The organism is Sulfitobacter sp. 1A13368, from assembly GCF_043557275.1.
Lineage (GTDB): Bacteria > Pseudomonadota > Alphaproteobacteria > Rhodobacterales > Rhodobacteraceae > Sulfitobacter > Sulfitobacter faviae.
Genome location: NZ_JBIFFR010000007.1, coordinates 1 through 57,671, shown reverse-complemented (window position 1 = coordinate 57,671; position 57,671 = coordinate 1). Strand labels below are relative to the sequence as shown.

Genomic DNA, 57,671 nt, shown 5'->3' with positions numbered 1-57,671 from the left:
TCGGCGTGCCGGATGCCGAAACCTTCTACCGGATCGTTAACCGCGTGTCCGATGGTTTCATTCGAACCGAGGCGGATGAGCTTCAGTACAATCTCCATGTTCTGCTGCGTTTCGATCTTGAACGGGCGCTGATGTCGGGCGACCTGCAGGTCGACGGCTTGGAAGCGGCGTGGAACGATCGCTTCGAGGCTGATTTCGGCTATCCGGTCGACCGCCCGTCAAACGGCGTCCTGCAGGACGTGCATTGGTCCGTCGGGCTTCTGGGCTATTTCCCGACCTATAGCCTCGGCAATGTCTATGCCGGATGCCTTCACGAGGCTTTGCGGGAGGCCGTACCCGATCTCGACGAAGCCTTGGCAAGGGGGGATACAAGCACAGCCACCGGTTGGCTACGTGAGAACGTGCAAAAGCATGGGGGCCTCTACGAGCCGCGTGAGGTAATCACCCGCGCTTGCGGGAAGCCGCCGACCGAGGCACCGTTGCTGACCTACCTAGAAAACAAGTTCACGGAACTGTATGGAATTTAGGCATCCGAGATGGGGAACAATTCGCCATTTTGGATGTTGCTTAAACAACGGGCATCGCTATAATTCATAACTATAGCTTAACATTTCGCCTTTGCGCTGGCTAAGATTATATGCGATGGTGCGGTGAGTTTAATTTTTGACGAGATACAGGAGTACCTAGATATGAAAATTCTTGCAACCGTGGCGGCGACAATCGCTCTTTCGGGTGCTGCTTTCGCTCAGACAACTTCTCAAGCGGCTGTTCTTGGGGCGTCTGACGATGCGGTCTATTCGCTTCAGGTTCAAGGTGCCAATGGTGTGGTCTATAACTGTAAGCCTGATCCGGTCACCGTAGACGGCAACACTGCGCGCGTTTGCGTGCCTGCCGCTGCAGCTGGTGCAGGGCTCTTTGCTGCTGGTGCCGGTCTAGGTGGCGGCGCGGCGGCAGCTGGTGCTGCTCTGGTTCTGGTTGCAGTCGCGGCATCCGGTTCCTCTTCTTCGACCACGACTACCAACTAATTTCCTAACGGAAGTTTAAGATTAGAAAATCCCCCGCGCTGATGGCGCGGGGGATTTTTTGTTGTTCGATGCTGTTTTGGTAAAAAGCCCCCGCCCCAAAGTATATGCATGGGGCAGGGGGCCGCCGATCACTCGGCGGCGCTGTCACCCTCGACTTCATCCTCTTCGTTGCCCTGATCGGCGATCCAAGCCACGCTGACAACTTCCTCGTTCTTGCCGGTGCTGAACACTTTCACACCACCTGCGCTGCGCGAGCGGAAGGAGATGCCTTCGACCGGCACGCGGATCGATTGACCCTTGGAGGTCGCCAGCATCACCTGATCGGACATTTCCACCGGGAAGCAGGCGACGATGGGGCCGTGGGCCATGGCCTTGGTCCAAGCCGTCACGCCCATGCCGCCGCGGCCCCGTACAGGGTAGTCATGGGCCGAGGAAACCTTGCCCGCGCCCTTGGCGGTGATCGTCAGGATCAGATCTTCGGCGGCGGACATTTCGGCATAGCGTTCGGTGCTGAGCTGGCCAGCTTGAACCTGCTCTTCCTCGTCATCGCTGCTGTCGTCGTCCGTCAGCCCCGCCATCAGACGGCGCTGTTTGAGATAGGCGACACGCTCTTCCGAACTCGCTTCGAAATGCCGGATCACGGACATGGAGACGAGGTTGTCTCCCTCGCCCAGACGGATGCCGCGCACGCCAACGGAGTTGCGCGAGTTGAACACCCGCACATCGGTCGCCGGGAAGCGGATCGCGCGGCCCGCGTCGGTGACCAGCATCACGTCATCGTCGTTCGAGGCGATGCGCGCGTTGATCAGCGTGGTGCCCTCATGCTCGCCTTCGAACTTCATGGCGATCTTGCCGTTGGCCTTCACATTGGTGAAATCCGACAGCTTATTGCGCCGAACGGTCCCGGCAGAGGTGGCAAAGATCACCTGCAGGTCGTCCCATTCCTTCTCATCCCGGTCCACCGGCATGATCGCCGCGATGGAGACACCGGTGGGGATGGGCAGGATATTCACGATGGCCTTGCCTTTGGCGGTGCGCGCGCCCTGCGGCAGGCGCCATGTCTTTAGCTTGTAGACCATCCCGTCGGTGGTGAAGAACAAAAGCTGCGTATGGGTGTTGGCGACGAAGAGGTTGGTGACGACATCCTCTTCCTTGGTCTGCATGCCCGAGACACCCTTGCCGCCGCGGCGCTGCGCGCGGAAGTCGGCCAGGGGCGTGCGCTTGATGTAGCCGCCGGAGGTCACGGTCACGACCATTTCCTCGCGGGCGATCAGGTCTTCGTCGTCCATGTCGCCCGACCAGTCGACGATCTCGGTCCGGCGCGGCACGGCGAATTGCTCGCGCACCTCGCGCAACTCGTCGGAAATAATGCCGAGGATACGCTCGCGGCTGCCCAGAATCTCAAGGTATTCTTTGATCTTACCCGCCAGCTCTTCCAGCTCGTCGGTCACTTCCTTGACGCCGATCTGCGTCAGACGCTGCAGGCGCAGTTCCAGAATGGCGCGGGCCTGCGCTTCGGAGAGGTTGTAGGTGCCGTCGTCGTTCGCCGTATGGGTCGGGTCGTCGATGAGCGCGATATAGGGCAGGATGTCCTCGGCGGGCCAGCGGCGGGTCATCAGCTTCTCGCGCGCCTCGGCGGCGTCGGCGGAGGAGCGGATGGTGGCGACGACTTCGTCGATATTGGTGACCGCGACCGCGAGACCACAAAGGATGTGGCTGCGCTCGCGCGCCTTGCGCAGCAAGTAGGCCGTGCGGCGCGCCACGACATCTTCGCGGAAGTCGATGAAGTAGCTGAGGAATTTGCGCAAAGTGAGCTGCTCAGGCCGGCCGCCGTTCAGCGCCAGCATGTTGCAGCCGAAGTATGTCTGCATCGGGGTGAAGCGGTAAAGCTGGTTCATTACCACTTCGGCGGTGGCGTCGCGTTTGAGTTCGATCACCACGCGCACGCCGTTGCGGTCGCTCTCATCCTGAACGTGGGCGATGCCCTCGATCTTCTTTTCGCGGACCTGTTCGGCGATCTTTTCGATCATCGTAGCTTTGTTGACCTGATAGGGGATCTCGTCGATCACGATGGCCCAGCGGTCCTTGCGGACCTCCTCGACCCGGGTCTTGGCGCGGATCACGACACTGCCGCGGCCCTCAAGATAGGCTTTGCGCGCGCCGGAGCGGCCCAGCATGATGCCGCCCGTGGGAAAGTCGGGGCCGGGGACGTATTCGATGAGCTGTTCCGAGGTCAGGTCCGGATCGTCGATCAGCGCGAGGCAGGCATCCACCACCTCGCCAAGGTTATGCGGCGGGATGTTTGTCGCCATGCCGACGGCAATGCCGCCCGCGCCGTTGACCAGCATGTTCGGAAAGCGTGCGGGCAGGACGGTCGGTTCCTGTTGCTTGCCGTCGTAGTTGTCCTGAAAATCGACGGTTTCCTTGTCGATATCCGCCAGCAGGTAGGCGGCGGGCTTGTCCATGCGCACTTCGGTATAGCGCATGGCCGCCGGGTTATCGCCGTCCATCGAGCCGAAGTTGCCCTGACCGTCCAAAAGCGGCAGCGACATAGAGAAATCCTGCGCCATCCGCACCAGCGCGTCGTAGATCGCGCTATCGCCATGGGGGTGGTACTGGCCCATCACGTCGCCCACGGGACGGGCGGATTTGCGGTAGGGTTTGTCATGGGTGTTGCCGGTCTCATGCATGGCGTAGAGGATGCGGCGGTGCACCGGTTTCAGACCGTCGCGCAGATCGGGAATCGCGCGGCTGACGATCACGCTCATCGCGTAGTCCAGATAGGACGTGCGCATCTCGTGTTCGATGGTCACCGACGGCCCGTGAAAGATGGGCTTTTCGTCTGCGTTTTCAGGGGTATCCGGCGTATCGGTCACGTATCTTGCCCACCATTTTTATGGTTCTATATCTTGGGGTTTTCTATAGCAGACGGGGCATATCAGGTGCAATGGCTGTGGCCGAAACGCACTGGCAGCACTTGGGTCGAAGTGCCAACACACTGTTTTCATTGAAAAGTAATTCTGACCGCGCAAACTTGTTCTACAGAGGCAGCAAGGGAGGCGCAACATGCCCCGCAGTGAAACCGAATTGATGCTGAAAGGTTACGGGCTGACCACGGCAGAGTTCTTTTACCACATGCCCGATTATAGCCATGTGCTGAACAGTTATATCTGGCAGGATTACGACATCGCACCGGACCATCCGCGCCTGTTCGAATTCGTCGAATTCTGGCGCGCGGAGTTGGACGGTCCGCTGCATTCGGTCCGGTTCACCCACCGCAAGCTGATCGGCCCCGGCGAATGGCAAAACCAAGTGGGTGAGTTCACGCTACATTGAGCCGGTAAGCCCGAGGGCAGGGGCGTCAGGCCGAACAGCTCGCCCCGCCCAACACGCAGAACTTTGCGCAATGCGGGTGGTTCAGCGCCACGTCGCGCTCCGCCTCGGCCAATGTGGTGCCGAGTTCGAACTCAGGGTCGTAGGGCAAGAGCGTACAGGCCAGCACGGCGGGTTTCTCGGCCCCCTTGCGTTTGACCACCATACGGGAGGAGGCGCACATCAACGCGTCAGGGGACTTGTCCAAGATGCCCCAGCAGGCAGTGGTGATTTCGGGCACTTCGACGGCCTCGTCCATCTCGGGGAAGAGGACGGTCATGGCGGGGTCTTGCGCGTCGATGTCAAACCCGTGTTCGGCGTAGAAGGCGGCATAGCCCGCGCGGCTGTCGGCATCGCTGTCGGCAAAGATCGACCGCCCCGCCACGGCCATGCGAAAGCCGTTATCGCGGAGCCATTCCATGCCGGTCAGGGTCTTGTCGAAAGCGCCTTCGCCGCGTTCCGCGTCGTGCAGATCGCGGCGATAATGGTCGACGGAGATGCGGAAGGTCATCTTGCCGGGATAGGCATCGCGCAGCCGTAAAAGCCCCTTTTGCACCGATTTGCGCATCATCGGACGCATGGCGTTGGTCAGGATCAACACCTCGTATCCGCGCTCTAGCGAGGCTTCGGTGATCTCGATCATCTGAGGGTTCATGAAGGGCTCACCGCCGGTGAAGGCGATCTCGCGCACCGGCCAGCTACGCTCCTCGATCTGGTCGAGATAGTCGCGCACCTCATCCGCGGTGATATAGACCAGCGCGTCGTTCTTGGGGCTGGAGGCGATGTAGCAGTTCACGCATTCGATGTTGCACAGGGTGCCTGTGTTGAACCAAAGCGTTTCCGCCCCGCGCAGGGCCACGGTGGCGCGGGGTTCCCCCTTGGCGGTGACCGCCGGGTTCTGGAACTTGCCCTCGTTTGCTTGCGCAATATCTTTCATGATTGTTCCTTGCGTGATCCCGTGTGTTCCTGTTGTGGTAAGCTATTGCGGCGCACCCTAAAAGTCCAAGCACCGGGGCGCACAGTCTTGTGATGTAGGGAAAAATAAGTATGTTTGCGCTAACTCTGCCACTCTGCCCGGACAAGGATTAGTCAATGGTTTCGCGTGTTATCCCTGTCGACCCCTTCGATCTTGTCATCTTTGGCGGCACCGGCGATCTGGCCCGGCGCAAGATTTTGCCGGGTCTTTACCGGCGATATTGTGCGGGCCAAATGCCCGAAGAGGCGCGGATCATCGGCGCTGCGCGCACCGAGATGGACGCCGCAGGCTACCGCGAGATGGTGGCCGAAGCGATTGAAGAGTTCGGCGGGAAAGACGCCTGTGACAACCTCGATGCCTTTCTGGCCAAGCTTGACTATGTCGCCATCGACGCACGCGGAGAGACCGGCTGGGCCGAACTGCAGGGGCTGATGTCCGGCAAGGACCGGATCGAGGTCTATTATTTCTCTGTCGCGCCGGGGCTTTTCGGCGATCTGGCCGAACGGTTGCAGCAATGGGGCATGGCGGGCGAAGAATGTCGCATTGTCGTGGAAAAACCCTTTGGCCGCGATCTGGAGAGTGCGCGCGCTCTCAACGCGACGCTGGCCACCTATTTCAAAGAACAGCAGATCTACCGGATCGATCACTACCTCGGCAAAGAGACGGTGCAGAACCTCATGGCGGTGCGCTTTGGCAATATGCTGTTCGAGCCATTGTGGAACCGCCAATACGTCGATCACATCCAGATCACCGTGGCCGAGACGGTGGGCGTCGGCGGGCGTGGGGAGTATTACGACAAATCCGGCGCGATGCGGGACATGGTGCAGAACCACTTGATGCAACTCTTGTGCCTGATCGCGATGGAGCCGCCCGCGCGTTTTGATCCCGATGCGGTGCGCGACGAAAAGCTGAAAGTGATCCGCGCGATTGATCCGGTGCTGCCGCATCATCTGGTGCGTGGGCAGTATGAGGCCGAAGAAGGCAATGAGGAAGATGCCCCCAGCTACCGCGATGCCGTCGGCAACCCACGGTCGCGGACCGAGAGTTTCGTGGCGTTGAAGGCCCATATCAGCAACTGGCGCTGGCATGGCACGCCGTTTTATCTGCGCACCGGCAAGCGCATGGTGGCGCGGTCGAGCGAGATCACGGTGGTTTTCAAAGATACGCCGCATTCCATCTTTGCCGAAGACGCTGGCCGTCATCGCAACGTGCTGTCGATCCGCTTGCAGCCGAACGAGGGCATCACCCTTGGCGTGACGATCAAGGAACCGGGGCCGGGGGGCATGCGTCTGGTCGATGTGCCGCTCGACATGACCTTTGCCGAGGCGCTTGGCCCCGATGGGGGCGATCAGGTCGATGCCTATGAGCGGCTTATCATGGACGTGATCCGGGGCAACCAGACATTGTTCATGCGCGACGACGAGGTCGAGGCCGCCTGGGCCTGGACCGATCCGATCATCCAAGGCTGGGAGGCGCGTCACGACGTGCCCAAACCCTATGACAGCGGCTCCGCGGGGCCCACGGATGCGACAGAAATGATGCGGCGCGATGGCCGTGAATGGCGAAAGGTATCCCCATGAACATCATCGAATATGCGGACCGCGAAATGCTGGTGATGAATGTCGCCAACAAACTGGCGGGCAAGTTAAAATCGGCGCTTTCGGGCAATGACCGCGTGTCTTTCGCGGTGCCGGGCGGCTCTACCCCCGGGCCGATCTTTGAGATGCTCAGCGCGACCGATCTGGATTGGAGCCGGGTGGATGTGATGCTGACCGATGAGCGTTGGGTGGATGTGGATGACCCGCTGTCGAACGCGCGTCTGGTGCGCGAGCATCTGTTGAACGACCGCGCTTCGGCGGCGCAGTTCATCCCCTTTTTCCGCCCCGGGCTTTCTCCGGGCGAGGGGGCAGAGGTGTTGGCCCCCAGTCTGACGGATCATGTGCCGATCTCTGTCCTGCTGCTTGGCATGGGCGACGACATGCACACCGCTTCGCTTTTCCCCGGCGACCCGAGCCTGCCTGACGCTTTGGCCGCCGATGCGCCGCTGCTGTGCCCGGTCTATCCCGAGGGCCAGCCGACCGCGCGGGTGACGCTGCCGGCGCATGTGCTCGACGGGGCGTTGAACAAACATCTCGTGATTTTCGGGGAAGAGAAACGCGCCGCCCTTGAGCGTGCGCAGGGGCTTTCCCCCGAAGAAGCGCCGATCGCAGCGGTGCTGGATGAAACCGAAGTTTACTGGGCGGCATGATGAACATTTGGCAAGACCTTCAAGAGCGGCAAAGCGCCGTGGCAGACCGCAAGATTACGGCACTGTTCGATGATCCCAATCGGGCCGAGGACTTCTCGCTGCGCACGCAGCATATGCTGTTCGACTACGCCAAGACGAATATCGACGCCGAGACCCGCGCGGCGCTGCTGCAACTGGTCGACAACGCCAACGTTACGGAGCGGCGCGATGCGATGTTCGCGGGCGCGCCGATCAATGAGACCGAGGGCCGCGCGGTGTTGCACACCGCATTGCGCAATCTCGATGGCGGGCCGGTAGAAGTCGCGGGCGAGGATGTGATGCCGCAGGTGCGAGACACGCTGGCGCGGATGCGCAGCTTTGCCGATCAGGTGCGCAGCGGCGACATTACGGATGTGGTCAACATCGGCATCGGCGGCTCCGACCTTGGCCCCGCCATGGCGACCCGCGCGCTGACGCCCTATCACGATGGACCGCGCTGCCACTTCGTCTCAAACGTCGATGGGGCGCATATCGCGGATACGCTGCGTGGGCTGGATGCCAAGAAAACGCTGGTGATCGTTGCCTCCAAGACTTTCACCACCATCGAGACCATGACCAACGCGCGCACGGCGCGGGCGTGGATGCAGGAGCACGGCGGCGATCCGGCGACGCAATTCGCCGCGCTCAGCACCGCGGATAACAAGACCGCCGAGTTTGGGATCGACCCGGCTCGCGTCTTCGGGTTCGAGGATTGGGTCGGCGGGCGCTATTCCGTCTGGGGGCCGATTGGTCTTTCGCTGATGATCGCCATCGGACCCAAGGCCTTTGACAGTTTCTTGCGTGGCGCGCAGGAGATGGACCGCCACTTCTGCGCCGCTGATCCGGCGGAGAACATGCCGATCCTTCTGGCGCTCTCGGGCATTTGGCACAATCAAATCTGCGGCCATGCCACCCGCGCGGTGCTGCCTTATGACCAGCGGCTCGAAATGCTGCCGGACTACCTGCAACAGCTTGAGATGGAATCGAACGGCAAAGGCGTGCAGATGGACGGCACCGACAGCCCGCGCCACACCGGCCCGGTGGTCTGGGGCGCGGCGGGCACCAATGGGCAGCACGCTTTCTATCAGTTGATCCACCAAGGCACCCGGGTGATCCCTTGCGAGTTTCTGGTGGCGGCGAAGGGGCATGAGCCGGAATTGCAGCACCACCACGATCTGCTGATCGCCAATTGCCTCGCCCAATCCGAAGCGCTGATGCGCGGGCGGTCTTTGGACGAAGCGCGCGCCATCATGCGCAACGCGGGGCTTTCGGGCGACGCGCTTGAGCGCCAAGCGCGCCACCGTGTCTTCCCCGGCAACCGGCCCTCGACCACGCTGGCCTATGAAACGCTTGATCCCTTCACGCTGGGCCAGATCATCGCGCTCTATGAGCATCGCGTTTTCGTCGAAGGGGTGATCCTCGGCATCAATTCTTTCGATCAATGGGGCGTGGAACTGGGCAAGGAACTGGCTAAATCGCTCCAACCGCTGGTCGAAGGGGAGGTCTCTACCGAGGGAAAAGACGGCTCTACCGCCGGGCTGATCGGTTATATCCACCAGCAACGCGGCTAGGGGCTGCCCTTAGAGCGGAACGAGGCACCGCGCGGGCGATAGTCGCCTGCGCGGCGCCACTGTCCTGTCCGTCAGCGCTATTCCGACTTGCCGGAGGGGAAGGCTTGCAACTGCCCTGACCTTTGGACAGTCTCAAAGCAAATGATTGGAGGACCCCCTATGCTTGGCCAGATGATGACGCAGCCGCTGCTGATCTCAAGCCTGATTTCCCATGCCGAACGCTATCACCCCGAGGGCGAGATCATCTCGGTCTCGACCACCGGCGGGGTTGAGGAGACGAACTGGGGGCAGGTGGCCGAGAACGCGCGGCGTTTGGGCGCGGCCTTGACCGATCTGGGGCTGTCGCCGCAGGCGCGTTGCGGGACCATCGCATGGAACAATCGGCGGCATCTGGAAATCTACTTCGGCACCTCCGGCGCGGGCTTTGTCTGCCATACGATCAACCCGCGGCTCTTTGCCGATCAACTTGTCTATATCCTCAACCATGCCGCGGATGAGGTGCTCTTCATCGACAAGACCTTCGTCCCCCTCGTCGCCGCGATCCGCGACAAGCTGGAGCATCTCAAGCACCTCGTCCTGTTGTCCGGCCCCGATGCCGAGGCTGCTGAGGCGCTGCCGGGGTTGATTTTCTACGACGAATTGGTGGCTTCGGGCGATGCCGGGTTCGACTGGCCCGATCTGGATGAGAACACTGCGTCGAGCCTTTGCTACACCTCTGGCACCACGGGCAATCCCAAGGGTGTGCTCTATTCTCACCGCTCAACCGTGCTGCATTCCTTTGGCATCAACATGGCCGACAGCATCGCGATCTCCGCGCGGGACATCGTGATGGCCGTGGTGCCGATGTTCCATGTCAACGCTTGGGGCTGCCCCTATGCCAGCGCCATGACCGGCGCGCGGATGGTGTTGCCGGGGCCGAACCTCGATGGGGCATCGCTCGTGGGGCTGATCGAGACCTACCGCGTCTCCTTGGCGCTTGGCGTGCCGACGATCTGGCAGGGGCTCTTGGCGGCGGCAAAGAAATCCGGCAGCGAACTGCCCAGCCTAGAGCGTACCGTGGTCGGCGGTTCGGCCTGTCCGCCGTCGATGATCAAGACCTTCCGCGAAGACTATGGGGTGGAGACCATCCACGCTTGGGGCATGACCGAGATGTCGCCGGTGGGCAGCGTCAACAAGCCCTTGGCGAAACACGGTGAATTGCCCGAAGACGCCCAGCACAAGCTGCGCGAGAACCAAGGCCGCCCGGTCTTTGGTGTTGAGCTTGAGATCTGGGACGACGCAGGCAAGCCGCTGCCCCATGACGGCGAGACCCAAGGCGCGCTGGTCACCCGCGGGCATTGGATTTTGGATGCCTACTATCAATCCGACCGCGACAGCACCCTGCGCGATGGCTGGTTCGACACCGGCGATATCGCGACGATGGACGCCGACGGCTATATCACCATCCGTGACCGCGCTAAGGATATCATCAAGTCGGGCGGCGAATGGATCAGTTCGGTTGAGTTAGAGAATATCGCCATTGCCCATCCCGATCTGGCCGACGCCGCCGTCATCGGGGCCACCCATCCCAAATGGGATGAGCGCCCGGTTCTGGTCGCGGTGAAGGCCGAAGGGGCCGATCCGTCAGAGGCGGATATCCTCAAGGTTTTCGAGGATCAGATCGCCAAATGGCAGGTGCCCGACAGGGTGGTCTTCGCCGAGGCACTGCCGCGCAACGCGACGGGCAAAGTGCTGAAACGCGATCTGCGGGACCGCTTTGGCGATGTGCTGATGCAGGGCGAGAGCTGAGGCAATCGGCCCCGGTCCGCTTTGGGCCGGGGCGTTTTGCCATCAGGCCGAGCGGCGCATCTCGCTATCGGCCACGGGGCGGGGTAGGGTCAGCCGGAAGGTGCTGCCCACGTCGACTTTGCTTTCCAGCGACAGGCTGCCGCCATGCAGGCTGGCCAATTGCTCGGCAATCGCAAGGCCCAATCCCAAGCCGCCGTTCTCACGCGACATTGAGCCGTCAACCTGCTGAAAGCGCAGGAAAACCCGTTCGAGATTGTCCTCGGAAATACCGCAGCCCGTGTCGGAGACCGAGAAGGTGATCTCTTCGGCATCCTGCTGCATCTGCAGATGAATATTGCCGCTGCGGGTGAATTTGATCGCGTTTGAAATCAGGTTGTAAAGGATCTGCCTCAGGCGCACCGGATCGGCATTGGCGAGGGCCGTGCCATTGTCCTCATAGGTCAGCGTCAGCCCCTTGGCCTCGGCATCCGGGCGCAGGTCATCGGCGACGGAAAGGGCGATCTCGCTGGTCTCGATCTCTTGAAGATCAAGCTCCATCTTGCCGCGCGCGACCTTGGTCCAATCCAACAGGTCTTCGACAAGGCGCAGCATATGTTTGGACGACCCCGCGATGCCGCCCGCTTGGTCAGAGACGAAGTTTTGGAACTCATCGACGCTGTGTCGAATGTCGGGCGTGGCATTGGGGCTGTTGTTCAGCGCGGTCTGCAAACGCCGGGCTTGGGGCAGCTTCTCGGCATGTTGCAAGAAGGTCGCCCGGCCCGAGATCACGGTCAGCGGGGTGCGCAACTCATGGCTGACGTTGTTCAAGAACTCGGTCTTTTCGCGGTCCGCCGCCTTGGCCGCGTCGAGCGCGCGTTTCTCGGCCGTCACATCGGTCCAGATGCCCACAGTATAGCCATGCGGCGTGCGCGATTCCGTCACTTTGAGCCAGAAGTTATCCGAGACCTCAAGAATGAAGGCGCCGGTCGGGTTGCGGAACCGAGCGAGACGTTTGGCGATCCAAGCCTCCCGCTCTTCGACCTGCTCAGGGTGTTGATGGCGGGCGACCCAATGGCGCAACAGCTCTTCGATGGTTTTGCCGGGGATCAGAAGGTCAGCGATTTCAGGGTGATACTCCAGAAACTTGCTGTTGACGGTGACAAGGCGTTCTTTCTCGTCAAAGGCGATGAACCCCTCTTGGATCGATCCAATCCCCTCAGCCAAAAGCGCATGGGCTTCCTGCTTTTTCAGCGTGACCCGGCGGAAGGCCCAGAGGCCCGCCATCAGCGCGATGGTCGCGATCAAGGCGAAGGCTACGAGGTAGGGGCTTTGCGGGGCATAGGGGGGCAGACCGTTGGCGGGGCTGGCCGTCGCCTCCCATGTCTTGCCCAAAAGCTCGAACCGGGTGCGCACGGGGGCTGTGGGGTCGACCCCCGCAGGCTCAATCTCAGGCGGCATGACGCCCGTGGGAAAGGCGCGGAGGCTATAGATGTAGTCGGCGGCCTGATGCGGGTTTTGATGCGGCTCGAACAGCCGGTCGGGCTGGAAGACGATGGACATCACCCCCCAAAAACGCGGCGCACCAAGGCCGATGGGGCGCTCGAACACCGGGTAGTGCATGATATAGCCCTTGCCGCCTTGAACAAGGTTCAGCGGCCCTTCGATGGTCGGGCTTTGGCGGCGGTAGGCATTGGCGACGCCGGAAAGCTGCGTCGGGATGTTCTTGTATTCAAGGCCAATCGTCCCGCCATTCTGGGTCTTGGGATAGCTATGCGTGATCTTGAGGTCGGGGGCGAGGGCGAAGGCCTGAATGCCGGGGTTCCGGTCGCGTAACTCCTTGACCAGCAGTTCGATCTTCTTGTCTCTGAACGCCTCACCGGACAGCAGGATATTCTCGATGTTCTTGGTGACCAGAATGGTTTCCTGGAACTGGTGCTGCACCTGATTGCTGACTTCATGCAGCGTTTGCCGGGCATCCTGACGGATGCTAGCGATATGCTGCTCGTAATCCAGTTTGACGATCGAATAGCTGATGCCGGCGACACAGCACAGTACGATGAAATTGACGATGATATACGCCTTGGATGTCGCGTAGTCCCGAAACGCGTTTGCCACGCTTTTTTCCTTTGCCTGCGGGCGCATCTGACCTCGTTGGGCCATCCGCGCGTAAGTTATTCCCCTGCTGATTGCTACTTTTATAGGCAATCATGGCGAAATTCGGACCAGATTAGGCTTTTCGTAGGGGTGACCTTGGGGAACGTCGCGCGCTTTGTGCTGCGGCATCCGGCGGCGGTCAGAAAGGCGATTGATTGAGCGTGGAGCGGGTAACGAGAATCGAACTCGTAACTAAAGCTTGGGAAGCTGCCGTGATACCTTTTCACCATACCCGCGCGCTGAGGGTGAGATAATCGGCGCGCGGGGGAAGGTCAAGTCAGGGTTTCGTCGCGGTGACGAAATTGATCTCGGCAGGCAGGCGCAGGGGGCCGTCTTCCGCATAGGGGCGCAGGGCGTCGGCGATGGTCTGCCGAAGTTCCGCGACCTGTGCCGGGCCCGCCTCGAAATGATTGATCGCGCCGCTGGCCGGGCCGATGTCGCACATCTGCTGGGCAAGGTCATCGACCGAGCCCGCGGGGGTGAGGTCAAGCCGTGTCACCTTGCAGGCGATATCGACAAATCCCGCCTCGGCGAGGATCGATACCACGCGTTCGGGGTCGCGAAAGGCGAAAGGGCCGGGGCCGTCGGGATCGCTTTTCGGCATGGCGCCAATGGTGGCCCGGGCCGCGCGGGCGGGCAGGGTAAAGAAAGGGTTCTCGGGGATTTGGCCCCAAGCGGCAAAGCTGAGCTTCGCGCCGGGGCTGAGTTGCGCGGCCATGCGCGTGAAGCTGAGCACCGGATCGGCAAAGAACATCACGCCAAAGCGCGAGATCAGCCGGTCATAGGGAGGGGAAAGCGCTAGCGTCGTTGCATCACCGTGGTGAAAGGCGACATGGGGCAGGGCGGCGGCCCGTTGCCGCGCGAGGTCGAGCAGCGGGGCAGAGACATCGACGCCCAGCACCGTGCCCGCATTACCCACCGCTTGGGCGGCGGCGAGACAGCCCGCCCCCGCGCCGCAGCCGATGTCGAGCACCCGCAGCCCCGGCGCCAGTTCGGCGCGCGCCAGCACGCCGTCCAGCACCGGCTGCATCAGAGTGTCCAACTCAGCCTGCCGCGCTGCCCATCTCTGGCCCGCCGAGGCGCTCCAGAATTCGACCTGATCGCTGTTGTCCGAGGCAGTCATCACGTCGCCTTTCTTCTGCGCCGACGGCCGCCGCGTTCGCTTTCGCCGCTGCCGCCGGTGTTGAAGGTCACCTCCGGCAGGGCGACGAGGCTGTTGAGGATGGGGAAAGGCTCTACCGCGTTGGGGATGGCAGAAGCATTGACGAAATGCTCTTGAAAGCGCGGTTCGACGGCGGTTTCGATTTTGTGGATTGCGCCCACGGTCGCCTCGATCTCGGCCCGGGCCTCGGTATTGAGCAGGGCGATCCGGGCGCCGGTGCCTGCGGCATTGCCCGCGCTGGTGACTTTGTCGAGCGGCGCGTCGGGGATCATGCCCAGCACCATCGCGTGTTTGGGGCTGATATGCGCGCCAAAGGCCCCCGCCAGCACCACCCGGTCGACCTTGTCGACGCCGAATTTGTCCATCAGCAGCCGCGCGCCGGAATAGAGCGCGGCCTTGGCCATCTGGATTTCGCGGATGTCGCGGTTGGTCACCGTGATCTTGGGCCCGCCCTTTTCGGTGCCGTCATAGACAAGATAGCTGTTGGTGCGCCCATCGGCAAAGACCGAGGCGGAGCCTGTCTGCGCAGCGCTGCCAATCAGCCCCGGCGCGTCGACGATGCCGTGAATGCGCATCTCGGCGACCATTTCGATAATGCCGGAGCCGCAGATGCCCGTGACGCCCGTGCTCGCCACCGCCTCTTCAAAGCCGTCCTCATCGGACCAGAGATCACAGCCGATCACCTTGAACCGGGCCACCTTGGTCTCCGGGTCAATCTCGACCCGTTCGATCGCCCCCGGTGCCGCCCGTTGGCCCGAGCTGATCTGCGCCCCCTCAAACGCGGGTCCGGTGGGAGAGGAACAGGCCAGCACCTTTTCCTTGTTGCCCAACAGGATCTCCGCATTGGTGCCCACATCGACCACCAGCATCAACTCGTCGGACTTCTCCGGTGCCTCCGACAGGGCGACGGCGGCGGCATCCGCGCCGACATGGCCCGCGATGCAAGGCAGCAGGTAGACGCGGGCGGAGGGGTGGATGTTCAGGTCCAAATCCTCGGCCCGCAGACGCAGCGCGCCGGAGGTTGCAAGCGCGAAGGGCGCTTGGCCGAGCTCGAAGGGGTCGATGCCCAACAGCAGGTGGTGCATCACCGGGTTGCAGACAAAGACCGCATCGACGATCAGATCGGGCGCGACATTCCCCTCTGCGGCGATCTGGGTGAAAAGCGCAGCCATTCCCTCGCGCACCGCGCGGGTCATCTCCTGCGCGCCGTCGGGGTTCATCATGGAATAGCTGACGCGGCTCATCAGGTCTTCGCCGAAACGGATCTGCGGGTTCATCACACCGGAAGAGGCCATGACCTCACCGGTTTGCAGATCACACAGGTGCGCCGCGATGGTGGTGGAGCCGAGATCGACCGCCAGACCATAGACAGTGCCCTCGTAATACCCCGGCCAGATGTTCATGATCCGCGCGGCGTTTTCCTGATCGCCGAGATGCACAGCGACGGTGACTTTCCAATCGCTCTTGCGCAGGACCGGCTGCATCATTTGCAGTATGTGCAGATCGGCGGTGACTTTCTCCAACTCCCACTGCTCGGCCAGCGCGGCCCTGAGACGTTCCAGATCGCCCGAGGGTTCGTGCATGTCGGGCTCCGTCACCTCGACGTAAAAGAGTTTGACCGACGGGTTCAGCACAATCTCCCGCGCCTCGGCGCGTTTGCGCACGACCTGTTTGTGCACTTGGCTCTCTGGCGGCACGTCGATCACCACATCGCCCTGTACCGTGGCCTGACAGCCCAGACGGCGGCCCTCTTTCAGGCCGCGCTTCTCGTCATAGCGTTCTTCCACCGCGTTCCATGGGCTCAGCGCGTCAGGTGCGACGGTCACCCCATGTTTTGAGAACTGCCCATAGCCCGGCGAGACCTGACATTTCGAACAGATGCCGCGCCCGCCGCAGACCGAGTCGAGATCGACACCCAACTGCCGCGCGGCGGTCAGCACCGGGGTACCTTTGGGAAAGCGCCCTCTCTTGCCGGAGGGCGTGAAAATCACGAGGGGGTCACTGCTCATCGGGGCCGTCCTTTGTTTCTTTGCGACAGCATAGCGTGCCGCGCGGCGGGGGAAAGATGCGGGGCGGCAATTCGTACCGCGCCCGCGTCATTCCCCGTCTGTGGCTTACGCGGGGGAATAGGTCTTTCCAATCCCGGCCATCCGTGAAATAGGAAACCGCCAAATGAACCCATCCAGACCCGAGGTGTTAAATGGAGATTCGTGAGGCCCTGACCTTTGATGACGTCCTGCTGGTTCCCGCAGCGTCTTCTGTGTTGCCGTCCACCGCAGATACGCGAACCCGCGTCACGCAGAGCATCGCGCTCAATATCCCGCTGCTCAGCTCGGCCATGGATACGGTGACCGAAAGCCGCATGGCCATCGCATTGGCGCAGGCCGGGGGCATGGGGGTGGTGCACCGCAACCTCACGATCGAAGAACAGGCCCGCGAAGTGCGTCGGGTAAAACGCTTTGAATCCGGAATCGTTTACAACCCGATCACCCTGCGCCCCGACCAGACGCTGGCGGATGCCAAGGACCTGCAAGAACGCTACCGCGTGACCGGCTTCCCGGTTGTAGACGAAAATGGCCGCGTGCTGGGCATTGTGACGAACCGCGACATGCGTTTCGCCTCTGACGACCGCACACCGGTCTCGGTCATGATGACCTCTGAACGGCTGGCGATCCTGCAAGAGCCTGCGGACCGGGACGAGGCGATTAGCCTGATGAAATCGCGCCGGATCGAGAAACTGTTGGTCACGGATGCCAGCGGCAAGCTCACCGGGCTGCTGACCCTGCGTGACACCGAACAGGCCGTGCTGAACCCCACCGCCTGCAAAGACGATCTAGGCCGCCTGCGTGTCGCTGCGGCGACGACAGTGGGCGACGCGGGCTTCGAGCGCTCCGAGGCGCTTGTCGATGCGGGCGTCGATATGATCGTGATCGACACCGCCCATGGCCATTCCGAAGGCGTGGCCCATGCGGTGACCCGTGCCAAGAAACAGTTCGGCGATGTGCAGGTCGTCGCGGGCAATGTGGCCACCGGCGATGCCACCCGCGCGCTGATCGACGCGGGCGCCGATGCGGTCAAGGTCGGCATCGGCCCGGGCTCCATCTGCACCACGCGGATGGTGGCGGGCGTGGGCGTGCCGCAACTGACCGCAATTATGGACTGCGTGGCCGCTGCAGGAGACGTGCCGATCATCGCCGATGGCGGGATCAAGTTCTCCGGCGATTTCGCCAAGGCGATTGCCGCAGGTGCCTCCTGCGCCATGGTCGGCAGCATGATCGCCGGGACGGACGAAAGCCCCGGCGAAGTCGTTCTTTATCAAGGCCGTAGCTTCAAAAGCTACCGCGGCATGGGCAGCATGGGCGCCATGGCGCGCGGCTCGGCGGATCGGTATTTCCAGAAAGACGCCGCCTCTGACAAACTGGTGCCCGAGGGGATCGAAGGTCAGGTGCCTTACAAGGGCAGCGCGGGCAATGTGTTGCACCAATTGGTCGGCGGTCTACGCGCGGCCATGGGCTATACCGGTTGCGCCACGGTCGATGAGATGCGCCGCAACTGTAACTTCGTGAAGATCACCGGCGCGGGGCTGAAAGAAAGCCATGTGCATGACGTGCAGATCACGCGGGAGTCTCCTAATTATCGAATAGGGTAAGTGCAATATACCATTAAGTTTTAGTGGGATTTGATGTGTTAATTTGCGTTGAGAACCATGCGTGAACAGGACCGAACATACCCAGAACTGGACAATGCATCAGTGAATAAACTGATGCAAGTTAAGATAGGGTTAGGCGATAGCTGATGCATGGTTGTCGGATCGGGAGAGCACTAAGTGGAGGTGGCGGCATCATCGATCCTGCCACCAACAATGAGTTTGAGTAGATAAATCTTCTTGGCACGATTGAGACGGAGAGCCCAACCGATAAGCTGCTACCTGAAATTGACAGCACGGTTAGTGCCGCCCGGCTAAAGATGGATCAGGCGACCATCTCTCAACGAGATCTGTGTCGGCTGGGTCGGAAATCCCAATTTGCGTCGTGCATCCCTATCGCTCTCAACAGCCGTCCCGCGATCCACCGCGCGCCCCGTCACATTGCCGCTTACGCCGTGGTGTTTTGTGTAACCTGATTTCGAATGCGGCCAAGTTTACCTCTGAAGGTGATGTGGTTGAAATGAGCGTGAGACGGATAGATCAGAAAGTTCGGATCGAAGTCGCAGACCACGGGATAGGCACCGCAGCTGACGAACAAAAAGACGATCACCTTTTCCTTAGGAAAGCGGACACTCAGATGGTTGTTTCTGGTCTGACCCGACTGTTCAATTCGAAGAGCCTTTCCGAACAACGCTCGGGGAAACTACGCCTCTGTTTTTCAGTCATAAACCGTCTTGGAATGGATCTGGATAAGTTCTGTTGTTTAGTTCTTCGTCCGACGCCAACTCAACGCGCAGCTCAAGTCTTTCGAGGGTTTCGTGCTCCCCTGCCGGCTGGAGATAAGGTGTGATGTTTGCAAAACTCCTGTGCACTTCACGTCTGGACCATCTTACAGATGACATAAGTGTCCCAAATGCTGCCATCTCCGCGCTTGAGAAGCCACGCCTGACACACCGATTGGCAAGCCCCAATGCAGTAGTTGGACTAATCTGTTCATCAGCGTGCACATTAAGATGACCCTGCAAGATATGAAGAGGGGCTCCCATCAGATGTGCAAGATCCGGAACAAGCCGGATCACGAATTTTCGCGCACTTGTGCTGCGCTTCCGGTCACGAGTTTTGTCAGATAAGGCTTTTTGGATGGCCCTAAGTGGCTCACCGTTCATCCACAGGCTCAATGCTTCCCGCAGCTTTGGGAGGGCGTGGGACGCACGAGCAGCGTCGCCCTTAAGCTTCTTGAAGTCTGTTCCAAATAGATACTCCAAGCTGTCTGGCTTGATTACACGGTCCAAATATTCAGGCTTGGCTGTCAGCCACTCGAACATCCAATTGCACAATGCTTCGACTGAATGAAAGCTGTGAAACCCCTCTTCGGCAAGGGCATTTGACAAGTCCTTCAGGACATCTTCGGGCAGCCCCAACATAGAGGCAGTATTGCGCAAAGACAGGGACTCAACGGGCAGGGCTTCGTCATCATCATTCAATAGCGAAAGGGCCGCTGCTGTCCTGCTTTCAATCCAGTCCTCTTCAGCATCCTGACGTTTGCGATAAGCTGCGAAGCTTCTCGATAGGCCAAGCCGCACATCGAGAACACCGTCTTCACTTTGATCGGTCTCCGCGAGCCGCGCGACAACATATCGTTCCAGATCTCCAATGTCTGAAGCTTTGTCATGAATGCGATCCATCAATGCCGTAAACGGATCGTCCAAAATAAGGCATTGATCGGACTGACCAAATATCGCCCGGAGGCGTGTCCATCTTCCACCAATCTTGTTCTCGGTATCATCCAACGGAACAACTTGCCCTGGGACAACCAAGACAATGCCTGTCGCGCTCTCACCAGCTCGACCCGCGCGACCAGCGGCATTGAGAAGATCTTCAGCTTCCAAAAGGTCTTTGCGTCCCGATGCAGCATCGTATTGGCTATCTTCTGCGATGATGACTAAATCTGCTGGCAGGTTCATACCTTGGCCAAGTGTTGGAGTTGCAGCGAGGACAGATAGAGCACCATCGCGCTTATACAGTGCTTCTGCGAGCTGCCGCTCCTCTGGAAGCAACTGGCCGTGATGCGTGGCCGCCTGCGACACAAGCTTTCCGTTCTCGAGCGTCAAATAGAGTTGGTCAGCGCCACCCATTTCATCGGCAGAAACTTCATAGAACCGCTGCTCATTCTCGGTCAGTTCGACAGCACAATCGTCAAGTGCCATGCGTGCTTTCTCTGAGATCGAAAACGCGTTTGGAATAGATTGCGAGAAGACAAGAGTTCTCAAGCCAGCCCGCGCAGCAGCGACAGCTATGGACGACGCGACAATCCCGGAATTAGGTGTAAGCTTCCAAAACTTGTTGGTTGAGAACTCAAGCGCGGTATCAAGGAGCGGGACCAGCGTGTAGTCACTGCGAATTTGAGACGCCCAAGTCTGCTTAACACTAAAGAAACCTCTTGGGGTAGCCGTGAGCTTGCGCTTGACCGCGACCGGCACTCCCCCTGTTGGCTTTTTGCGACGTTCCGCTTTCAGAAAGTTTTGAAGATTTGCGTATCTGTTGGCGTCATAGACAACACAGCCCCTGAGTTGGCGAGTTGGTTTCCATGCATTGTCGAGAGGCAATGATTTTCTACCCGTAAGTTCTTCAAGCCAGCCGCTGAGCTCATCCGTGTTTTTCATCATTGCTGACAAGAGAACGATATCAGCATCAGGTGCGACGCGGGTGAAGCCCAAGATGCAGAGCATGGCATCAATGGCCCGACGATCCCCATCTGTGCTGGGATGCATAAGATGGCATTCGTCGAAAATCAGCAAGCCGACATCGTCAAATCGCTCTGGCTCCATGTGGCTTGAAAGCAGACAGGCTTCCGGCGTCATGACCATGACGTCGGGTAGGTCTTCTCCCTGGCTCGAAAACCCAAACTCGTCCGTGCGTTCGCCGCGGACAGTTGCCCGAGGGAAGGCATCGCGTAGGTCTCGCGTTGTTTGATCCACGAGTGCATGAGTAGGGGCAAGGAACACCGCTTTGCGACCGGACAATAGCGTTGCATGGATCTTTAGTTGGGCTGTGGTTGACTTACCCGCCCCGGTTGGGAACCCTATCGCTGAGGACGTTCCTATTTCCAGATAACCTTGCTCGACGGCATCTCTGTGATTGCGCCAAAGATACGGACGCGTCTCAGAAACCGTTTTCATCGCCTTAGCCCATCGGTCCCCATCCACCCCCTCGGGAGGCGGCAATTTAACAACAGCGCCGCCAAGAAGTGCTGAACCCGCTGCAATCAGAAGACTTGCCAAGTGAAATGGCCCTGGGAATACAGCGACCACGCCATCAGGATATTCATCGGCGAATTCTTCTGCACCAGGTGCTGCCAAATCCTTGACTTCAGTGAAAACTTCAATTGGATCCACCAGCCCCCTCATGCGTCGTCCCTGAAGCACGAACGCAAGCGCCCGAATACCGCGCAAAATCCGGTAATAGAGTGCGGCATTTGCGCGTTCGCCACCCGAACCAGTGACAAGGTCGTCCTGTGGAGGCCGTTTTCGGTTTCGAATTCGACCAACTTGACCCTTTGCCAGCATGATCAAATGAAGAATCAGTTCTGACTGAAGCCTGTTACCGCTTGGAACCCGCATGGCTGCTGCGACCTCTGCAGCATCGGCTGATGCTTCAGCAACCAGAAAGAGCAGCATCGCTGAAATCTCAGGGCTAATACCGTCAGGTGTGATGAACGATGCGGGCGGCTCCGGTTCTTTCAGCGCCTGTGCCTGATACAGCAACTGGTAAGCGCTCGCGGCAACAAAGCCTGCAGCAGCCCGGTTCTCCCGATCAGGATTGATTGCGACCAATGCTTCATTTGTTTGCGCCAGCCGGCGCGCGAAGCTGGTGGTTTCACTGAGCGAGGCGAGATCCTCGTCGCCCTCACGCAGCATCACCCGCGCCGATACAATTTCTGCGAAAGCGCGTGCGAGCTGATCGGGCAATGCCTCAGTATCCAGATCATCAAGTTCTGGTGTGGATCGAATAAGCGCTGCTGTCGTGGGATCATACAAGGCTGTCGGCCTCCGCGTCCTCAATTGCGGCAAGCGCCATCTCAGCTATTTTGTCCAGCCATTCACGCACATCTTCTAAGACCAAGGTTTCCGCACGGCGCCGCTCAACGTCGCCCAACACCCTTTTTTCGTATCCTGCAAATAGGCGTTTGCGCCCTTTTTCTGATGCATGCTTATCACCAACTGTCACGGCCACACGATAGGCACGTTTTTCGTTCCACAGGATATCGGCAACGGTTCGGTCCGGATCTGCATCGTCCGATTTCTCCAACAAAGACGTGACGGACGCAACAAGCTCATTGTCGCGAGCACCCGTCTCGAACTGTTCAAACTCTGGCCAGACCTGAGATTTGATCTTCTGTCTCGGATGTTCGGTCGCTTTCTCTTCACAGATGACAACCTGTGCAATGCCGTTGTCATCGAACTCGATCATGAGCCCGTCCAAGCCTTTGTCAGCTTTAATCATTTGAGGTGACCGGATAAGGGCGTCTTCATCGAAACGATGGGCGGCGATCCAAGCGATGACCTGAAATACCCAACCATCTCGGTGATATGTTTTATCTCCGTTTCCAACAGTCAGTAGCGTCCTGGCGCCTTGAAAGCCGCCCTTTGGATATCCTGCTGGCAAATCACCAGTGGCTTTTAGAATGCGTTCCACAGTTCTGGACTGCCCAATGGCAACACGTGCAATCAATTCCGCAAGTTCACCCTCGTGGTCGATCGTCCAAGTGGACCCGGACCAACAACCCTTCTCTGCGACTGGTGTGATTGCAATCGGCATGACCTACCTATTACGCTTTACAACCCATAAACGAAAACCCTTTCCAATACATCCGTCCACCTTTTGCTAAACTGACCCGCAGCCAAGATCCATAATTCGTGGACAATCGGCAGCGTCCGGTTTTGGGAATTGCTTTGCCGCATGGCTCGGGCCGTCGTTACCTGTTATTTGGCACTAACGGTTTGACCAGGAACTTTTTTAATCCTCATAAAAGCACTCCAAATCACGCCGCCCTTTCAATTGAACCGGCCGATAAGGTTTGACATCCCCGCACTGGGCTACGGTCTTTGCTCGCATGCGCGCTTCGACTGAGGGATGGATAGGAAAATCGTCACCAATTGCGCGAATTCCCTTCTTCCAGAGGATGCGAAAAGGTCCAAATGCCACGATAGCGTCTTCGCGGTGCTGCAAACCCAGAGGATCAGGTGCGCGATTCAGGACATTTTCGTTGATCTGAATCGAAGGCACACATTCGTTCAACTCTTCGACCATCCAATCCAGGGCGATATCACTCAGGCGCGACTCGGCCTCGGGATAGCTTCCGCCAATGTCGCTGTGACACCCCGGAAACCAGACCTGCTTGAGCCACTTCGGCTCTCGATCTTTGGTTTCGATGGCAGCTGCCCTGGAAGCCCATCCAACCCTTGGAAAATCGGCACGATCTTCGTCGATCGCCATAGCGTGGCGGGCGTGTTGAACGTCTGGATCCAGCCACTTGTCGTAGTTGCGCTTGTTCCAAGCCGCGAAATGCCCCGTCTTGAGAATTTGCGGCCAATCCATTGGGCGCCAGAGCTTCAGTTTGCGATCGTGATCGTCCGAGAAATATTTAAAGTTATCGAGCAGCAGTGAGCTAAGCTGCCAAAGAAGCGCACTGAATAAAACGCCGACAGGGATGAGCAGAAGCAAGGACCACTCCAATGCAATGCCAGCAACTAAAGTAACCCCGGCCGCAAAGGTGACGCCCCAGACCAGTGTGCGAACGACTGCGGTTCGGAGTGATGCAACCGTGTCGAAGACCCCGATGAAAGTAGGCTGAACGTTGCCTTGATTGTCTTTGCCTTCGAGAGGAAAGCTTGAATATTTCGTGCGAAACCGTCTGCCGAGCTCTTCACGGTTCTGGAAGTAAGGGTCTTTTCCGCGGGGTTTTCCCGCGCCGTGGTTATACACGAATTTCACAGCATCCTTGGCGATCTTGCGCAGACCGGGGCCGTGGCGCGGAACCGGCGAACCATCGGGCATCTGCGTTGGGACACCGCAGAGGTTCATAACGTTTGCCACCGCTCTGACCGTGTAGGCTCCCCTTGAGAACCCAATAAGAAGGATACGGTCGCCTGGTTCGTAGTGTGCGATTATCTGCTCGTAGCAATCGACAATGTTGTGATCTAAGCCAGTTCCGACCGCGCTTTCCAGGATCGGCTTGATACGAATGAAGATCCCGCCGCTTTCTCCTGTTCCTAAGCCTGGATCATAGAAAGCTACTTGATCTTTAGGGCTAATGGGTGAATCCGGGCCCGGGCGCATTGCGCGATACATCTTGTAGACATTTGAGAGCCGCTGGTCTGGCCTGGCACCACCCATCTGGCCAGTTCCATCCGAAAAGATGCAGATATTCTTACCCATGTGTCAACCTATAGATGAATTCCAATTGAAAGCTGTGATCTCTAAAAAAATGTCGATGGAGGTGAGTGCCCCTGCTGAGTTTCACCTTAACCGAGAAAAAAGTAGAACATAGTAGAAACACATATGTCCACCTTGAATTGGGTAAACGAGTGAGGTGCGCTCAATATGTTCAATTCTGATCAGAAAATGGACACGCTCCCGACGGTAGCTAATCTCAATCGCATTGATCCGTCCGCCGACATACGGCGCCTCTATCAAGTTGTGGCTTTGTAGGAACTCGGACAGTCGGAAATTGGCGCCGGGTTTCGAATGGCAGGTCTGGTGAATACGGCATTGCAGCGTGACGTCCCTCTTGAACGGCAGGAATGGGCCCGTGAACTCCCCCTGCAGAGAGGGCGGATTGCGGATGTTCGCTGCGCTTTGCGCCAAGGTCTGCTGTGCGGATCTTCCTACCGTTCGCTGCGGGCGCTCGGTTTTCGCTGCGCTTGCGAAGACCTTTGGGATGAAGGGCGGAGAGCTGATGGGGTGGATGGCTCCTGCTTCAACCGGCGTCGCAATGCGCCATAGTGCAGGTGTCAAAATCTGCTTATGAGAGGAGCCACCCCATGCAAGCTACCACAATCGGCGTTGATCTGGCCAAGAACGTTTTCCAAGTCCATGGGATCACCGCGAGCGAAGAAGTCGTGTTCAACAAGCCGCTGCGACGAGCGCAATGTCTGCCGTTCTTTGCAAAACTGGATCCGTGCCTGATTGGCATGGAGTCGTGCAGCAGTGCGCATCATTGGGCCCGTGAACTGACAGCTCTTGGTCACGAGGTTCGACTGATTCCGCCGATGTATGTGAAGCCATATGTCAAACGCGGTAAGTCTGATGCCATTGACGCCGAAGCAATTTGCGAGGCAGTGACCCGACCCACCATGCGGTTTGTTGCGACCAAAACAGTCGAGCAGCAATCCCTGTTGTCGCTACATCGGGCGCGTGACCTTTTGGTGCGCCAAAGAACGCAACTCATCAACAATCTGCGTGGTCTGGTCGCGGAGTTCGGCATATTCATTCCTAAAGGGCTGGCCCGTGTGATTGGATTTGCTGAGGACATCACTCTTGGTGAAGTGCTCGACTTGCCAGACATCGCCAACGAGGTGATCCGCAACCTTTCAGAACAGCTCATGGCTCTGCATAAGCGGGTCCGATGGTATGAAGAGCGCCTCAAGCAAGTGGCCAAAGAAGATGCGCGTGTCCGTTTGCTGCGCACTATACCCGGCGTCGGCGCGGTAACGGCTTCTGCGATCATCGCCAGCATTGGAGATGGTCACCAATTCAAAAACGGCCGGGAGTTCGCAGCATGGCTGGGTTTAACGCCTGCCAACAAATCCAGCGGCGGTAAAGAGAAGTTGGGGAGGATCACCAAGATGGGTGACCAGTATCTGCGATCATTGCTTGTCGTTGGTATGACATCACTCGTTCGACAAACACGATCCCATCCCGAGCGAGCCAGCAAATGGCTTACATCCTTGCTTGAACGCAAACCTGCGCGTGTCGCAACCGTCGCCATGGCCAACAAGACCGCCCGGATCGTCTGGGCAGTGCTTACCCGCAACGAACCCTACAGCCTACGCACCGTAGCCTGAGACGAAAGGAACAACGAGTTAGCAAGACCCGCGAGATGATGGTGCATAAGTCTGCCGCCAAAGCCAAGACACTCCGCCGAATGGCGCGGGCATAATAGCCCGCAAAGCTGATAGGAACTTGGCTTGCGGAACCCATCAGGGCCAGCGGTCAAAACCGCGCAAACAGGCCTGACACATGACTGCTTCTGACAAATGCACAAATCAGATCAAAAATGTCTTGCTATGTAGGAGCCATCCACACATGCCGTTCGCCCCGCAATGCTCGAACGGCAGCAGTGGCTCCGCGCGCGTCTTTGGCCTCAATAGCTGCCTATTAGGCTGCTGATTGTTCGGGACTGTAGGGCGTGGGGCGTCTGCTGACGATGGCCGATGTTCGCGCCATGCCATAGCAAGCCCGTATCCTCGGTCTTTCGTTTCCAGATCCGACTTCGGAACCTCGACCGCCGATGTGCTTCCAGTTACCTGCCCCGTTTCTGGACACCGTTATTCGGTGCCCCGCACGCACTCCTTTCTCGGCTACGCCGGCATATGAGGATCATGGGCGTCGCGCGTCACAGGCGCTGCACGAGGCGCTTGCATTGTAGAGCTATGAGCTCTCGATTGAGCAACCTGTGCCCCTGTCAACTGAGGCTCGAGGTTGGCAGCCGCCAACAGACTTCCTGGATCGATGCAAGCTCGAACAGAAGAAACTTTACACATTACCTTGTGATCTCCGCCCCCCATACCCACATCGTGTGGTATTGTAGGATAAATTTCACGAGGTCCATATGAGCGCGGCGATCACTTTCTTCCCTCTCGGCAACGCCGATTCGACCCGACTGAATTTGGCTGACGGTCAGCGCATCCTTTTCGACTTCGCTGACATGGGAAAATCTGAGAAGTCGGAGGTCACGATCGACCTTGCCGACGAGATCCGACGCGACCTTCGGCAGGGTGGGAAGAACGAGCTTTCGGTCCTGTGCTTCACCCACCTTGACAAGGACCACTGCTTCGGAGCGGACGAGGCCTTCTGGCTCTCTCACCATTCAAGCTATCAGTCGAAGGACCGGATCAAGTTCGACGAGCTCTGGGTGCCCGCGGCGGCCGTCCTCGAACCGAACCTGGAGGAACCGGCGGCGATTGCGTTGCAGAAGGAGGCGAAGCACCGGCTCAAGGAGGGGGAGGGCATTAAGATATTCTCCACCCCTAAGGCGCTTGAGGGCTGGTTGCGAAAGAACGGGATCTCCTTGGTCGAACGCTCTCACTGCATCGTCAACGCCGGAGAGAGTGTGCCGGGCTTCGAGCTGACCGGAAGCGCCCAGGCCGATTTCTTCGTCCACTGTCCTCTCAGCTGGGTTCAGGACGAGAATGGAGAGGTGATTCGCAACGAGGATTCGATCGTGCTCCAAGCGATCCTCCGCGAGGGCGGCCGCGACACGCGCATGCTCCTCGGCTCCGACATCAACTCGGACACTTTGAGCCGGATCGTTCAGAGCACACAGCGGCACAAGAACGACGAGCGCCTCGAATGGGACGTCCTCAAGCTCTTCCACCACTGCTCTTACAAAGCCCTTAATTGCAACGATCGCGGGACCGACAAGACCATGCCTGTCGAGAAGGTCGCCTGGTTATTGGAAGAGCAAGGTCAGGAACGTTCCTTCATAGTTTCGCCGAGCGCCCCGATCCCCACGAAGGGGTCGGCGAAGGACAATGACCAGCCGCCGCACCGTCAGGCTGCGGCCTACTACAAGCCCCTCCAGAACAGCCGGAAGGGACAGTTCGAAGTGACGATGGACGATCCGAAGAAGCCCCTTACGATCAACATCACCGCAACCGGCGCGGCGCTTGGTCTCTCGAGTCCCGCGTCCGCCGGTTCGAGCTCCACTTCAAAACCCATGCGTGCAGGGTGAGACATGGACGGCGCGGTTCCCCCAGAATACGCTGACGGCCAAGCCCTGGGCGGAGAGGCGGTCGACCCTAAGACGCTCCATCATCGGCTTGCCCAGTCTCTCGTGCGCTTTGTCGCGAAGCTTGGTGGGCGGGAAGTTCGCATCGATGAAACGCGTCGGCTGGAAAGCGGGATGGAAGTCGTCAGTCTGGCCGTCAAGACCGGCTCCCCTCAAGAGCCCGCCTTCGAGGTCCTTCCTTCCGAGCAGCTGGTGGTTCTGTTTCAAGATGACACCTCCCCCCTCGTCGTTCCCCTCCGAGCAGATTTCCCGGCCACGCCTCACACATTCGGCCTTCCCGTAGAGGCGCCGACCTCCGGCAGCATCGCGCTTTGCATAGATGACCGACCGTGGGCTGATGCCTGCGCCGACTACAACGGTGCCGAAATCGTCCGGCGCATCTATTCATGGTTCCGGCGCGCGGGAACGGGGCAGATGGACGACGAAATGCAGTTCCGCGACCCCGCGTTTCTGCCCCCGGCTGATACGGTCTTCATGTCCTCGCATCTCGTGCAAGAGATGGATGCCGTAGATGGGCCTCCGCTGTTCCTCGCTCTCACCGAAACCGAAGATGATGCCAGAGTCTGGGCAGCTCGAGAATACGATAGGGCGAAGCCGCCGCCTGGCGAAGGCCGGGCCTGGAGACCCTTCCTCGGGCTGACGCTGGGCATCCGGGTCGAGAACCTCGGGGCAATGTGGCATCCGCCACGGCATCTCGGGCATCTGAACCTGGCGTTCTCAAACGTGGAGTTTGACCTCCTCGAGCATCTAAAGGGTCACGTCCGTCGGCTTCTGACCGACGCAAACTCGGAGCGAATTCACCAGTCCCACCTCCTGATCCGCGTTCTCGCTCACAACGTCATCACCGACCGCATTGAGAGCTTCTGCCTGCTGGCACATCAATCGATCGGCGAAATCGGTGAAGCTCTGGGCTTGCTCTGGCCTCCGATGGATGCCGCCGGCGGCGGCTACACACTTCGAATTCCGGAGGGAGAGGCAAGGCCGGACCAACTTGAGGCGGTGTCCCTCACGCCAGCGAACCTGTCCCTGTCTTTCGATCGAGCCACAGCCCAAACCTGGGCCGGGCGCGAAGCAGTTGGCGGTCGGGTGATTGCGTTCGGCGCCGGAGCGATCGGCTGCCAGGTTCTCGACAGCCTCGTTCGAGAGGGTGCCTTCTCCGAACTCGTTATTGCCGATGACGACCGCCTGCGGCCCCACAACCTCGCCAGGCACATCCTTCGCGAAGACCAAGTCGGAGCCCTGAAGGCGAAGGTGCTCGCCTCTGAGCTTCATCATATTCGCCCAGACATCCACCCTGCCTACTACGCCGAGCAGCTTAGCGAGGGCGGCATGAGCGAGGATCTTGTCGGTGCCATCACGACCTCGGACCTCGCACTCGATCTGACCGCATCAGTGGGCGCGAGCCGTATCCTGTCAGATACTGAGGAACGCGGTCGCGGGATCAGTGCCTTCTACAATCCGAGTGGCGACGCCGTCGTGGTAATGGTCGAGGATCAGAAGCGGCATGAGGATCTCGCCGCGCTGGAGGTCAGATACTACAGAGAGGTCATCCTCAACCCCGCGCTGAGGCATCATCTCAGGGCTCCGAGCGAGGCTGTAGTCTCAAGCGGGCAGTGCAGATCGGTGACGAGTCGGATCTCCTCCTCCGACGCCGCGCTGCTGTCTGCCGCGGCGGCCGGCGCAATAGGCCGCGCACTTCGCGTTCCGGCATCCCATCTGATGATCGGTTCGCTCCACCCCGACGGTTCCTTGAGCATCGTAACAGCGTCCGTGAATCCCGGCATGCATGAGGTCGCCCATCAAGGATGGCGCATCCGCTGTTCGGGGGCGGTCCATCAACAGCTCAGAGAGCTCCGTGCAACAGCACTTCCGAACGAGACAGGCGGAGTCCTTCTCGGGGTGGTCGACCATCGTCGGAAGCGGATCGAGGTCTCTCTCGGCCTTCCAGCGCCTGACGACAGCTACGGGACGCCGCGGGCCTTCGAGCGAGGAGTTCGCGGCCTCTCCGAAGCCGTAGATGAAGCAAGGGGAAAAGTCATGCATCAGATCACCTACCTCGGCGAATGGCACACCCATCCGGATGGAGCTGCGGCCGACCCCAGCCCGGTAGATCGCAAGCAGATGGACGCCTTGGCATCTGACCTCGCCACGGAAGAACGACCGGCCGTGATGATCATCGTCGGCGCTGACGAACTCCGGGTTTCTGCTCGGGAGGCTGTCCGATGAGCTTCGACGCCTACGAGTTCGTCGCTGTCATCATCCCGGGTGCCCTCCCCACTCTGGCAGCGTCTCTCCTCGTCCCGGAGCTGGCTGCGGTGCTCAGCACAGAAGGAGTAGAGCTCGGCGAGTTCGGCATTTTCCTGATCGTCTCCTTCGTGGTGGGGCATGTCGTCCATATGTTCGGGAACGGCATCGAGGCACTGGAAGACCGCCTTGGGGTGGGGCGGAGCTCCCTGCTCTTCAGTCCGACCCGAAGGCCGGTTAGCCCGGATCAGTGGGCTCGCTTCGAACAAGTTCTCCGAGCCAGGACGAATGCATCCGGCGCTGACCTCAGCCATGATACCTGGTTTTCAACAGCACGAGAGATCTACTCGCAATTGAACGCGGAGGGCCGAACCCGGAGGCTGGACGCCTTTACACGCACCTATGGCCTCTGTCGCGGCATGGTCGCAGGATCACTGCTGACCTCTCTCTTGATCCTTCTACTCGGCGGATTGATGAAATGGCATCTGGCGCTACTGGTGTTTGGTCTTGTTGCCGTTCCACTCTATATCCGCATGCGCCGCTTCAGCGCGCTCTACGCAGGCGAATTGATATCGCAGTTTCTGTCTCTCAAGCAGTAGCCCGTGGACCTCGACCAATCACGCTGGTTTTTCGCGGAGACCGCGGCACATGATCACCCTGTAACGCAACTGGTCGCGCAGGCAATGGAGGCCGGCACACTGCGCAAAAGCGACCCGGTCCTCGTGTCCAGTCAGCTGCTCGCCCTGGTGAAGAACTTCTACTTCTGGCCAAAGTTCTTCCTCGATAAGCAGACCGAGGCGCCTGGTCTGATGGAAGGCTGCGTGGCCATGTTCATGGCCCATTACAGGTCCGATAAATGAGCGCCGAAGCGGGAAAGCTGGGCACACCCGGAGCGATATCGGTCCGCGAGCCCCACCCATTGTATGCCGACGCTCATAGCGCACTGCTGACCTTGGCTGCTACTGCTACGAAGTTCCGGAAAGGGCCGTTCGCAACAACGTTTCGGCCCAATCCGAGTGCTAACTTGACGTTTGCCTGTAGATAACGCTTATGACCTTTGTGAGATCAACCAATTTCGCAATGCGCAGTTAGGAAAGGCTGGACTGGATTGCGGCCAGCCGCCCTCCACACCAATTGACGGAAGTGAACAGAGAGGTTCGGCTCGCCGGAAGTGTAGGTTACCCGCTGCAGGCCGGACTCTCGTATTGCGTCGTCCACTTCGCCCTTGCCGCGACATCCACCAGTTGGCGCTGCCGATTGTCGATGCGGCGCCAGGCCGAACGGAAGTCACGATGGGACATTGGCAGAAGGTCATCACGCCCGAAGGCAAGCGCGATCGTAATTGCCTCGCTCGTCGACATTCCCCGCATTACTTCCTGCGCTTCCTGTTTGCCGAGTAGAACTTGACGGCAGGCTTCGGCATCCCTGTAGTTGGAGTTCAGCGCCGCGGATGCTTTCGGGTCGCCAACAATCCTCTTAAGTTCCGTGGGTTCGATGCATTCAAGTTCGATGTAAGTGGTCATGGTTTCGTTCCTTTTGTGGCTTGCCCGTTTGGGTAGACGGGAAATTGGAACTTTTTGGGAAACGCGAAACGGTTTTTTCGGGGTGCCTCTTGCCAAGCGCTGGAAAAGACGAGCGCCCATACCCTCGGGCTGATAGTTGGCAGTCCGAACTCTTGTTGAGGTCAGAGCGAGCCGTGTTCAGGATGCTGTGGAAATTTCGGCGAGGGCGGGAAAATGTTGAAAACGCCCAGCGTCCATCCCGTGCGGATGATGGTTGGGCGTTTTCAACACCCTTCGGAAATAAGGGAATTTCCGGCGAAAGACAGCGGTATGTGCCATCGCTGTCGCCTTGTCGTCACAGATCAAGCTCGACTTCAAAGCTACGTTGTCGCTCGATCATGTCAACGAATTCCTGAGCGGACGCCAGCCCTGTGGAGTGATCGTAGTGCCGCTGGGCCGTTTGCTCGTCGCGTTGGCCGAGCAAGGCCGTGGCGGCACGCCCGCCTGATGCGAGGTGCTCGCTGGCTTCAGTGGCGACATTGTCACGGAGCCGATGGACTGAGACACGCACACCGAAAGCGCGCTCTGTCAAATCGCCTGTAAGCCGACCGATCTGAGCCTCGCTGATTGCTGCGCCACGCGCGTGCATGGACGGAAATAGAGAGGCTCCATCGTCAAACAGTGGGCGATAGGAATGCCTGTATTCCTCCAGTGCAGACGCGAGCTTTTGACTGGATAGGGTTCGATCAAACGGGGCTCCCGCTTTCTGACCCTCAGGCAACTTCAGCATGCGGGCCGGGAGGTGAATGTGCACCATTCCCTCACATGGAATATCGATGGTCCGGTCGAACGCAAGCGCGGACAGTGCCCGGGCACGTTGTGGCAATGCAACCGCGACACTCAGAAGGATGCCGTTCCGAAAATCCTTCGCGGCATGCAGGCCGCGAAGATGACGGGACCGGGCTTGCTGCATAAGGTCGAAGCCAAGATCATAGATCCGCGAAGCACCAACGAGTTGGGCGCCTGTTTTCGTCGTGGAGCCGGCTTCTGCCGCGCGTTCACGCCAATCGCAGGCCACAAACTCGCAGGCTTGCGAGGAGAATTCCGGCATGACGAGCTTGATCCCTGTAAGTATGCGGCTGATGTAATCTGACGCCGTTCTTACCGAAGCCTTTTGAGTCACTACCCTTGCGTAGCCCTCGAGCGTTCCACCGGTTGGCGACATCGGAAGATCCTGCGCTCTGCAATACGTAACCCATCCGCTCAACGCGCGGATGACGTTCTGTGTATGCGCGGCACTCCAGAGAACCTGTCCCTTCTTGCGGACGCCAGCTTCTGAAGTCTCGATACGTTCAGCGAGGGTTGGTTGCCATTGATCGGGAAGGTCGGAAAGGCGCATTCTTGCCGTTTGCCATGAGGTCCGACGAGGCGACTTTGGGGTCACCCGCGCTTCGCGCAGAACATTGGCAAAATGGGCGCAGCGTTCAGCGCCCCAGGCCTCAGCCGCCACCTTTTGGACGTAAGCAAACTCCATCAATGCAGGCGCTCCGATCTGTTGCAGCCTGCCGCTGAGATGGCGCTTGAGGTCGTCCTGCCCCGGGGGGGAGGAACCGGGGCCGGCGCAGCGAATACGGGCCAATAGAGCGAGGTGTTCATTCATGTCTTGAAGCTTTCCTTTGGTTGCCTCGCGCCCTCAGGCGGCGGGGCGTCTGTCCAGTCGCGCGAGCCATTCGTCAAAAACGAGGCTCTCGTCGAGCTCGGCATAGTGATTGATTGTCGTCTGCAATTTCTTATGCCCAAGCAGGCGTTGCACCTTGGGCAAGTTATCGAGGCTGTCTTTCAGCCAGATCCAGCCGATCAGGTGGCGATAGAGATGCGGATTGATGCGAACGCCGACTTTTTGGTGCAACCTCTTTGTCACCCGATGCAGAAGGCCTGAGTAGTAGCCGTCAGCGTTCGTCTTTCCCTGTCCGGGAAAGAGATATGGGTTTTTCTTCTGGAATGGTGCCAGCATCGTTGGGCGCACGATCTCTAAATACGTTTTCAGGAGCCTGCTCGCCGTCGTGCCCAGCTGAACTGCCAAATCAGCATCACCTGCACTCCGCATCTTCACTTCCGAAGCGGGCACTACGATACGAGCGCGGCCATCAGACCACGCGATCCAATCGAGACGCGCACGCAGAACATTGGCACTGCGAGGGGCTCTTGCCAGCAAGATATCGTGGGCCAAGGTGGCCATGATATCTCGACCGAGGTCAGGGTCGAGCACCTCGGCAGGCGGTGGGAGCACTCCGTTCTTTTTCTGGCAGGCTTTACGCTTCGCCTTGATCGATGCGTCTATGTCCGCAAGCAGCATCGCACTCAGGTCGATGGTCTGCTGAATGCGGGTTTCGTTAAACAGCCTGAGCTTGGACATGTTCCGCGGTGCGATGCCCTGATAGTTCACCTTATGCAGCGCGATCGTATCATCGATTTCACTTAGGTCCTCCGGCGGCCGGTTCAGATAGTCCCGGGCGATCTTGCGCGCCGTCTTGAGAACGCTTGTGACGTAAGCACTCGGAAAATCGGCTTGGTTGACTTCGCTCAGGGTCTCCGCCGCGACGTCGAGGAATTCCGGATCGGTGAGCTCTTCGATGGTCTCGGGCACGACGTCAGCCGACGAAGCAACAGCTTTAGCCAGCGACTTAATGTATCCGCGCCGTGTCTTTAAGGTTTCGGCTTTCCAAGTGTGTTTGCCGACCAGGAAACCCGCTTGGCGCAACAACTCCGACCGGCTTGGGGCGTCCTGTTTAGTGGACTGACCGGGCCTTCCGGCTTTCTCCTGCCGTTTGGTGCGCAACTTGGCCTTCTTGTCGCTGATTTCGCCGGTAGCCTCTTGTTGATCCATTCGCGCAATGAACTCGGCCCGGGACAGTCCATCGCGAGAGGCCTTCCCCTGTGCCCAGGGAGCCACTCTGGTGTCGAATTCTTCCATTAGTGGCGCAAGTATCGCGTCATCGACACCAAATTTGTCCCGTGCGTCGTCAAAGGGGTGGCAAGCGGTCGCAAATTCGAGGTGCGCCAACTTTGGTTCAGACGCGAGGTGGCTCAGCAGTGTTGAAATCTCGCGAACCTGCTTTTCGCACCGTGCAGCGCTCTTTGAGGATGTCTCGACGCGGTAGTTGTAAAAAGCCGCGAGGGTCGCGGTGGTGATCTCGTCCGGGGCAATTCCTCCGTCGTGGAGAAAGACGAAAAACGGGCCGCAGGCGTATTTTGCCGAGCATGGGAGGTCACTATCTTGAATGGCTTTATAAGCTCTCTGATAGTGCCCGGCTATATCATTGATAGAGCGCTTGCGCTCCCGCGGCTGGTCGCGCCCAGCGGCGTTTACCAGTGCCGAGCGGTAGGTTGCATAGCTTCCTTTGCTCAGGTTGAACCGTGCAGGCTCATTACTGTCGAAAAAGTCAATTACATCCTGCTTGCACACTTGTTTCAGTTCGGGGGCCCACCCAGCATGTCGACACAACCAACGTAGTTTTGAAACCAAACTATTTTTTCCTTGGCGTCGGGCTTTTTCGATCAGGTCGGCATAGGTCACACAGGAAATCGCTTGCGCTCCAAACAGATCCATCCCGGTAGCTGCAGATAGCGCCGAAAGTGTCGAGTGGCGCGGCCGAAGACCGGGAATGTTCAGGATGTCGCTGACGGCTTTCGGGCTCAGCCCTGCGCGGAGAGAAAGCGCGCGCATGCTTTCACCGCTGGTTTCGAGGTAATCGCGCAGTATTTGATCGAGTGTCATGGAGTTTCCCTTTCAGGTCCGCGGGGGATTTCGAGTTCGAGGTTCGGCCTCACAGGGTCAGGCCGGACTCGAAGCTCGAAGATCGCCAGCCACTCGTCCTTGATCGTCCACGATTTGCCGAGCTTCGCGGCTTGAAGCCTCACAAGACCTTCCGGTGTCGGGCAGCCGTGATTGATCCAATCTCTGATGGTATGCGGGTCCCGATTGAAGATCTCGGCGACTTCGTTGGCGGTGTAATAGACAGGCTTTTTCATGATGTTCCTCCATTGGGTCATGGAGGAATTAGGTTCCGCACGGCTTTCTCGGAAATTTCCGAAGCAAAAAAGAGCTATGCGGTCCCGGAGGAACGGCATCCGAAGTCAATGAGGTTTGCGAAGGAAAAGTGTCACTCCGTTAAGAGGTATTTACTACCGGGATGACACCTTCTTTCCGAAACCAACCAATTTCTTCTCGATCTTCCGAACCGGTCTCACCTCCCTCCTGAACCAACAGGATGAGAGTGATGACTTTGACAAATCGAAACCTGCCGGCCCGTGATAGCTCAGGTCGGTTCTGCAATTCTGGTGCCTATCGCGTGGCTCACGCATGTCGCCCGACGACTTTCACCCCGGCATCTGAGGCGCGCCCAATGTTGAGGTCGGCGTTGACACTGGCCAACCGAACCTTGCGCGAGGCATCCGAAGGCGAAGGTGTGCCCAGTGTCATCGTCCGGGCCAGCCCCGGGGCCGGAAAAAGCACACTTGAGCGAGAGCTTATGGCCGAACGTGCATCTGAGGGGCAACTTGGGAACGTGGCCTTCCATGTGCCGACGCTTGCCTTGGCTGCGGAGGCGACACGCGAAGCGGAGTGCCTTGGCCTTTCTGCCCAAACCATTCGCGGCAGGTCTGCACCGAGACCTGACGGAAATGGTCCGATGTGCGCCAAGGCTGAGCTGGTCGAGCAAGCAAATCGAATTGGGCTCTCTGCAAAGGAGCATTTTTGCGAAAGGAAGTTGGAGGATGGCACAGTTGCACGATGCCCCCACTTCGAAGAATGCGCCTATCTTGGCCAATTCAGAGTGGATGCGGCCTGCCACTTCCTTGCGACCGCATACTTCGCCCTGCCGAAGCAACCAGGTGTAGATCCGACACTTAGGGTCTTGGACGAGACCTTCTGGAAGAGCTTCCTTTGGATCCGAGACATCGATCCCATCGCCTTCAAGGCCCCCCGGACATTTCTTCCGACGTCAGGCGCCGCAGATCATGCGGATCTACTAAAAGCGGCAGCGCAAGTCGTCGGGAAGCTTTGTGCTGGGGAGAGCCCGTTGGCATTGCCTTATTCTGCAGGCGATTTCACTGCTTTTGCTGAGCTTGAGCACAAGGGCCAGGCACCCGCTTCTGACATTCGCCCCGACCAGGACCCCCTGACCCAGAAAAGAATACTGGAGAAGGCCGCTCAGGCGCATCGGAAGGTTTCACGCTTCGCAGCGGTCTGGAAAGTTTTGGCCGAGGCAAAGCGTTTGGGCCTGACCGAGTGCGAGCGGCTTCGCCTATTTACAGATGGTGAAAAAGAGGTGCTGCGCGTGATGCGTAAGCAGCCGCTGCGGCACAAGGAACCTATGCTGGTTCTCGATGCCGATGCAGACACCGAGATCTTGGCCGCTCTCGGCTGTGATACTCGAGCAGAGCATGAACTGACCCTGCGGCCTCGAGCCCATGTCGTGCAGGTCCACGATCACCAGATGTCCATCTCGGCACTGCTGAACAGCGAAAGCCACCGCGAGGGGGGCAGAAGGGTAATCGCGAGAGAAGTGCTGCGTGATCGCCTCGCGAAGAACACAGGCGTGCTTGTAGGTGCAACCAGAACGGTTGTGCAGAAATTCTTCGAGGACGCAGGCCATGATTTCAGTTCGAAAAGTGAGACCGAGATCAACCAGATCATGCTTGGCACCAAGCTACATGGGGCACGATGGCTCTGGCTCGGAGGGAGGTCGTTGGGATCGAACCGCTACAAGGACTACTCCGCAGTGATCGTTCTTGGTCGTCAAGAGTTGCCTGTCTCGACGCTGGAGGATCAGGGACGCGCACTGTGGGGAGATACACATGGGGAACCGCTGAACTTCGTGCCGATGGATATGAAGGGAGGGCAGCGGCTGCCCTTGGTTGAACTGCCCTACGAAATGGCAGACGGTAGCGGCATGGCGGTGAAAGTGCCCTGCCATCCAGACCACAGAATCCGCCGGGTGCAATTACAGTCACGCGAACTCGCCACGCGCCAATTGGTCGAGCGTCTTCGACTGGCCCATGCTCCCTACCGTAAGCGTGTCATTCTGGTCTCCAATATTCCGATCCCTGGTCTTCCTGTGGACGAGTTGATCTCGTGGAATGAGCTGAAAGGGGACCGGATAGACGCCGCAATTTCTATCTCTCTGGTCGAGAACGGATTTGCTCGGTTCAAACAGGGAGAGATCGTCGAAAACGCTCCCGGAGTGTTCGACACGATCGATGCGCTCAAGGGAGAACTTGGAGAAAAGAAGTCATCGGCGCACTTGATCCGACGTTTCAAACAGTTTGCCAAGCCTTTGGGCGGGAAGCTTCGTCTGAGAGACTGTAGGCGGCCTCCGCTTGATGCGGCAACCAATTGGTCGGTCGAACTGCTGCTGCCTGAGAATGCGGCTCCCGGGCCGCGCGGGTAACATCTGCGCTGGCAAGCTACCGGGCAATCAAACAAATGATTTTTCGAAACCCACTTCGACCCAATGTTCTGGCTACAAGAAAGGAAACTGCTATGACTAACGAGAATTATTCGCCACAGAAAGATATCGAGGTAGATTTGATTGCAAGGGGAGGGGGAGCGCCCTCAGTCGCTTGACGTCTGGCATCTGAATGATGAGCAGCTCGAGACTATTAGGGATGCTTCAATCATTGAGCACGCAGCTGCATTTCTGGCGAACGCGATGAGTTGCCTCACTGATGAAGACGGTTTGGTGCAGATTGCTACTCACGAGCAACGAAGCTTACACGCCCCGCACGGCATGAGAGGAAAAGGAACAATGAATTAGCGAGACCCGCGAGGTGATGGTGCATAAGTCTGCCGCCAAAATCGGGGAAGAAGGCGAAATCACCGCCGGTTTCGCAGGTCAGCACGGCTGGTTCTGGCGCAACCGTGACAAGACCGAGGTGACGGTGACCGTTCAGGTGCTTGGCGAATACGACGAATTCAAAGACGCCAGCTAAACCTTATGGCTGCCGGTCCTTTCAGAAGGGTCGGCAGCCTATCCGGCGCGGGGCGCGAGAATAATCACCGTTGCGCCAAGAATACAGAGGCCCGCCCCGGCAGCATCCCAAAGATCAGGCCGCTGCCCTTCTACAGCCCACATCCACACCAGCGAAGCCGCGATATAGATACCGCCATAGGCCGCAAAAGCGCGCCCGGCGAACCCAGCTTCTACCAAGGCCAACAGCCCCGCAAACAGCGCCAAGCTCAGCAGCCCCGGCACCAGCCAAAGCGGCGATGCGCCGCGCCACCACGCCCAGACCGCGAAACACCCGACGATCTCAGCCAATGCCGCAAGCGGATAGAGCAGGGCAGCGGGCATCAGGCGGTGGCCCCGTGGTCGGCGAGACATTCCTCATGGTCGCGCAGCACCTCAAGGATGCGACAATCGGCCACCCGATCCGCATTGCACGCCCCGATCATGCGCTGCAATTCGACGCGGAGGGCTTCGAGCCGCACAAGTCGTGCCTCGACCTCACGAAGTTGCCTTTGGGCAATGGCATCCACATCAGCGCAGGACCGGTCGGGCGTGTCAGAGAGGTCCAGCAACTCTCGGATCGCCTCCAGCGAAAAGCCCAACTGGCGGGAATGACGGATGAAGGAGAGACGGTCCAACTCGGCATCGCCATAGCGCCGCTGTCCGCCTTCGGTTCGGCCGGGTTTAGGCATAAGGCCGATCTGCTCGTAATACCGGATCGTCTGCACTTTGGTGCCAGTGCGCTTTGCGAGTGTGCCGATGGCAAGCATGTCTGAGCCTCCTATAACCTATAGTCTCTGTAGGTTGCTCGGTAGTTTGGCGCAAGTGGACGGGGCACAATCCTTCCCATAGGCTTGGCCGACTGGCCCGGCGGACTACGTCGTCCACGGCTGCACATAGCAAATGTTGAGGAAGGATTCCCCTTGGAGACGATGTCACCTCTGATGCTTGGATTTCTCGGCAGTCTGGCTGCGGGGGCTATGACCGCAGTGGGGGCCGTGCCGGTGCTCTTTGGGCGCACCCCGTCGCGGGCAACGCGCGACCTGTCGTTGGGTTTTGCCGCAGGGGTGATGCTGGCGGCGTCTTTCTTTTCGCTCATCATCCCGGCACTGGATGCAGCAGGTCTGCGGTTTGACAGCGAGGCCGCGCCTGCCGCGATCGTCTGTGTGGCGATCTTGCTTGGCATGGGGGCTGTGGCACTCATGAACGAGCTTCTGCCGCATGAACACTTCAGGACGGGCCGAGAGGGGCCAGCGGCGGCATCGCTTCGACGGGTGTGGCTTTTCATCATTGCGATCACGATCCACAATTTCCCCGAAGGTCTGGCCGTTGGTGTGGGCTTCGGCGCGGATGGGCTGTCGGGCGGCATGCCACTGGCGCTTGGTATTGGGTTGCAAAATGCACCCGAAGGGCTCGCAGTGGCGGTGGCGCTCTTAGGCGAAGGTTACTCCAAAGGCCGCGCATGGGGCATTGCGGCCCTCACCGGGATGGTTGAACCAATCGGCGGTCTGCTCGGCGCCGGGATCATCGCACTGTCTGAGCCGTTGTTGCCTTGGGGGCTGGCCTTTGCCGCTGGGGCGATGCTTTACGTTATCAGCCATGAGATCATTCCCGAAACCCATCGCAGCGGGCATCAGAACAAGGCGACGCTCGGTTTGGCGATTGGGCTGGTGCTTATGCTGTTTCTTGACGTTTGGCTGGGCTAAAAAAAATTTTCAAAAAGCGCTTGAAGCTACAGTTGCTGTAGGTCGTATCTCTGCTCCTGACTGTGAATCGGATTGGAAACAGAGATGGCGGACGGAAACACCGCACAACGGGAATGGCGCGTCACGGGGATGGACTGCGGCGCCTGCGCGGCCAAGGTGCGCGGCGCGGTGGAGCGCTTGCCGGGGGTCGCGGATGTAGATGTCGCGCTGATGTCCGAACGGCTGCGCCTAACGCTGGATGAGGGTGAGACTTCGCCCGAGCGTATCGAGAAAGCCGTGCGCGGCATTGGTTTTGGCATCTCACCGAAGGGGACAAAGGCAGAGAGGCCCAAGGGCGGTTTCATCCTGCCGGACGATGCGGTGATCGGTGGGGCAGGGGCCGTGCCTCAGGACACTGCGCCCGAAGAGACAGCAGATCCCGCTTGGTATCAAACCATGAAAGGCCGCTTGGTCCTCGGCAGCGGCGCGTTGCTCGCAGCGGCATGGGCATCGCGGCTTGTCCTGCCGGCTGAGGTTTCGCATTGGGCCTTTGTCATCGCCACGCTGATCGGGCTTATCCCCGTCGCCCGCCGGGCTTTTGCAATGGCGCGGGTGGGCATGCCCTTTACCATCGAAATGCTGATGACCATCGCCGCCAGTGGCGCGCTCGTGATCGGAGAGCCGGAAGAGGCCGCGCTGGTGGTCTTTCTCTTTGCCGTGGGCGAATTGCTGGAGGGTGTCTCTGCCGGGAAGGCGCGTAACAGCATCCGTGCGCTGACCAAGCTGATGCCGAAAACGGCGCGGCTTGAGGTGGGCAACAAGACGCGGGAGGTGGCGGTAGAGGCGCTCAGCGTCGGCCAGATTGTGCAGGTGCGCCCCGGGGATCGGGTGCCCTGTGACGGCGAAGTGGTCAGCGGCACCTCGGGCGTGGACGAAAGCCCCGTAACCGGCGAGAGCGTGCCGCGCCTTAAGGAGCTGGGCGCGGATGTTTTTGCCGGATCGATCAACACAGAAGCGCTGCTCCGCGTCCGCGTTACCAAGGCTGCGGCGGACAACACCATCGCCCGCATTGTGCGGCTGGTGGAAGAGGCCGAAAGCGCCCGCGCACCGACCGAACGCTTCATTGATCGGTTCAGCCGCGTCTACATGCCCGCCGTGGTCGGCATGGCCGTTTTGGTGGCCGTGGTGCCGCCGCTCGCCTTCGGGGGAGCTTGGGGCGAATGGGTGTATCGAGCGTTGGCTTTGCTGCTGATCGGCTGCCCCTGCGCGCTGGTGATCTCGGTGCCTGCGTCGATCACCTCGGCTCTGTCCACCGGGGCGCGCAACGGGTTGCTGATGAAGGGCGGCGCAGTGATCGAAGCGGCGGCGCGGGTCACCCATGTGGCCTTTGACAAGACCGGAACGCTGACCCACGGCAAGCCGCGGGTGACCGATGTGCAGGTGCTGGTGGGGAATGAAGCTGACCTTCTGGCCCTTGCCGCAGGGGTTGAGAACGGCGCGAGCCACCCGCTCGGCCAAGCAATTTGCGGCGCGGCTGAAACACGCGGGATCGATCCTGCCCCCGCGACACAATCACGTGCCTTACCTGGAAAAGGGGCCGAGGCGGTGATCGCAGGGGCGACCATCTACGTTGGCTCCCCCCGTTTGGCGGCAGAACGCGGGGCGCTGTCAGAGACATTGCGCACCCAAGTCGAGACGCTCGAAGCGCAGGGCAAAACCGTGGTGATCGTGCTGCGCGGCGATGTGGCCCACGGTCTTATCGCCCTGCGCGATGAACCCCGCGCCGATGCGGCGGAGGCGGTGGCGCAATTGAATGCTTTGGGTATTTCCCCGGTGATGCTCACCGGGGACAACCGGCGCACGGCCTCGGCCATCGCAGTGGGGCTGGGCATCGAGCACCGCGCCGAGCTGATGCCCGAAGATAAGGTCGCGGCCATTCAAAACCTCACGGCTGAGGCGAAGGTCATGATGATCGGCGACGGCATCAATGACGCCCCCGCGCTCGCGGCGGCCCATGTGGGCGTCGCAATGGGCTCCGGCACCGATGTAGCGCTCGAGACCGCCGATGCGGCGATCCTGCGTGATCGGGTGACAGACGTGCCTGGCCAAATCCGTCTTGCCCGCGCAGCGATGGGCAATATCCGGCAGAACATCGCCATCGCGCTCGGGCTGAAAGCCGTGTTCCTTGTCACCACCGTGCTTGGCATCACTGGCCTCTGGATCGCGATCTTGGCGGATACCGGGGCAACTGTTCTGGTAACGCTTAACGCCCTCCGGCTGCTGTTTTTCCGGCCAACCACCGCTGAGCGGGTGGCCGAACCTGGCCGCCACCCTACAACACATACGACAAATGAAACGACAGTTTGAACCTTTGGAAGGACTTCACATGACCCTCACACGACGTAGTCTGCTGGCCTGTTCTGTAAGTTTTGCCGCCGCCGCACCATTTGCGGCATGGGCCGAAGTAAAGCCCGCCATCCACGTGATGAAAGACCCCAACTGCGGCTGCTGTTCGGCTTGGATCGAAATTCTGGAGAACGAGGGCTTTGCCGTAACGACCGAACGCAGCTTGGGAACGCTCTTGATCAAATACAAGCAAGACAACGGCATCCCGCAAAGTATGGCCTCCTGCCACACTGGAAAGATCGAGGGCTATATGATCGAAGGTCACGTCCCGCCCGCCGACATCCGTAAACTGCTGGCCGAGCGCCCAGATGCCATCGGTCTCGCCGTGCCGGGGATGCCCTATGGCTCGCCGGGGATGGGACCGGAGAACGAACGCGATGCATATGACGTCTATCTGATTGTCCGTGATGGCAGCAGCGAGGTGTTCACACACTACGAGGCTGCCTAAAACGCAGCGGTTCTGACCCTAAACCGGTAGGAAGCACACATGGCACATGATCACGCCCATATTGACCCCGAAAGCGGGGACCGCAGAGTATCACTGGCCATCTGGGCAAATGCCCTTCTGACGGTGGCGCAGATCGTAGGCGGTGTCTTTGCGGGGTCGCTCGCCCTTATCGCCGACGCGCTGCACAATTTTTCGGACATGGCCTCATTGGTCATTGCCTTTGTTGCCCGCAAGATCGCACGGCGTCCGGCAGATGCGCGGATGACCTTCGGCTATGGCCGGATCGAAATCATTGCGGCTCTGATTAACTACACCACGCTCATTCTTGTCGGGATATATCTGATCTACGAAGGCGGGATGCGCATGATCGATCCGCCTGCGGTGGCGGGTTGGACGGTGGTCATTCTGGGCGGGGTCGCGCTTGTCGTCGATACGTTGACGGCGCTTCTGACCTACTCGATGCAGAAGGGCAGCGTGAATATTAGGGCGTTGTTTTTGCACAACCTGTCCGATGCGCTGGCCTCGGTCGCGGTGATTATCGGCGGCACGCTCATCATCCTTTACGACCTTCGCTGGGTTGATCCGGCGATCACCATCGGTATCGCGGTCTATATCCTCTATCTGGCACTCACTGAAATCGGCGGCCCGATTCGTATGCTGATGTTGGGCAGCCCGCCTGACATGGATGCAGGGGCGGTTGTAAAGGCCATGACCAGCGTCGAGGGCGTCGGGGATGTGCATCACGTTCATCTCTGGCAGATGCAGGAGCATGAAGTGGCGCTTGATTGTCATGTGGTGTTGGTGAGCCGAGATTGGGCGGATCTTGAAACAGTAAAACGGGCGCTCAAGACAAAGCTCGAAGATGACTTCGGCATTACCCACTCGAGCCTTGAGTTTGAAACCTCAGATAATGCCCATGATGGTGCCGCGTTGTTTGGCCATAAAGACGGTGCAAAAAACGCCGGCGAAGAACCTGGCGCATAAGCATCTTAAGATGCCGAACAGCGCGGCCACACGTTTCACTGGACCATGTTCCGATCTTCAAAGCGTTACGGAAGATGCTACGGTTGGTGTCACTTTTCATAAAAGAGATGCGAGCGAGGTCCAGTTTGGTGTGCCGCAGTGCAGTATAGGGTCTGATTGGTGAAGGTCAGTTTAAGGCCGCCCGCTACAGGGGCGCCCAGACCGCGAGTGTGAAGCTACTCACGCACAAGACGGTCAGTCAGGCTCACAGCTGATATCGATTGCAGTGGCGTCCGAGGCGGCAACGAGGACATGTCTGAGCTTCTATCTAATGAAATTTGACTAACTGATAAGGTTATTGATGGATTGTTTCCAACGTGTCTCATTTTACGTCATCCAGCCGCCACAATGCCTTTTTGTTTCCTTGCGGCGCCTATTGAGTTGAAGGCCACTACCGCAAAAGGAACATGTAAAGTTCCTATTTCAAACCCCACTCGGCTCGAATGATCTTTGCGGCGCTCGAATGCCAGGAAGAGACTGGTCATTATTCAGTCTGAAATTTTCTTGCTTGGATTAGCTACCGAAAGCAGAAGATATCTCTGCAGTCACGATGACGTCCGAGGAGAGTTTAGTTGCAAGAAAGCCGATCATCTTTTCTGGCTATGTCTTTCACCGTCGAGGTTGTATGGCGCGTTCGCGATAAATCGACGCAAGCGCTCAGGATCGTGCGGACGATCTCGGCCGCTCACCCGAGCCAAGTAGGCCATATAGGCGATGGCCACGCCAGCCAGAACAACCGACGCGATCGACACGATGATGTCAAAAATAGCCATTGCCCCTCCTTTGAGCCGTCGCCCAGGTTCACACTGAACACTATAGAGCATAGCACAGTTCTGTCGCAGTTCATACCGAACCACGCGTTTTACAGGGGGTCCTTTTGCTTGTGACGAAGACCCGCTCCTACTTAGCGAGTGCCAACGGGAACGGGCAAAGCGTCTGAAAGTGCTCCGCGACCTGCCGCACCTTATCATGGGGCAGTCCCATCTCTGACACGAAGGAAAGCTGAAGATCCGGGGAGACTTCAGAGAAGAAGGAGAAGGCCGGCCCCATGAAGGACTGAGCGGCCTCAATGTCAGAGATTGCGGTGGCAAGCTGACAAGCGGATAGGTTCGCACCATATGGCGCGTTCACTGTTCCGAGAATCTTCGATGCGACGTGCACCATCCTTTATCTCCTTACCCAGATCGCATGGTCGGCGTTCTTTCGCGTTATGATCTTTTGGGTCCCGCGGCTCAGCCGCATCGAATGACACGTCAACATACCCTCTCCTGTGCATTACAGCTAATGTAGCACTCATGTCGCAGAAGGGGGGGGCGGCATCCGTTAATCTCGATTTTGCGAACCCTTGATCCACAATCAAGCGCTTTAACCAACTTAGCTAAGACGGCACTCGGGCGGATTTAGCGCCGGCCGGTTTTAGCGTCAATTTTGTGATAAACTCGGTTCAGCAGAGTAGGAGCACCGGGATGACAGACCCAATACCGGATGAATCAGACCCCGAGTGGGAGGAATGGTTTATAGAGAAGATGGGCCAGCCTGGGCCCGATGAGGAAGCGTTTTTCGAACGACTGCGGCGCCTTGGGCTTGGAGTTGGCCTCGATGAGGACGGGAACCTTGTCTATGATAAAGACCTTCCCGAAGCCAAGAACAGGCTTGGAGATTAGACCCTGCCCACGGCGCCGTAGTGTTATTGATCTCTGGAAAAACCCCCACCCGCAGTGGCGGTGCGGATGCCGACAGCGGCAAGAACTCGTCCATATCTGGCACCGATACGCCGCGCATCGGCCAGCTTTGACCTTGTTAGTTGAAGTTCACGGGTTAATAGGTCATATATGACCTTTAATCATCTTTTATAAGCCACATAAGACCAGTAATGTCGAATCTTCGTGCCCAGAGGGCTTTGGTAGACCTTGGCCGTAACATCAAGCAGGCGCGCCTCGCGCGTCGTCTTGCCATGCTCGATCTCGCCGAACGCGCAGGCGTGTCAGAAAAGACGATACAGCGTCTGGAGCGGGGCGATGCTGGCGTGGGCATCGGGAAACTGGCCGGGGTGCTTGCGGCGCTCGGCGAGCCCGATGCCCTCGCGGAGATCCTGCGAATAGAAGAGGATGCTGTGGGCCTGTCCCTCGCACTCGACGCAATTCCTAAGCGGGGGACATCCTATGTAAAGCGTGGCGGCGCACGAGCTCCGGATAGCCGCCATGAGGCCGACGTTGATGATGATGACGAAGGCGTAGGCTTCTGATGGCCCCGGGCACCCCGGAACAGAAGGTCACCCATGTCTGTCTTGGAAGCGCACTCTTGCCGGTCGGTAAGCTGCGGTTCACCCAAGGGTCGCGCCGCCATCATTCCGAGTTTCAATATTTCGAGAGATGGCTGAACGATGCGCGTGCCTTCGCGATCGCACCTCAGCTGCCGCTCGGATTAACGCCCTCCTATGTGTCTAAGGCATCCACAGGCGATCAGCGCGACAGCCTGCCTTCCGTCCTTCAAGATGCAACGCCTGATGCATGGGGGCGCCTCTTGATGGCGCGCGTTCACGGCGCGGACCTCAGTGAATTCGACATGCTTACCCTATTAGATGATACCACGCGTCAGGGTGCACTCCGCTTCACTGGAGAAGACGGCGGGATCATCAGTGGACATCGCGCACCGGTGCCGAACATCAACCAGCTTGACGCACTCCGGAACATTGCGGTCAGGGGCGAGCAGCGACGCGAGGTGTCGAGCGAGGATCTGCGCCTGATCGCAGGCGCTGGCGGCTCGATTGGCGGCGCCCGACCCAAGGTAAATGTGCAAGACCGCGACGCGCTCTGGATTGCTAAGTTCTCATCCTTGAGAGACCAGAGCCCTGTGGAGCGCATCGAGGTCGCGACCTTACAGTTGGCGCGGGAATGCGGCCTGCGCGCGCCAGACGCTCAGTTGATGTTGGAAAACTCGGACCATCCAGTGGCCCTGATCAGGCGCTTCGATCGGCGAGCGGGCGCGCGTGTCCCATATTTTTCAGCCCGCACAGCTCTTAATCGATCCGGAGCGAAGCCAGGCTCCTATACAGAGATTGCAGAGGCGATCCGGATGATCAGTAAGGCTGGGCGGGCAGATCTGCATGAACTTTGGGCACGAATGGCCTTCAACGTCCTTGTCACCAACACGGATGATCACCTGAAGAACCACGGCTTCATCTATGCCGACAACGGCCTTTGGCGGCTCTCTCCGCTCTTTGATGTGAACCCACAAGCGGGACGCCATCGCTATCTCGAGACGGCGATCATAGAAGGAGGGCCATTTAAGGCGTCACTCGATCTTGCGGTGGCCGCTGCGGAGTTCTTCGATCTATCGGAGCACGAGGCGCGCAAGCGGGTGCGTGCGATGGCCTCACTCATCGCCAACCGGTGGAGACCTCTCATGCGGCAATTCGGTGTTGGTGGAGAAGATCTGAAATCTCTCGCAGATGCCTTTGAACACAGCGAGGCAGAGAAGGCTCTTAGCCTCTGAACAACATCCGTCGATCTCTCGACGGCTACACCACGGCTGAGCGTTTCTGAGCCTCGAAGCGCTACGTCCGCTTTGAGCCCGTTGTGACCGTGCCGAGCTTGAAGCTATTCGCAGTCGCAGCATCGCATTCTTTGCAGAGGACGGCCCTTAGCGGTCGTTCGACAAGGTTTCAGCGAATGACCGAAGCGCTCTCTTTCGTCCGATGCCGAGGCTTAGACGAATGGTCGCATTTTCTGGTCGTTTAGGTGGCACATTTTAGCCCCTACTGCTTATCGGTGTCAGTTTGGGGGCCGAGCCCCAGCAAAGTTGCCGGCTCTCAATGGGGTCGATTTCGGCTGGCCTGAGCAGCCTTTGAGCGCGGTGGCCAGGTCGACCTGATATAAGCCAGTATGGTCCAAATATCTTCGTCTGAGATTACCTCACCGAAGGCGGGCATGCCGCTGTTGAAACCCTTCACGCCCCGGGACGCCAGCGCAACCTCGCCCCCGAGCTTGGTGTAGTCGAACAGCAGCGTATTATCATGGTGCCAAGTATGCCCCGTTGCATCATGCGGCGGCGCGGGCAGCACACCATCTTCGTCTGGCGTTCGCCAGTCGGGCTGTCCTTCGAGGTCTGCGCCATGGCAGGCGGCGCAGTTCTCGGCGTAGAGCGCGCGTCCCGCGACGAGATCGCGGCCGTCGAGTTCGTGATCGGCCTGCGCGGCAGATGCGACGGCACAGAAAATCAAAGCGATCCGTTTCATGCGACTTCTACCCATGTGCGCATTCCCCCGATGGCGTGGCTCAACATATGACAATGGATCAACCAGCGCCCCGGATTATCGAAGACGCAGAGAACATCGCGGCTTTCCCCGGCAGCGACCAAGGTTGTATCGCGCAGATCGCCGAGGCGGCCGTCAAGCGCCATCTCATAGAAGTGGTGCCCATGCAGATGAATGCCATGTGAAAAGGCGGTTTCATTAACCAAGGTGATCCGCACCGTTTCGCCGCGTTCGATGGCGGCAAAGGGGTCCTGTGGCAGGTCCGAGACATCGTTGAAGGACCAGATATTGGCCCCGCCGTGCCGACCGCCCATGGCACCGCCCATCATGGTCAGCGTCAGGTGCTGGGAGGGGGTGCCCGGTGCCGGGCGGTCCGGTGCCGCCAGTGTCGGCAGAGGGCCAGATTGCCGATCCGTATTCTCGCCGGAGATGGACAATTCGGCCAGACGGTAAGGCTCCTGCCGCGTGGGCATGTCAAAGCCGACCGGGCCGGTGACATCAACGATCAGATCGGCCCGCTGGGCCGGTGCCAGAACGAGGTCAGAGGCCGCGCGGGGTTGGCTCAGTGCCATGCCGTCCAAGGCGACAACCGAACCAGAGACGCCAGAGATGCTTAGGGGGAAAATACGGTTGGTCGCCGCATTGATCAGCCGCAGGCGGATGCGATCACCTTGCCGCACCTCGCTTAGCGATAGGAAGCCGCGGGCGAAATTGCCCATATAGCCCGCATGTGCGACGCTATGCATGTCGGTGAATTCATCAACAAGGCTGCCATCTTCGTCGATGATCCAATCGGACAGGATCACGGTGATGTCATGGTCCAGATCGAGGGGGGCGTCGTCTTCGACGATCAGCGGCCCCATCAGACCCCGCGCCACCTGCTCTTGCGAGATGTAGTGCGAATGATACCAGTAGGTCCCCGCGTCGGGCGGGACGAAGCTGTAGGTCTTGCTGTCACCGGGGTTAATCAGGTCTTGCGTCAGGACCGGAACGCCATCCATCCGGTTTTCCAACCGGATGCCGTGCCAATGCACGGCGGTGCCCTCTTCGAGCCCGTTCTTGACCTCGATTGAGACCCGCTCCCCGCGCTTCACCCTGAGTTCCGGCCCAGGCATCGACCCGTTGAACCCCAGCATCGCGGTGGCGCCTTCCCCTTCGGGAAGAATTTGACGCGTGACGGCCTCGGCCCTCAGCTTCAGGGGCGTTTGACCAGCGAGGCCCGGCAGTGGCAGGACCGTCGCGGCTGAGACGCTGGCAAGGAATTGTCTTCTGTTCATGTCATGCCTTATCGGGATAAATTGCGATTGATGCTGCCACGGGGGACAGGGCGCGCCGATGTCCGAGGCGTGTAGGTATGTCCTGCCGGGGCCGATCCCAACTGCCGATGACGGGTTGGAGGTGGGCCGCCTATGCGCTCTCTATCGGGAAAGAGAATGAGTCGAACCACTTGGGTCATCCCTTGTCCGACAGGGGGGCGCGTCCCCCCATGATCTGTAGCACGAAGCTTCCTGACGCCGTTATCATGAGAAAGCCGTGAAATGCTTCTATCCCGGTAAGGAAGCGCAGGTGCCCCACGGGGGTCAAGTCGCCCCGCCCTAAGGTGGTGAAGTTGACCAGCGAGAAATAGAAATAATCCATCATCGTGGTGGGCTTGCCCGCCGGGCCGGAGACGTTCAGCGCGCCGATTTGCAAACCCTGCACAGCCCAAAGGAAGAACAGCGTATAGATGAAAGCCTCGATGACATGCGCGATTGTGATTGCGCCGATGGCCAAGCCAAGGTTCTGGCCATGCGCAGCTCTTTTGCGCTGCGCGATGGTATCGGAAACCCATTTGAGCACGAAATAGTGGATCGCCGTGCAGATGCTGACGACCAGAACTGATAGAAGAATTGCTTGGATCATGAAGGGGCAACCTGCTTTGTTGGGGGCTTTTCCTCAGGCGATTAAGCGGGGGCGGCGTTTGTTCTGGTTGCAGCGCCTATAGTCGAACCCTTCACAGCCACAGTTTGCAGGGCCTCCGCGGGCATCAATGCGTCATCCATCAGATCTTCAATGAAGGTGCTGAGCAACTGTGTGCGCCCGGTGACGGCAGCCTTGCGATAAATCGCGTTTGTCTGCGCCTTGATTGTCCCTTCTGAGGTGCCGCGCAGTTCCGCAATGTCGCGGGTGCTTAGTCCTTTGACCAAAAAGACCGCGACGTCCCGCTCTGCGGGGGTCAGCCGCCAATCCGTGAAATGTTGCGTCATCACCATCGAGAACTCCGAGGTGCAGCGGCGCATCTTATCTTCGGCCAGCCGCGCACGTTGCAGACTGGTCCTGAGGGCGACCCAACCAAGCGCCACGCCGAGGTTCAGGCCGATGGCCAAGATCGTTTGTTGATACTCGTGGCTTTGCCAAATCAGAAAGTCAGGCTCCATTCCCATGGCGTCCAGCAGGAAGCAGACGGAAAAGAAGATTGCCACAATTGCCTGCAGTGCAGCGATGGCCCAAAGGGCGGTGGTTCCACGCGATCTCATTACTCGAACTGCCTTATTGTTTGGTGGAAAGAGCAGGGCCAGCCAGTTCACCGGCCCTGCTGTCGGCGCTTACTTCATCGCTGTGACGGTCAGCTTGCCTTTTACACGGTCGGCCACGAATTCGATGTTCTGGCCTTCCTTCATATTGGCGATCAGCGTCTCATCGGCTTTGAACACCATGGTCATCGACGGCATGTCGAGGTTTTCCAGCGGGCCGTGAATGATGGTCACTTTCTTGCCCTTGGCGTCGACTTTCTTGATCTTGCCGGTTGAGTAGACGGCGGGCGCCGCGGGGGCCTCATCAGACTGCTTCACGGTGATCGGGCCATGCATGCCGGATTCGTAATGGCCGGGGATCAGGCAGGCGAACTCGAAGGAACCTTCATTGGCGAAGGTCCAGATCACCTCGCCCTCCATGCCGGGATCAAGGCGAACGGAGTTCGGGTCGTCATGCTCCATGTCCATCTTGGCCATGGCGTCCTTGTGCTCGGCATTGCCTTCCATCGTGTCGATTACGAACTCATGCTCGATCTCGCCTTTGTTGGTGACGCCAAAGCGAATGGTCTCGCCTTTTTTGATGTCGAACTCGGCGGGTTCAAAGATCATCTCGCCGTCGTCGGTTTCGCGCATGGTCACCTCGATCGTGCGGTCAACCGCCTCGGCCTTGCCGGGCATGCCTGCGGCCATTTCCTTGTGCATGTCGCCATGGCCGTCATCGGCGTGACCGCCGCCATGGGTGCCTGCCGCATAGGCCGGAGCGGTGATGAGAAGGCTGAGGGCGGTTGAGAGAAGAAATTTGTTCATGGTGTTTCCTGTATGGTTTTAGAGGTGATTATAGTCCAAGAGCCGCTTAGCCCTTGGAGGTTGGTTTCGGCGTGATCTGGGTTTTCGGGCTGTGGTTCTGCGCGAAGTCCGGCAGTTCCCCGGTCCATTCATACGCCTCGGTGCCCGGAGGGTTTTCATACCAGCCGGGATCTTCGTAGTCGTCCGCGTCGATGCCTTCGCGCACCTTCACGACCGAAAACATGCCGCCCATTTCAAGGGGTCCATGCGGCCCCCAGCCGGCCATCATCGGCACGGTGTTGTCGGGCAGCGGCATCGACATTTCGCCCATATCCGCCATGCCCGCCGTGCCCATGGGCATGAACTCAGGCTGCACGCGGCGGACCTGACGTGTCATGTTGGAACTGTTGGTGCCGATCAGCGTGGGCACGTCGTGGCCCATAGCGTTCATCGTGTGGTGCGACTTGTGACAGTGGATCGCCCAGTCGCCCAGATGCTCGGCCACGAACTCATAGGCGCGCATGGCGCCGACGGGAATGTCGATGGAGACCTCGGGCCACTGCGCCGATTCCGGCACCCAGCCGCCATCCGTGCAGGTGACCTTGAAGTCATAGCCATGCATGTGGATCGGGTGGTTGGTCATCGTGAGATTGCCGACGCGCACGCGAACCTTGTCGCCATGGTTGACGACCAGGGGGTCAATGTCCGGGAAGATGCGGCTGTTCCATGTCCAGAGGTTAAAATCCGTCATCGTCATGATTTTCGGGATGTAGCTGCCCGGATCGATGTCGAAAGCGTTCAGCATAATCAGGAAATCCCGATCAACGCGCATGAAATCGGGGTCTTTGGGATGGACCACGAACATGCCCATCATGCCCATCGCCATCTGCACCATCTCATCCCCATGCGGGTGATACATGAAGGTGCCGGATTTGGTCAGGTCGAACTCGTAGATAAATGTCTTGCCCGGCGGGATGCCCGGATGGCTCAGCCCGCCGACACCGTCCATGCCCGAGGGCAGGATCAGCCCGTGCCAATGCACCGTCGTATGTTCCGGCAGGCGGTTGGTAACATAGATGCGCACCCGGTCGCCCTCGACGGCTTCGATGGTCGGACCGGTGGACTGACCGTTGTAGCCCCAGAGGCGCGCGACCATACCATCAGCAAGTTCACGCTCGACCGGCTCGGCAACGAGGTGAAATTCCTTCACGCCATTGTTCATCCGGTGCGGCAGGGTCCAGCCGTTGAGCGTGACCACGGGGTTATAGTCCGGCCCACTGGTGGGACGGGTCGGCGCTTGGGTGAGGGCCGAATCCATCTCGGCGGCCTCGGGCAGGCCCATATTCATGGTCTGGCCCCATGCTTTGGAGGACACGAGCGTTGCACCCGCAGCGCCGGCCCCCAGCAGTTGACGTCTGTTAATCATCTGGTTGCTTCCTTGTCTCAATGTCCTGCGCCGCCACTGGCGGCGATCTGTGTCTCTCCGCCGGCACCGCCGCCGCCGCTGCCACCGCCGTAGATCGCGGCGGTCAGACCGGCAGAGGCCAGCCAGAACTCACGCTTGGCATTGGCTGCCTCAAGCTGGCTTCCGATCTTTTCGCGGGCGTCGTTCAACAGATCGAAGGTGCTGGTGATCATGCCGTTGTTGCTGAGCAGAGCCTCTTCATCGATGGTGCGGCGCAAAGGCAGCACCACGTCTGAGTAGTGCCGTGCGATCTGGTGGCTTGAGCGGTAGGCCGTGGCCGCCGCCCGGGCTTCGGAGCGGACGTTCACCGCCCGTTCGGCCAGCACATTGGCGGCTTGAAGATAGCTAAGCTCGGCCTTGCGCATTCGCGCCTTGCCGCTGTCGAAAATTGGGATGACGAACTCGAACTCGACCTGAGGTGAGATACTGGTCTCGACTTCCCCGTCCTCTTCCTCACGCTCGACCTCGGCACCAGCGATGACTTCGAGGTCGGTCAGGGTGCGGGTGGCATCGGTCAGACCATAGGCCTTGGCCGTTGCTGCCAACCCCAGCCGGGCGACTTCCAAATCAACACGATTGGCGAGCGCCAGCCGTTCGATGCCCTTGTGGCTGCTGACCGTATTGGGCACGCGGGGCAGAGCATCGGGCACATAATAGGCCACGTCCTGCCCCCAGAGCCCCATGAGCCGGGTCAGCTGTTCCTTGGCCAATTGCGCATCCAGCCGCGCCTGCGCCAGCTGTCCGGCCATCTCGGCATTGAACGCCTGCTCGCGGGCCTGTGCGGCCTTGTTGAGCGCGCCGGTCTTGCCCAGCTGCTGCGCCAGTTCCGCCGCCGCATCGGTGGTGACGGCAGCACGTTTAAGGTAGCCCACCGCCTCAAAGGCGGCGACCGCGTTGATCCATGCCTCGCGCGTTTCATTGGCCAGTGCCAGCGTGTCGCTCACCGCCTGCATCTGCGCGTGCTGGAATTCCGCCTCGGCAGCGGCGATGCGCTGTTTGCGGGTGCGAGCGTCCAGCAGGTTCACGGCGATCATGCTTTCCAAGGCACGGTAAAGCCCGACCTCGGGCGCGCCGATGCCCAGCAAGCCGATGGAGACGACGGGGTTTTCTGGCGTGGACTGCTGCCATGCTTCGGCCGCCGAGAGGCCGATCTGCGCATAGGACGCCTGAAGCCCCTTGTTGTTCAAAAGCGCGACCTGCACAGCGGTTTCGGCACTGATCGTTTTACCCTGCACCATGGCGCGGACCTGTTTGGAGGCCGCGACGGTCTCGGCCTGCGACTGCGCCCAGACGGTGCGCTTGCCGATGGCCTTGGAGGTGCGTGCCTCCACGGTGGCAAAGCCAGCATCACGGGCCGAGAAACTCACCGGCAGGTCCGTTGCCGTGCAGGCGCCCAAGATCAGTGGTGTAATGACGGCGGCGGTTTTCAATTTCCAACGCATCAGTGGTTCATCCCCTGCATATCCATCCCTTGCATAGGTGCCTGTTCAGCGTTCAACCGTCGCCAATCGAGCGGCTCCACCACGCCGCGACGCCGGTAGCCTGCAAAGGGTTGCTCTTCGGCGGTCGTGGCACTGCCGCGCGTGCTGTTGTCGGCGGCGGTCATCGCGGCGACTTCGGGCAGAGGCGTGGGCTGCTGCACATAGGCGGCAGTGACGTCTGGAAATGGGGGGAGCGTCGTGGCGCAAGCCCCAAGGGTCAGGGACATCGCCCCTGCAATCAGTGGTAATTTCATTGGTTTTTTGCCTGAGAATAAGGTGATCTTACCCGCAGCCAGACGCCGCGGATGCAAAGGCCGTTAGTCGGCCGGGATCAACTCAGGCTCGAGGCGGACGCAATTTACCAGCGGGTTGGCCAGAGGCGACAGAATGGGACACGCTGGTGTATTCAACGGATCGCACAGCCGTCATTTTGGCGTCCTGCGAGGAGGTCAGCGCTCCCGTCAGGCAAATTCCACCACAGCAAGGCTCGCCTTCGAAACTGTCAGATATTTCTGTTTGGTCGGGCGTGGCCGCTGCGTCCGGATGCAGTTCGGACTCTGTGGTCATCTGATGACCCGCGTGATGCGCCGCCTGCGCGCTGTCATGCATCCCGCTTTCGGCATGAACCGACGAGGGCGGCAGCAGCAACAGACCACAGGCCAAAACCACGCCGAGAAGGACGCGACAGAGGTTGGATATGTCTTCCAGAGCACGCATAGGTGTTAGCAGTGTCGTAAGTCGCAGAGCCTGTCAACGCGTCCAGCGCTGGAAGGATTGCGGTTTTCTGGCGGAAACCGGCCTAAAGTGCGGGGCGGCGGATTGGCGTTCCGACCCAGAGAAGAGGTCAGAGGCGCTGGCTACGGTGCCAGAGCGCGATGGGCATTCGGTCCGAAACGCCTACTTCGACGCCTTTTGCAAAAGACCAATCAACTCGTCAAACTTGGCGCGTTGTTCTTCCGGGTCGCCGCTGGCAATCGCAGCCTCGACGCAATGCTGAGCGTGGTTCTCCAGCACAAGCTTTTCGACCCCCAGAACGGCGGATCGGATTGCCGCAGTCTGTGCTAAGATGTCCATGCAGTAGCGGTCGGCCTCAACCATTTTCGCGATGCCGCGCACTTGTCCTTCGAGCCGCGCCAGGCGATCCAGCGTCTTTTCCTTGTTAGCCTTCATGAGGCGTCGCTCCATTCGGGATTTGTTGCCGATCGGATAATATACCCCATATGGGTATAAAACGATGGCACACATTGGCAATTTAGGAGGGCAATACAATGGATTCAAAGAATAAGCACGACGATAGCACAAGCAGCGGCTATGGCCGGTTCTTTGCGATGATCGGCACCTCGACGGTCGTGATGTATGGCCTGATGTATCTTAACACTTATGCCCTTGACCATGTCTTCTTCTCGCAGACGCGGATGTGGATGGCGCTCTATATGGGCGGGGTAATGGCAATTATCATGCTCGCCTTCATGCTCGGCATGTATTCCAATCGAAAGACGAATTTTGCGATCTTCACTGGGGCTGCCATCGCCTTTGCGGCCGGCGTCTACTTGGTCCGGTCGCAAGATACGGTAGGCGACACCGCTTGGATGAAAGCCATGATCCCGCACCATTCAATCGCGATCCTGACCAGCGAACGCGCAAACCTGTCCGATCCGCGCGTGCGCGAGTTGGCCGACGCGATCATCGAGGCACAGCGCAGCGAGATCGAAGAGATGAAGCTATATATCGAAGACATCGAAGCCAACGGGGATGCAGCGCCTGGCACGCCCCGCACCAAACCCTAAGATAAAGGAGCATATCATGCCATGTGACACCCGCGATGTCGCAGACGTAACAGCTGACCCAGCCGCATCCGCGACAGGGAAAACCGCCGTGCTCTACCGCATGGCCCTGCCAAACCACCTGTGCCCGTCAGGGCAGAAGGCGCGATGGCTTTTGGAGCGCAAGGGCTACGAGGTCGATGACCGCCTGTTCCGCGCGCGGTCCGAAGTCGACGCGTTCAAGGCGCAATACGATGTTCCCACGACCCCGCAAGTCTGGATCGAAGGGAAGCGCATTGGCGGCTATGACGCCCTGCGCCAAGAACTTACCGACTACGACCCTGCGTCGACCACCTACAATCCCGTGATCTATCTCTTTGCCGTGGCTGCGGCGACAGCGCTTGCTCTGTCCATCGGCTTTCTCGGCGCGATCACGTGGCAGACGCTCGGTTGGTTCATTTCAGTCTCGATGATCCTATTGGGAATGCAGAAGCTGCGTGATATTGAAAGCTTCACGACGATGTTCCTCAACTACGACCTGCTGGCACGCAAATGGGTGCCATATGCCTACGTTTATCCATGGGTTGAAACCGGGGCGGGCGTGCTGATGACCGGGATGTTGCTAACCTCAATTGCCGCCCCAGCCGCACTCTTCATAGCCACGGTTGGCGCAGTAAGCGTGTTCAAGGCCGTCTACATCGACAAGCGTGAGTTAAAATGCGCCTGCGTTGGCGGCAATTCGAACGTGCCTCTCGGATTTGTGAGCCTGTCCGAAAATCTGATGATGATGGGCATGGCCATAGTGATGTTGGCCAAGATGTTTACCTGAAGGTCGGGCGCAGCATCTTGCGCTTAGCAAGAGTTCGCAGGGCGGAAATGGTCAACTGAAGCAAAAATGCTTGTCTCAGCTTTGTCCGCAGAGCTGCCGTTCGCGCGTTTTGCGACGAACGGCGGCTCTCCGCCCATTATTAAAGTCCTCGCAGATGCGGCGGAGATCATGCAAGTGCAGCGAAGGTCCGGAAGGTCCCGCCAAGCCGACCTCCAGCCTTGGTTAGACATAGCTGTTGATTGTCACTGAGAACTGACCCGGTAGCCCCATAAATTGTCACTGAGAATTGACCCATGTGAACACACTTCCC

General features: G+C 59.3%; 49 protein-coding genes, 1 tRNA gene and 1 pseudogene (1 of these 51 running past the window's edge). 25 read left to right on the top strand and 26 right to left on the bottom strand.

Annotated features, from left to right (window positions below; all coding sequences use genetic code 11):
• On the top strand, positions 1-527 hold the 3' portion of the coding sequence (locus ACGYK4_RS14300) for a carboxypeptidase M32 (RefSeq protein ID WP_394431124.1). 955 nt of this gene lie to the left of the window's left edge; 527 of the gene's 1,482 nt are visible here — the last part of the coding sequence; the start codon falls outside the window, past its left edge; it ends in the stop codon at positions 525-527.
• A 162-nt stretch (positions 528-689) separates the two neighbouring features.
• Positions 690-1,025, top strand: a complete 336-nt coding sequence (locus tag ACGYK4_RS14295; RefSeq protein ID WP_209218837.1) for a hypothetical protein — start codon at positions 690-692, stop codon at positions 1,023-1,025.
• A 128-nt stretch (positions 1,026-1,153) separates the two neighbouring features.
• Here ACGYK4_RS14295 and gyrA read toward each other — a convergent pair whose 3' ends face one another.
• Positions 1,154-3,901, bottom strand: coding sequence for a DNA gyrase subunit A (gene gyrA / locus ACGYK4_RS14290; protein ID WP_394457097.1), 2,748 nt, complete (start codon positions 3,899-3,901; stop codon positions 1,154-1,156).
• A gap of 190 nt (positions 3,902-4,091) precedes the next feature.
• On the opposite strand from gyrA, the gene ACGYK4_RS14285 reads away from it, so the two are divergent.
• On the top strand, positions 4,092-4,361 hold the full coding sequence (locus ACGYK4_RS14285; protein ID WP_067262037.1) for an usg protein: 270 nt from the start codon (positions 4,092-4,094) through the stop codon (positions 4,359-4,361).
• 25 nt (positions 4,362-4,386) lie between these two features.
• Here ACGYK4_RS14285 and ACGYK4_RS14280 read toward each other — a convergent pair whose 3' ends face one another.
• Entirely contained in the window at positions 4,387-5,334 is a 948-nt protein-coding gene (locus tag ACGYK4_RS14280; RefSeq protein WP_394457095.1) for a radical SAM protein, read from the bottom strand.
• A 155-nt stretch (positions 5,335-5,489) separates the two neighbouring features.
• Here ACGYK4_RS14280 and zwf point away from each other — a divergent pair, with 155 nt between their 5' ends.
• The 4 genes from zwf to ACGYK4_RS14260 all read left to right on the top strand — a co-directional run bounded on the left by zwf (position 5,490) and on the right by ACGYK4_RS14260 (position 10,998).
• Positions 5,490-6,953 (top strand): glucose-6-phosphate dehydrogenase, encoded by a 1,464-nt coding sequence (gene zwf / locus ACGYK4_RS14275; RefSeq protein WP_168612952.1) that lies wholly within the window; start codon positions 5,490-5,492, stop codon positions 6,951-6,953.
• Positions 6,950-7,621 carry a 6-phosphogluconolactonase gene (gene pgl, locus ACGYK4_RS14270; RefSeq protein ID WP_394431131.1) on the top strand — a complete coding sequence of 224 codons (672 nt, stop codon included), beginning with the start codon at positions 6,950-6,952 and terminating at the stop codon, positions 7,619-7,621. Before zwf ends, pgl begins: the two co-directional genes overlap by 4 nt.
• Complete coding sequence (pgi, locus tag ACGYK4_RS14265; RefSeq protein ID WP_394431132.1) at positions 7,618-9,210, top strand: glucose-6-phosphate isomerase; 1,593 nt, start codon at positions 7,618-7,620, stop codon at positions 9,208-9,210. The genes pgl and pgi overlap by 4 nt, the downstream gene beginning before the upstream one ends.
• A gap of 159 nt (positions 9,211-9,369) precedes the next feature.
• The gene (locus ACGYK4_RS14260) at positions 9,370-10,998 is read left to right on the top strand and encodes a long-chain fatty acid--CoA ligase (RefSeq protein WP_394431133.1); all 1,629 of its coding nucleotides are present in this window, start codon (positions 9,370-9,372) and stop codon (positions 10,996-10,998) included.
• A 42-nt stretch (positions 10,999-11,040) separates the two neighbouring features.
• Here ACGYK4_RS14260 and ACGYK4_RS14255 read toward each other — a convergent pair whose 3' ends face one another.
• The 4 genes from ACGYK4_RS14255 to ACGYK4_RS14240 all read right to left on the bottom strand — a co-directional run bounded on the left by ACGYK4_RS14255 (position 11,041) and on the right by ACGYK4_RS14240 (position 16,302).
• Positions 11,041-13,092, bottom strand: coding sequence for an ATP-binding protein (locus ACGYK4_RS14255; protein WP_394431135.1), 2,052 nt, complete (start codon positions 13,090-13,092; stop codon positions 11,041-11,043).
• Positions 13,093-13,293: 201 nt separating this feature from the next.
• Positions 13,294-13,367 (bottom strand) — tRNA-Gly (locus tag ACGYK4_RS14250).
• A 41-nt stretch (positions 13,368-13,408) separates the two neighbouring features.
• A complete protein-coding gene (locus ACGYK4_RS14245) occupies positions 13,409-14,254 on the bottom strand; it encodes a class I SAM-dependent methyltransferase (protein ID WP_394457093.1) in 846 nt (281 codons plus the stop codon).
• Complete coding sequence (locus ACGYK4_RS14240) at positions 14,254-16,302, bottom strand: ASKHA domain-containing protein (protein ID WP_394457092.1); 2,049 nt, start codon at positions 16,300-16,302, stop codon at positions 14,254-14,256. The genes ACGYK4_RS14245 and ACGYK4_RS14240 overlap by 1 nt, the downstream gene beginning before the upstream one ends.
• Before the next feature lie 191 nt (positions 16,303-16,493).
• On the opposite strand from ACGYK4_RS14240, the gene guaB reads away from it, so the two are divergent.
• Both guaB and ACGYK4_RS14230 read left to right on the top strand, forming a co-directional pair.
• Positions 16,494-17,942: an IMP dehydrogenase gene (gene guaB / locus ACGYK4_RS14235; RefSeq protein WP_394441141.1), complete on the top strand. Its 1,449-nt coding sequence runs from the start codon at positions 16,494-16,496 to the stop codon at positions 17,940-17,942.
• Positions 17,943-18,291: 349 nt separating this feature from the next.
• Positions 18,292-18,639: pseudogene (locus ACGYK4_RS14230) on the top strand (ATP-binding protein); the annotation flags it as partial.
• Positions 18,640-18,661: 22 nt separating this feature from the next.
• Here ACGYK4_RS14230 and ACGYK4_RS14225 read toward each other — a convergent pair.
• The 3 genes from ACGYK4_RS14225 to ACGYK4_RS14215 form a co-directional block, all read right to left on the bottom strand.
• Positions 18,662-21,976, bottom strand: coding sequence for a DEAD/DEAH box helicase (locus ACGYK4_RS14225; RefSeq protein WP_136720320.1), 3,315 nt, complete (start codon positions 21,974-21,976; stop codon positions 18,662-18,664).
• Complete coding sequence (locus ACGYK4_RS14220; protein WP_209218824.1) at positions 21,969-22,757, bottom strand: hypothetical protein; 789 nt, start codon at positions 22,755-22,757, stop codon at positions 21,969-21,971. Before ACGYK4_RS14220 ends, ACGYK4_RS14225 begins: the two co-directional genes overlap by 8 nt.
• Positions 22,758-22,955: 198 nt before the next feature.
• Positions 22,956-24,377 (bottom strand): DUF2235 domain-containing protein, encoded by a 1,422-nt coding sequence (locus ACGYK4_RS14215; protein WP_209218823.1) that lies wholly within the window; start codon positions 24,375-24,377, stop codon positions 22,956-22,958.
• A gap of 605 nt (positions 24,378-24,982) precedes the next feature.
• Here ACGYK4_RS14215 and ACGYK4_RS14210 point away from each other — a divergent pair.
• The 5 genes from ACGYK4_RS14210 to ACGYK4_RS14190 all read left to right on the top strand — a co-directional run bounded on the left by ACGYK4_RS14210 (position 24,983) and on the right by ACGYK4_RS14190 (position 31,055).
• On the top strand, positions 24,983-26,005 hold the full coding sequence (locus ACGYK4_RS14210; RefSeq protein WP_394457088.1) for an IS110 family transposase: 1,023 nt from the start codon (positions 24,983-24,985) through the stop codon (positions 26,003-26,005).
• Between the two features lie 767 nt (positions 26,006-26,772).
• Positions 26,773-27,894, top strand: coding sequence for an MBL fold metallo-hydrolase (locus tag ACGYK4_RS14205; RefSeq protein ID WP_209218821.1), 1,122 nt, complete (start codon positions 26,773-26,775; stop codon positions 27,892-27,894).
• A 3-nt stretch (positions 27,895-27,897) separates the two neighbouring features.
• Positions 27,898-30,177 (top strand): ThiF family adenylyltransferase, encoded by a 2,280-nt coding sequence (locus ACGYK4_RS14200; RefSeq protein ID WP_209218820.1) that lies wholly within the window; start codon positions 27,898-27,900, stop codon positions 30,175-30,177.
• Entirely contained in the window at positions 30,174-30,794 is a 621-nt protein-coding gene (locus ACGYK4_RS14195) for a hypothetical protein (RefSeq protein WP_209218819.1), read from the top strand. The genes ACGYK4_RS14200 and ACGYK4_RS14195 overlap by 4 nt, the downstream gene beginning before the upstream one ends.
• A gap of 3 nt (positions 30,795-30,797) precedes the next feature.
• Positions 30,798-31,055: a TetR/AcrR family transcriptional regulator C-terminal domain-containing protein gene (locus ACGYK4_RS14190; RefSeq protein ID WP_209218818.1), complete on the top strand. Its 258-nt coding sequence runs from the start codon at positions 30,798-30,800 to the stop codon at positions 31,053-31,055.
• A 318-nt stretch (positions 31,056-31,373) separates the two neighbouring features.
• Here the strand turns inward: ACGYK4_RS14190 and ACGYK4_RS14185 are convergent, their stop codons facing one another.
• The 4 genes from ACGYK4_RS14185 to ACGYK4_RS14170 form a co-directional block, all read right to left on the bottom strand.
• Complete coding sequence (locus ACGYK4_RS14185) at positions 31,374-31,718, bottom strand: hypothetical protein (protein ID WP_136720328.1); 345 nt, start codon at positions 31,716-31,718, stop codon at positions 31,374-31,376.
• A gap of 334 nt (positions 31,719-32,052) precedes the next feature.
• Positions 32,053-33,357, bottom strand: a complete 1,305-nt coding sequence (locus tag ACGYK4_RS14180; protein ID WP_209218817.1) for a hypothetical protein — start codon at positions 33,355-33,357, stop codon at positions 32,053-32,055.
• 33 nt (positions 33,358-33,390) lie between these two features.
• Entirely contained in the window at positions 33,391-35,475 is a 2,085-nt protein-coding gene (locus ACGYK4_RS14175; RefSeq protein ID WP_209218816.1) for a site-specific integrase, read from the bottom strand.
• On the bottom strand, positions 35,472-35,729 hold the full coding sequence (locus ACGYK4_RS14170; protein ID WP_394457085.1) for a helix-turn-helix domain-containing protein: 258 nt from the start codon (positions 35,727-35,729) through the stop codon (positions 35,472-35,474). The genes ACGYK4_RS14175 and ACGYK4_RS14170 overlap by 4 nt, the downstream gene beginning before the upstream one ends.
• 248 nt (positions 35,730-35,977) lie before the next feature.
• Here ACGYK4_RS14170 and ACGYK4_RS14165 point away from each other — a divergent pair, with 248 nt between their 5' ends.
• Together ACGYK4_RS14165 and ACGYK4_RS14160 are read left to right on the top strand one after the other, a co-directional pair.
• Positions 35,978-38,149, top strand: a complete 2,172-nt coding sequence (locus ACGYK4_RS14165) for a hypothetical protein (RefSeq protein ID WP_394376088.1) — start codon at positions 35,978-35,980, stop codon at positions 38,147-38,149.
• 379 nt (positions 38,150-38,528) lie between these two features.
• Positions 38,529-38,690, top strand: a complete 162-nt coding sequence (locus tag ACGYK4_RS14160) for a hypothetical protein (RefSeq protein WP_248646449.1) — start codon at positions 38,529-38,531, stop codon at positions 38,688-38,690.
• Positions 38,691-38,728: 38 nt separating this feature from the next.
• On the opposite strand, the gene ACGYK4_RS14155 is transcribed toward ACGYK4_RS14160, so the two are convergent.
• Together ACGYK4_RS14155 and ACGYK4_RS14150 are read right to left on the bottom strand one after the other, a co-directional pair.
• Positions 38,729-39,052, bottom strand: a complete 324-nt coding sequence (locus tag ACGYK4_RS14155) for a YnfA family protein (RefSeq protein WP_209218813.1) — start codon at positions 39,050-39,052, stop codon at positions 38,729-38,731.
• Entirely contained in the window at positions 39,052-39,477 is a 426-nt protein-coding gene (locus ACGYK4_RS14150; protein ID WP_136720334.1) for a helix-turn-helix domain-containing protein, read from the bottom strand. The genes ACGYK4_RS14155 and ACGYK4_RS14150 overlap by 1 nt, the downstream gene beginning before the upstream one ends.
• A 153-nt stretch (positions 39,478-39,630) precedes the next feature.
• Between ACGYK4_RS14150 and ACGYK4_RS14145 the strand changes: the two genes are divergently transcribed.
• From ACGYK4_RS14145 to ACGYK4_RS14130, 4 genes are all read left to right on the top strand, one after another.
• On the top strand, positions 39,631-40,413 hold the full coding sequence (locus ACGYK4_RS14145) for a ZIP family metal transporter (RefSeq protein WP_136720335.1): 783 nt from the start codon (positions 39,631-39,633) through the stop codon (positions 40,411-40,413).
• 84 nt (positions 40,414-40,497) lie between these two features.
• Positions 40,498-42,759, top strand: coding sequence for a heavy metal translocating P-type ATPase (locus ACGYK4_RS14140; protein ID WP_247744646.1), 2,262 nt, complete (start codon positions 40,498-40,500; stop codon positions 42,757-42,759).
• Positions 42,760-42,778: 19 nt separating this feature from the next.
• On the top strand, positions 42,779-43,246 hold the full coding sequence (locus ACGYK4_RS14135) for a DUF411 domain-containing protein (RefSeq protein WP_136720336.1): 468 nt from the start codon (positions 42,779-42,781) through the stop codon (positions 43,244-43,246).
• 39 nt (positions 43,247-43,285) lie between these two features.
• Positions 43,286-44,230, top strand: a complete 945-nt coding sequence (locus ACGYK4_RS14130) for a cation diffusion facilitator family transporter (protein ID WP_394457083.1) — start codon at positions 43,286-43,288, stop codon at positions 44,228-44,230.
• Between the two features lie 626 nt (positions 44,231-44,856).
• Here ACGYK4_RS14130 and ACGYK4_RS14125 read toward each other — a convergent pair.
• Both ACGYK4_RS14125 and ACGYK4_RS14120 read right to left on the bottom strand, forming a co-directional pair.
• Positions 44,857-45,042, bottom strand: coding sequence for a hypothetical protein (locus ACGYK4_RS14125; RefSeq protein WP_136720337.1), 186 nt, complete (start codon positions 45,040-45,042; stop codon positions 44,857-44,859).
• 127 nt (positions 45,043-45,169) lie between these two features.
• Positions 45,170-45,433: a hypothetical protein gene (locus ACGYK4_RS14120; RefSeq protein WP_136720338.1), complete on the bottom strand. Its 264-nt coding sequence runs from the start codon at positions 45,431-45,433 to the stop codon at positions 45,170-45,172.
• A 302-nt stretch (positions 45,434-45,735) separates the two neighbouring features.
• On the opposite strand from ACGYK4_RS14120, the gene ACGYK4_RS14115 reads away from it, so the two are divergent.
• The 3 genes from ACGYK4_RS14115 (at position 45,736) to ACGYK4_RS14105 (ending at position 47,764) form a co-directional block, all read left to right on the top strand.
• Positions 45,736-45,933: a hypothetical protein gene (locus tag ACGYK4_RS14115; protein WP_136720339.1), complete on the top strand. Its 198-nt coding sequence runs from the start codon at positions 45,736-45,738 to the stop codon at positions 45,931-45,933.
• A gap of 209 nt (positions 45,934-46,142) precedes the next feature.
• Positions 46,143-46,514 carry a helix-turn-helix domain-containing protein gene (locus ACGYK4_RS14110; protein ID WP_136720340.1) on the top strand — a complete coding sequence of 124 codons (372 nt, stop codon included), beginning with the start codon at positions 46,143-46,145 and terminating at the stop codon, positions 46,512-46,514.
• Complete coding sequence (locus tag ACGYK4_RS14105) at positions 46,514-47,764, top strand: type II toxin-antitoxin system HipA family toxin (RefSeq protein WP_209218811.1); 1,251 nt, start codon at positions 46,514-46,516, stop codon at positions 47,762-47,764. Before ACGYK4_RS14110 ends, ACGYK4_RS14105 begins: the two co-directional genes overlap by 1 nt.
• A 316-nt stretch (positions 47,765-48,080) precedes the next feature.
• On the opposite strand, the gene ACGYK4_RS14100 is transcribed toward ACGYK4_RS14105, so the two are convergent.
• The 9 genes from ACGYK4_RS14100 to ACGYK4_RS14060 all read right to left on the bottom strand — a co-directional run bounded on the left by ACGYK4_RS14100 (position 48,081) and on the right by ACGYK4_RS14060 (position 55,939).
• Positions 48,081-48,506: a c-type cytochrome gene (locus tag ACGYK4_RS14100; RefSeq protein WP_136720342.1), complete on the bottom strand. Its 426-nt coding sequence runs from the start codon at positions 48,504-48,506 to the stop codon at positions 48,081-48,083.
• On the bottom strand, positions 48,503-49,801 hold the full coding sequence (locus ACGYK4_RS14095; protein ID WP_209218810.1) for a multicopper oxidase family protein: 1,299 nt from the start codon (positions 49,799-49,801) through the stop codon (positions 48,503-48,505). Before ACGYK4_RS14095 ends, ACGYK4_RS14100 begins: the two co-directional genes overlap by 4 nt.
• Before the next feature lie 175 nt (positions 49,802-49,976).
• The gene (locus ACGYK4_RS14090; RefSeq protein ID WP_136720344.1) at positions 49,977-50,426 is read right to left on the bottom strand and encodes an ion channel; all 450 of its coding nucleotides are present in this window, start codon (positions 50,424-50,426) and stop codon (positions 49,977-49,979) included.
• A gap of 41 nt (positions 50,427-50,467) precedes the next feature.
• Positions 50,468-51,091: a helix-turn-helix transcriptional regulator gene (locus ACGYK4_RS14085; protein WP_276153988.1), complete on the bottom strand. Its 624-nt coding sequence runs from the start codon at positions 51,089-51,091 to the stop codon at positions 50,468-50,470.
• Positions 51,092-51,109: 18 nt separating this feature from the next.
• Complete coding sequence (locus ACGYK4_RS14080) at positions 51,110-51,844, bottom strand: copper-binding protein (protein ID WP_209218808.1); 735 nt, start codon at positions 51,842-51,844, stop codon at positions 51,110-51,112.
• 46 nt (positions 51,845-51,890) lie between these two features.
• Positions 51,891-53,249 (bottom strand): multicopper oxidase family protein, encoded by a 1,359-nt coding sequence (locus ACGYK4_RS14075; protein ID WP_209218807.1) that lies wholly within the window; start codon positions 53,247-53,249, stop codon positions 51,891-51,893.
• A gap of 17 nt (positions 53,250-53,266) precedes the next feature.
• Entirely contained in the window at positions 53,267-54,730 is a 1,464-nt protein-coding gene (locus ACGYK4_RS14070; protein ID WP_136720346.1) for a TolC family protein, read from the bottom strand.
• Complete coding sequence (locus ACGYK4_RS14065) at positions 54,730-55,023, bottom strand: hypothetical protein (protein ID WP_136720347.1); 294 nt, start codon at positions 55,021-55,023, stop codon at positions 54,730-54,732. Before ACGYK4_RS14065 ends, ACGYK4_RS14070 begins: the two co-directional genes overlap by 1 nt.
• 643 nt (positions 55,024-55,666) lie before the next feature.
• Complete coding sequence (locus tag ACGYK4_RS14060; protein WP_093928486.1) at positions 55,667-55,939, bottom strand: metal-sensitive transcriptional regulator; 273 nt, start codon at positions 55,937-55,939, stop codon at positions 55,667-55,669.
• A gap of 98 nt (positions 55,940-56,037) precedes the next feature.
• Between ACGYK4_RS14060 and ACGYK4_RS14055 the strand changes: the two genes are divergently transcribed.
• A complete protein-coding gene (locus tag ACGYK4_RS14055; RefSeq protein ID WP_247744645.1) occupies positions 56,038-56,556 on the top strand; it encodes a DUF305 domain-containing protein in 519 nt (172 codons plus the stop codon).
• 16 nt (positions 56,557-56,572) lie between these two features.
• Positions 56,573-57,361 (top strand): MauE/DoxX family redox-associated membrane protein, encoded by a 789-nt coding sequence (locus ACGYK4_RS14050; RefSeq protein WP_136720348.1) that lies wholly within the window; start codon positions 56,573-56,575, stop codon positions 57,359-57,361.
• The last annotated feature ends 310 nt before the right edge of the window (positions 57,362-57,671 follow it).

Bases quoted from the DNA above. Each gene is read 5' to 3' on its own strand.
- ACGYK4_RS14065 (WP_136720347.1), bottom strand. From the start codon at position 55,023: ATGAAATTACCACTGATTGCAGGGGCGATGTCCCTGACCCTTGGGGCT.
- pgl (WP_394431131.1), top strand. From the start codon at position 6,950: ATGAACATCATCGAATATGCGGACCGCGAAATGCTGGTGATGAATGTC.
- ACGYK4_RS14205 (WP_209218821.1), top strand. From the start codon at position 26,773: ATGAGCGCGGCGATCACTTTCTTCCCTCTCGGCAACGCCGATTCGACC.
- ACGYK4_RS14110 (WP_136720340.1), top strand. From the start codon at position 46,143: ATGTCGAATCTTCGTGCCCAGAGGGCTTTGGTAGACCTTGGCCGTAAC.
- ACGYK4_RS14125 (WP_136720337.1), bottom strand. From the start codon at position 45,042: ATGGCTATTTTTGACATCATCGTGTCGATCGCGTCGGTTGTTCTGGCT.
- ACGYK4_RS14055 (WP_247744645.1), top strand. From the start codon at position 56,038: ATGGATTCAAAGAATAAGCACGACGATAGCACAAGCAGCGGCTATGGC.
- ACGYK4_RS14095 (WP_209218810.1), bottom strand. From the start codon at position 49,801: ATGAACAGAAGACAATTCCTTGCCAGCGTCTCAGCCGCGACGGTCCTG.
- ACGYK4_RS14200 (WP_209218820.1), top strand. From the start codon at position 27,898: ATGGACGGCGCGGTTCCCCCAGAATACGCTGACGGCCAAGCCCTGGGC.
- ACGYK4_RS14180 (WP_209218817.1), bottom strand. From the start codon at position 33,357: ATGAATGAACACCTCGCTCTATTGGCCCGTATTCGCTGCGCCGGCCCC.
- ACGYK4_RS14135 (WP_136720336.1), top strand. From the start codon at position 42,779: ATGACCCTCACACGACGTAGTCTGCTGGCCTGTTCTGTAAGTTTTGCC.
- ACGYK4_RS14165 (WP_394376088.1), top strand. From the start codon at position 35,978: ATGACTTTGACAAATCGAAACCTGCCGGCCCGTGATAGCTCAGGTCGG.
- ACGYK4_RS14170 (WP_394457085.1), bottom strand. From the start codon at position 35,729: ATGAAAAAGCCTGTCTATTACACCGCCAACGAAGTCGCCGAGATCTTC.
- ACGYK4_RS14295 (WP_209218837.1), top strand. From the start codon at position 690: ATGAAAATTCTTGCAACCGTGGCGGCGACAATCGCTCTTTCGGGTGCT.
- ACGYK4_RS14220 (WP_209218824.1), bottom strand. From the start codon at position 22,757: ATGCCGATTGCAATCACACCAGTCGCAGAGAAGGGTTGTTGGTCCGGG.
- ACGYK4_RS14075 (WP_209218807.1), bottom strand. From the start codon at position 53,249: ATGATTAACAGACGTCAACTGCTGGGGGCCGGCGCTGCGGGTGCAACG.
- ACGYK4_RS14185 (WP_136720328.1), bottom strand. From the start codon at position 31,718: ATGACCACTTACATCGAACTTGAATGCATCGAACCCACGGAACTTAAG.
- pgi (WP_394431132.1), top strand. From the start codon at position 7,618: ATGATGAACATTTGGCAAGACCTTCAAGAGCGGCAAAGCGCCGTGGCA.
- ACGYK4_RS14240 (WP_394457092.1), bottom strand. From the start codon at position 16,302: ATGAGCAGTGACCCCCTCGTGATTTTCACGCCCTCCGGCAAGAGAGGG.
- ACGYK4_RS14260 (WP_394431133.1), top strand. From the start codon at position 9,370: ATGCTTGGCCAGATGATGACGCAGCCGCTGCTGATCTCAAGCCTGATT.
- guaB (WP_394441141.1), top strand. From the start codon at position 16,494: ATGGAGATTCGTGAGGCCCTGACCTTTGATGACGTCCTGCTGGTTCCC.
- ACGYK4_RS14215 (WP_209218823.1), bottom strand. From the start codon at position 24,377: ATGGGTAAGAATATCTGCATCTTTTCGGATGGAACTGGCCAGATGGGT.
- ACGYK4_RS14150 (WP_136720334.1), bottom strand. From the start codon at position 39,477: ATGCTTGCCATCGGCACACTCGCAAAGCGCACTGGCACCAAAGTGCAG.
- ACGYK4_RS14100 (WP_136720342.1), bottom strand. From the start codon at position 48,506: ATGAAACGGATCGCTTTGATTTTCTGTGCCGTCGCATCTGCCGCGCAG.
- ACGYK4_RS14050 (WP_136720348.1), top strand. From the start codon at position 56,573: ATGCCATGTGACACCCGCGATGTCGCAGACGTAACAGCTGACCCAGCC.
- ACGYK4_RS14285 (WP_067262037.1), top strand. From the start codon at position 4,092: ATGCCCCGCAGTGAAACCGAATTGATGCTGAAAGGTTACGGGCTGACC.
- ACGYK4_RS14060 (WP_093928486.1), bottom strand. From the start codon at position 55,939: ATGAAGGCTAACAAGGAAAAGACGCTGGATCGCCTGGCGCGGCTCGAA.
- ACGYK4_RS14155 (WP_209218813.1), bottom strand. From the start codon at position 39,052: ATGCCCGCTGCCCTGCTCTATCCGCTTGCGGCATTGGCTGAGATCGTC.
- ACGYK4_RS14120 (WP_136720338.1), bottom strand. From the start codon at position 45,433: ATGGTGCACGTCGCATCGAAGATTCTCGGAACAGTGAACGCGCCATAT.
- ACGYK4_RS14195 (WP_209218819.1), top strand. From the start codon at position 30,174: ATGAGCTTCGACGCCTACGAGTTCGTCGCTGTCATCATCCCGGGTGCC.
- ACGYK4_RS14210 (WP_394457088.1), top strand. From the start codon at position 24,983: ATGCAAGCTACCACAATCGGCGTTGATCTGGCCAAGAACGTTTTCCAA.
- ACGYK4_RS14115 (WP_136720339.1), top strand. From the start codon at position 45,736: ATGACAGACCCAATACCGGATGAATCAGACCCCGAGTGGGAGGAATGG.
- ACGYK4_RS14245 (WP_394457093.1), bottom strand. From the start codon at position 14,254: ATGACTGCCTCGGACAACAGCGATCAGGTCGAATTCTGGAGCGCCTCG.
- ACGYK4_RS14175 (WP_209218816.1), bottom strand. From the start codon at position 35,475: ATGACACTCGATCAAATACTGCGCGATTACCTCGAAACCAGCGGTGAA.
- ACGYK4_RS14130 (WP_394457083.1), top strand. From the start codon at position 43,286: ATGGCACATGATCACGCCCATATTGACCCCGAAAGCGGGGACCGCAGA.
- ACGYK4_RS14080 (WP_209218808.1), bottom strand. From the start codon at position 51,844: ATGAACAAATTTCTTCTCTCAACCGCCCTCAGCCTTCTCATCACCGCT.
- zwf (WP_168612952.1), top strand. From the start codon at position 5,490: ATGGTTTCGCGTGTTATCCCTGTCGACCCCTTCGATCTTGTCATCTTT.
- ACGYK4_RS14140 (WP_247744646.1), top strand. From the start codon at position 40,498: ATGGCGGACGGAAACACCGCACAACGGGAATGGCGCGTCACGGGGATG.
- ACGYK4_RS14090 (WP_136720344.1), bottom strand. From the start codon at position 50,426: ATGATCCAAGCAATTCTTCTATCAGTTCTGGTCGTCAGCATCTGCACG.
- ACGYK4_RS14280 (WP_394457095.1), bottom strand. From the start codon at position 5,334: ATGAAAGATATTGCGCAAGCAAACGAGGGCAAGTTCCAGAACCCGGCG.
- ACGYK4_RS14070 (WP_136720346.1), bottom strand. From the start codon at position 54,730: ATGCGTTGGAAATTGAAAACCGCCGCCGTCATTACACCACTGATCTTG.
- ACGYK4_RS14105 (WP_209218811.1), top strand. From the start codon at position 46,514: ATGGCCCCGGGCACCCCGGAACAGAAGGTCACCCATGTCTGTCTTGGA.